Here is a 49,616-nt window from a genome sequence, read left to right as displayed (position 1 = left end):
GGCCAGCAGGTGACGGATCTGGGTGGCGGAAACCGCGAGCGGTGTCTGCCAGACGAATGCAATCGGTCCCCTCGGCCCTTTCAGGGCCAGCGGGTCGCTCACCGAACGCGCTGCCAGCAGGTTGCGCAAGGCATCCGGCGGTTCGCTGTCGGCGTCCGGGCGCTGTAGCACCAGGATGTGGCAATGCTGGAGCAACTCTTCCCAGCGATGCCAAGTGGGCAGGCCGCAAAATGCGTCCCAGCCCAAAAGCAGAAAAACCTGGGTCTCGGCGGCCATTTCGGCGCGCATCAACTCCAGGGTATCAATAGTCCAGGACGGCTTGTCCCGCTGTAACTCACGGGCGTCCACCACCAGTGGCGGCACGCCGGCCACTGCGCATTCAACCATCGCCAGCCGATCCTGCGCCGACACCTGCGGCATGCCGCGATGCGGTGGCCGCGCGTTCGGCATCAAGCGCAACTCGTCGAGCGCCAGCGCTTCAGCAACTTCCAGCCCACCGCGCAAATGGCCGATGTGCACCGGGTCGAACGTACCGCCCAGAACGCCAATGCGTTGAGGTCGAACGTCGCTGCCGGCGGGCACCGTGGTCAGGTCGAGGTCGGTCAACTCAGACCGTCGCCTGGCCGCGCAACTGGCCATCACCGACCACGATGTACTTCTCGCAGGTCAGTCCTTCGAGGCCCACCGGGCCGCGGGCGTGCAGCTTATCAGTAGAAATGCCGATCTCGGCACCCAATCCGTATTCAAATCCATCGGCGAAGCACGTCGGCGTGTTGATCATCACCGACGCCGAGTCGACTTCCGCCACAAACCGGCGGGTGTCGGCGAGGTTTTCGCTGACGATCGAGTCGGTGTGATGCGAGCCGTAATGGTTGATGTGTTCAATCGCCTGACCCAGCCCGTCGACCACGCGGATCGACAAAATCGGCGCCAGATATTCAGTGTTCCAGTCTTCTTCGCTGGCCGCGACCGCTTCGATGATTGCCCGGGTACGCTCGCAACCACGCAGTTCGATGCCTTTTTCGCGGAACTGGGCGGCCATCGCCGGCAGGAAATCCTTCGCAACTGTTTGATCGACCAGCAACGTCTCCATCGCACCGCAAATACCGTAACGATAAGTCTTGGCGTTGAAGGCAATGCGCTGGGCTTTCGCCAGATCGGCGTGGGCACTCACGTAAACATGGCAGATGCCGTCCAGATGCTTGATCACCGGCACACGGGCATCGCGGCTGATGCGTTCGATCAGGCCACGGCCTCCGCGCGGCACGATCACGTCGACGTACTCGGGCATGGTGATCATCGCGCCAACGGCGGCACGGTCGGTGGTTTCGACCACTTGCACCACGGCGGCGGGCAGTTCGGCCTCGGCCAGACCGCGCTGAATGCACGCAGCAATTGCGCGATTGGAGTGAATCGCTTCGGAGCCACCACGCAGAATCGTTGCATTCCCGGACTTCAGGCACAGACTGGCGGCATCGATGGTCACGTTGGGCCGGGATTCATAGATGATCCCGATCACGCCCAGCGGCACGCGCATCTTGCCGACTTGAATGCCCGACGGACGGAAACTCATGTCACGGATCGCGCCGACCGGATCCGGCAGCGCAGCCACCTGACGCAGACCGACGATCATGCCGTCGATGCGCGCCGGGGTCAGTTCCAAACGTTCCAGCAGTGCCGGTTCCAGACCATTGGCGCGACCGGCGGCCAGATCCTGCTCATTGGCTGCAGCAAGCTCGGCGCGAGCGGCGTCCAAGGCATTGGCAGCAGCCTGCAGGGCGCGGTTTTTCTGCGCGGTGCTGGCACGGCCGATGACCCGGGAAGCTTCGCGGGCGGCGCGACCCAATCGGGTCATGTAGTCAAGAACGGACTCAGTCATGGTCTGCTGGGGTCTTGGCAAAGAGGAAAGCGGCAGATTATAGCTGTCGCGTCCCGGGACTAACAGCGGTGACAGGCGGATGGTCGAAATGGACTGCAATTTGCCGACGTTCAGCCGTAATTAAGCATTGAATTGTTATCATCACGACCTCATCAGCCCGGATAAACATCGCTTGCCATGTCCAACCTGACTGTTCGCGCCAGCGCCGAGCGCCAGCCTGCGGGGCTTGCCGACGCTTTTTTCGACCGTGACGCACAGATCCTCGCCAAGGATCTGCTCGGCAAAGTCATTCGCCATCGCGTTGGCGGTCTGTGGCTGAGCGCGCGGATCATCGAAACCGAAGCCTATTACTGCGCGGAAAAAGGCAGCCATGCCTCGCTCGGTTACACGGAAAAGCGTAAGGCTTTGTTTCTGGATGGCGGACACATCTATATGTATTACGCCCGTGGCGGTGATTCGCTGAACTTCAGTGCGCAAGGGCCGGGCAATGCCGTACTGATCAAATCGGCCTATCCGTGGGTCGATGAAGTCAGCGGGCCGGCGAGTCTGGCGCAGATGCTATTGAACAATCCTGACGCTCAAGGGCGTGCGCGACCGTCGCAGAAGCTCTGTGCCGGGCAGACTTTGCTGTGCAAGGCGCTGGGGTTGAAGGTGCCGATGTGGGACGCCAAGCGTTTCGATCATGAACTGATTCTGGTCGAAGACACCGGCCCGGCGCCCTTGCAGATCATTCAAACCACGCGACTGGGCATCCCCCATGGCCGTGACGAACACCTGATGTACCGCTTCGTCGACGGCGCTTATGCGCAATGGTGCACGCGGAACCCGCTGCGCCGCGGTCAGGTCGAAGGCCGGGATTATTTTTTGCTGTAAACACAAACCCCTGTAGGAGCTGCCGAAGGCTGCGATCTTTTGATCTTTTAAAAACAAAGATCGCAGCCTTCGGCAGCTCCTACAGGGGATCATCAATGGTTTGGAGTTTTTTGGTATGGGCCCATGGCTCGATAGCGTGACCGGTTGGCTGGCGGCCAATCCGCAGTGGCTGGCCGCAGCGGTGTTCATTGTTGCCTGCGTGGAATGCCTGGCGATTGCCGGATTGATCGTGCCCGGCACGGTGTTGTTGTTTGCCGTGGCCGTACTGGCCGGCAGCGGTGCGCTGTCGTTGAGCGAAACCTTACTGCTGGGTTTCCTCGGCGGGATTCTCGGCGATGCGATTTCGTATTTCCTCGGTCGCCACTTCCACCAGAACATCCGCCGTCTGCCGGGCTTGCGCCATCACCCGGAATGGATGGCCGGCGCAGAAAGCTATTTCCAGCGTTATGGCATCGCCAGTTTGCTGGTCGGTCGCTTTATCGGCCCGTTGCGACCAATGCTGCCAATGGTCGCCGGCATGTGCGACATGCCGTTCCCGCGTTTTGCCGCCGTCAGTCTGCTGGCCGCCGCCGGCTGGAGCGTCGCCTATCTGCTGCCAGGCTGGGCCACTGGCGCGGCGATTCGTCTGCCGCTGCCGGAAGGTTTCTGGCTACAGGCCGGGATTGTCGCCGCGAGCATTGCGGTCATGGTCGGCCTCAGCGTCAACAGCAGCCTGCGCCGCCATCGCCGCGCGACGATCTGGATCAGCAGCATGAGCCTGTTGATTCTGATTGGCCTGTTCATTGGTTACCCGTACCTGACGGCGCTCGACCAAGGCGTGATGACGCTGGTGCAGGAACACCGCCAGCCGCTGCTCGATGAGATCGCGGTGACGTTCACCCTGATCGGCGAATTCCGCAACATGCTGATGTTCAGCGCCCTGCTCACCGGTCTGTTGCTGCTGTGCCGGCAATGGCGCCAGGCAATCTTTGCCGGCGGCGTGTTGCTCTGCACAGCGATGCTCAATACCGGCACCAAGATGTTTTTCGCGCGGGTGCGTCCGGAAGTACTGAGTGATCCGCTGACCAGTTACAGCATGCCGAGCGGCCACGCGTCGGGGTCGTTCGCGCTGTTTCTGGTGCTCGCGGTGTTGGCTGGTCGCGGCCAACCGCCACGCATGCGCCTGACCTGGCTCTTTGTCGGTTGCATTCCGGCTCTGTCGATTGCCTTGTCGCGGGTGTATCTGGGGGCGCATTGGCCGACGGACATTCTCGCCGGCGCGATGCTCGCGGCGTGCGTGTGTGCGGCGGGGTTGTGGTTGAGCCAGCGCAAAGAGCCGCTGAATGCCATGCCGTTCAAGGTCTGGTGGCTGATACTGCCGGCGTTGCTGGTGTTGTTCAGTTTGTTTGTGTTTAGGCATTTGCCGAACACGATGTTGCGTTACGCGTATTGAAGATCAAAAGATCGCAGCCTTCGGCAGCTCCTACATGGGATTTCATTTCACGCCCGACACATCGCGCGCATGTGCAATCAAACCGTGTAGGAGCTGCCGCAGGCTGCGATCTTTTACGATGGATCAGGCAAACAACTCGCCCTGCAATTCATCAAGCAGCGCCTGGATCGCATCCAGTCGCTGCTGCGGATCATCGAGTTGCAGCAGATCGATCTTGTCTTCTTCGGCGAACGGCAGCAGATACGCCAATTGATTGGCCAACGACTGCTGACCGAGCGCGTCAGTGCCCATGTTCAGCGCTTCGACCATCGGGTGTTCGGCCAGCGCTTTGAGCAGCGCGACCAGATCGGCGTCCTCGTCCTGCAGCGGTTGCTCGGGTTCATCGTCGAGCCATTCGACGTCGGCAAGGATCAACTGATCGCGTTGCACTTCGGTGCGCAACACGTTGAAACGCCGCCCGCCCTGCACGCGAATCCCCAGCAAACCGTTGTCCTGCTGCTGGAAATCGGTGATGCGCGCCTCGCAACCGACCAGCGCATAGCCCTCCGGCGCCAGCCCGACTTCGCTGCCCTGCAGAATGCACACCACGCCGAAACCGCCGCCCTGCTTCATGCAGCGGCCGATCATGTCGAGATAGCGCGCCTCGAAGATCTGCAAGTCGAGGTTGCAGCCGGGAAACAGCACTGTGTTCAGCGGGAAAAGCGGCAGACTCATAGACATTTCCTTACACCACCATCGACACCGCCAACGGCAGGAACACCGCCGTGGCCACGCCCATCAGACTCATCGCCAGCGCCGCAAACGCGCCGCACTCATCACTTTCCTGCAACGCCACCGAGGTGCCGACCGCGTGGGCGGTCATGCCCAGCGCCATGCCGCGCGCTTCGGGGCTGTGTACGCCCAGACGGGTCAACAGCGCCGGGCCGAAAATCGCGCCGATCACCCCGGTGATCAACACAAACACCGCCGCCAGCGCCGCGACGCCGCCGATCTGTTCGGCGACCAGCATGGCGATCGGCGAGGTCACCGACTTCGGCGCCATGGTCATCAGAATCATGTGCTCAGCGCCGAACCACCAACCCAACAGCACGCCCATGCCCGTAGCGACCACCCCGCCTATCACCAGCGTAGTAAAAATCGGCCAGAACAATTGGCGAATGCGCCGCAGGTTGAGATACAGCGGCACCGCCAGTGCCACGGTCGCCGGGCCGAGCAGAATGCTGAGGATCTCGGTGCTCTTGCGGTACTCGGCGTAGGTCAGGCCGCAGCCGAGCAATACGCCGATCACCAACAGCATGGAGACCAGCACCGGTTGCAGAAAGATCCAGCGGGTTTTCTCGAACGCCGCCAGCACCAGTTGATAGGCGCCAAGGGTGATGCCGATGCCGAACAATGGATGATGGATGACCGAGGCCCAGGCACCTTGCCAATCGAAGAGCATCAGGACTCCTCCGACGGCGGCGCGTGACGCTTGACCATGCGCTGCATCAGCACACCGGCGAAGGCCATCGACAAGACCAGCGACAACACCAGCGCACCGGCGATTGCCCAAAAATCAGCGGCAATGTCGCTCGCATACACCATCACCCCCACCGCTGGCGGCACCAGCAGCAACGGCAGATAACGCAGCAGACTGCCGGCCGCGAGGTTCAGCGGTTCGCCGACTTCACCGCGAATGATCAGGAAGATCAGCAACAGCAGCAGGCCGATAATCGGCCCCGGCAGCACCGCCAACAGCAAATGATTGAGTGCCGTGCCGAGCAGTTGAAACAGCACCAGCATGGTCAGGCCACGTAACAACATCCGACTTCTCTCCCCGTCTCTCTCCCGTTCATCGCCGGCATTATAAGCACGCCTGCGCTATGGATCGGCATTCGCCAAAAGCATGGTCAGTTGACCGCAGCAAATTGCCATGTTGATCTACAGTGGTTCGCAGGGCGGTCAAATCCCCCACCTGAAAAACTATAAAACCGATGAACCCAAGGAGAGTCTCAATGCCCTACGTTCCAGTTGCAGAGCTCAAAGATTATGTCGGCAAGGAACTCGGACGTTCCGAATGGCTCACCATCGATCAGGAGCGCATCAACCTGTTCGCCGAAGCCACCGGGGATTTTCAGTTCATTCACGTCGACCCGGTCAAAGCCGCGCAAACGCCATTTGGCAGCACCATTGCCCACGGTTTCCTGTCGTTGTCGCTGATCCCGAAATTGATGGAAGACATCCTCATCCTGCCGCAAGGCGTGAAGATGGTCGTCAACTACGGTCTGGACAGCGTGCGTTTCATCCAGCCAGTGAAGGTCAATTCGAAAGTTCGTCTCAAGGTCGATCTGGGCGAAGTGACCGAGAAAAAACCCGGCCAATGGCTGCTCAAAGCAACGGCAACACTGGAGATAGAAGGCTCGGACAAACCGGCCTATATCGCTGAGCCACTGTCGCTCTGCTTCGTCTAAGCGTTCCGGATGCGAAGCAGCGCACGCTGTTTCGCGTCACGTCTCTATATATGCGACGCATAGCTGCGGCATACTCGGTCGCCTAATTGCCCGGATCCCGCTATGCGCTCACTCGCTTCCCTCGCACCCATTGCCTTGACCCTGATGCTCACCGCGTGCGGCGACGGCGAATCGCTGTTGCCCCCGGATGCGCGCCTGCCGGACGGCGGACGCTATCGTGGCGAACTGGTCGATGGCTTGCTGCAAGGTCAGGGGCGCGTCGATTATCCCAATGGCAGTTGGTACGCCGGGCAATTCGACAAAGGTCAGTGGCATGGTCAGGGCGAATGGCACGGCAGCAATGGCGAGGTCTATCGCGGCCAGTTTCAGCAAGGCTTGTTCGATGGTCAGGGCAGCCTGACCACCAACGCCAGCAGCTACACCGGCGGCTTCAAACAGGGCCGACGCGACGGTGAAGGCACCCTGAAAGAAAACGCCATGACCTACCGTGGCGAATTCAAGGCTGATCAGTATTCCGGGCTCGGTCGTCTGGAAATGGACGACGGCAGCTCCTATCAAGGCCAGTTCGCCCACGGCAAACCCAACGGCGAAGGCCAGCGCGGCGACTCCAGCGGCAACACGTTCAGCGGGCATTTCGTCAACGGTCAGCTGGAAGGCAACGGTACGTTCAACAGCGCTGACGGCGACATCTACGTCGGCGGCTTCAAGAACAATCAATTGCACGGCAAGGGCCGCTACGAAAACGCTGACGGCGATGTCTGGCTCGGCCAGTTCAAAGAAGGCGCGCTGACCGGCAAGGGCGAACTGATCGGCGCCGACGGCAGCCATTACATCGGTTCCTTCAGCGACTGGCGTTTCAGCGGGCCGGGCCGTTTGAACCTGTCTGATGGCAGTTTCTACATCGGCGGTTTCGACAACGACAGCTACGCAGGGCGCGGCACGTTGGTGCTGACCGATGGCAGCGTCATGAGCGGCACCTGGATCAACGGCCAGCGCGTGCGTGACGCCGATGGCAAGTTGTTGCCCGACACCCTCGAACTCGGTTTGCTCGCTCAGGGCCGTTTGCTCAATGAAGCGTTGGCCGCCATCCCGGCGTCAACCCCGGCAGTCGAGTTGTACACGCTGACTCTTGGCGGCGACGGCAAGCAAAGCGTGTTCCTGCGCGAATCGGACTTCGTCGCCAATATGCTCCGCACGCGCTTCGGTGCTTATGGCCAGATCCGTCTGGTCAACCATCGCGACCACCTCGCCGAGCGACCGATGGCCACCCGCGAGAACCTGCGCCGCGCTGCGCAAACCCTCGCTGAACGTACTGGCCCGGAAGATCTGCTGTTTATCTACCTGACCAGCCACGGCACCGCCGAACATGAACTGGTGCTCGATCAACCGCGCATGGAACTGGCCGACCTGCCCGCTGACGAACTCGCTGCAGTGCTGGCGCCGCTGAAAAATCGCGACAAGATCATCGTGATTTCCTCGTGCTACTCCGGCGGTTTCATCCCGGCGCTGAAAGACGAACGCACGCTGATCATGACCGCCTCGCGCGCCGATCGGGTGTCCTTCGGTTGCTCGGAAGAGGCCAATTTCACCTACTTCGGCGATGCACTGTTCGCCCAGGCACTGAACCAGACCGATGACCTGGAGCAAGCCTTCAAACTGGCCAAGGCCACCGTCGCCGAGCGTGAACTGGCGGACAATTTCGAAGCCTCGGAGCCGCAGATCTGGGCGCCGAAAACCGTGCTGTCGCACTGGCAAACGCTGCGCAAACAACAAGCAAGAAAAGCTTTGCAAAGTGCTGCATTGAACGACGGAGCGACAAAGAGCAACTAAGCTGAACAGTATCAAGGGAGAGACACTATGTACTTGACGCCTCAGCACGTATTGCTTGCCGGAGCCACCGGTTTGACCGGTGAACATCTACTAGACCGTTTGCTCAACGAGCCAACGATTTCTCGCGTGCTCGCCCCGTCGCGTCGGCCATTGGCGGAACATCCGCACCTGGAAAACCCGGTCGGTGATCCACAGGCGTTTCTGCCGCAGCTCAGCGGCCGCGTCGATATCGCCTATTGCTGCCTCGGTACGACGATCAAACAGGCAGGCTCCGAAGCGGCGTTTCGCGCGGTTGATCTGGACATGGTCGTGGCGTTCGCCAAACGCGCGCGGGAGATGGGCGCGCGGCATCTGATCGTGATCAGCGCGATTGGCGCGGATCCGAAGTCATCGGTGTTCTATAACCGCGTCAAAGGCGAAATGGAGCAGGCCTTGCGTGCACAGGACTGGCCGCAGCTGACCATTTGCCGGCCTTCGCTGTTGTTGGGCGAACGCACTGAACCGCGTCTGGCCGAGCAGTTGGCCGGGCCGTTGTCGAAGCTGATTCCGGGTAAATATCGCGGTATTGAGGCGTGCCAACTGGCGCGGGCGATGTGGCGATTGGCGCTGGAAGAACAGGATGGGGTTCGGGTGATTGAGTCGGATGATTTGCGCAAGTTAGGCAAATAAAGCAAAAGATCGCAGCCTTCGGCAGCTCCTACAAGTTCAAGTCGAACCCCCTGTAGGAGCTGCCGCAGGCTGCGATCTTTTGATGTTTACAATCCGCCAGTCGCCTGAAAACTAACGCCGATCACCGTCAGCAATGACAACGGCAACAACAACGTATCCAGCAACGCACTCCCCGGCAGATCCACACCCGGATAGCTCGGCGCTTCAGCCCCGAACCGATCCATCGCGCAGCACCCGCCATTCATCGCGTACAAATCCAGCCGCGTCCCGGAGTACACCACCGGCGCGCCCGGTTTCGCCGCATCCAAGGTGCGCGCCGTGGCGCACCCGGTCAGCAACACCACAAGCCCGATCACCAGCAGCTTATTCATCGCTGCTCAAATGATGCTCACCCCAACGCGGCAGCATGTCCTGCGGAATACCGAGCAGATTGAGAATCCGCGCCACAACGAAATCGATCAAATCATCAATCGTCTGCGGCTGGTGATAAAAACCCGGCGACGCCGGCAAAATGGTCACGCCCATGTTCGACAGCCTGAGCATGTGCTCCAGATGAATGCTCGAATACGGCGCTTCACGCGGCACCAGAATCAACTGGCGTCGCTCCTTCAACGTCACATCAGCAGCCCGTTCGATCAAATTGTTGCAGGCGCCCGTGGCAATCGCCGACAACGTGCCCGTCGAGCACGGCACCACGACCATCGCTGCCGGTGCGCCAGAGCCCGAAGCCACCGGCGACATCCAGTCTTCCTTGCCGTACACGCGAATCTGCCCGGCGGCCGCCCCGGTGTATTCGGTGAGGAACGCCTGCATCATCTGCGGTTTCGGCGGCAGCGTGACATCAGTCTCGGTTGCCATCACCAACTGCGCAGCCTTGGAGATCAAAAAGTGCACTTCGCGATCTTCGCGCACGAGACAATCGAGCAGGCGCAAACCGTACTGCGCGCCCGAGGCGCCGGTCATCGCCAGCGTGATGCGCTCCGGGCCGTTGCCCTGCGAAAAAGTGTTCATTGCAGCGCCTCGGCGAGTTTGCCGTGCAGGCCGCCGAAGCCGCCGTTGCTCATGATCACTACGTGAGTGCCGGGCTGGGCCTGGCTCTTCACGCGCTCGATGATGCCTTCCAGCGAATCGCTGACAATCGACGGCACGGTGCACAACGCGGCGGTGCCAGCCAGATCCCAGCCGAGGTTGGCCGGGGCGTACCAAATCACCTGATCGGCATCGACCACGCTGGCCGGCAAGCCGTCACGGTGGGCGCCGAGCTTCATCGAGTTGGAGCGCGGTTCGATGATCGCGATCAGCGGTGCGTCGCCGATGCGTTTGCGCAAGCCGTCGAGGGTCGTCGCGATGGCCGTCGGGTGGTGAGCGAAGTCGTCGTAAATGGTGATGCCGCGCACTTCGGCGACTTTCTCCATACGACGCTTAACGTTCTTGAACGCGCTCAAACCGGCAATGCCCATCGATGGCACTACGCCAACATGCCGCGCCGCTGCCAAAGCCGCCAAGGCGTTGGCAACGTTGTGCTGGCCGGTCAGTTCCCACTCGACAGTGCCTTGCGACACGCCTTCAAACATCACCTCAAATGCCGAACCGTCTTCGCTCAACAGTTTGACCTGCCACTGCCCGCCAGCACCGGTGGTCTGCACCGGCGTCCAGTAACCCATTTCGATCACCCGCTGCAAGGCAGGCTCGGTGGTCGGATGGATGACCAGGCCTTCACTCGGAATGGTGCGCACCAAGTGATGGAATTGCCGCTCGATCGCTGGCAGATCCGGGAAGATGTCGGCGTGATCGAACTCAAGGTTATTGAGGATCGCGGTGCGCGGACGGTAGTGAACGAACTTCGAGCGCTTGTCGAAGAACGCGCTGTCGTACTCGTCAGCCTCGATCACGAAGAACGGCGTGCCGCCCAGTCGCGCCGATACCGAGAAATTCTGCGGCACGCCACCGATGAGGAAACCCGGGCTCATGCCGGCGTGTTCCAGCACCCAGGCGAGCATGCTGCTGGTGGTGGTTTTGCCATGCGTGCCGGCAACCGCCAGCACCCAGCGACCTTGCAGCACGTGATCAGCCAGCCACTGCGGGCCGGAAACGTACGGCAGGCCTTTGTTCAGCACATATTCCACCGCCGGATTGCCGCGCGACATGGCATTGCCGATAACCACCAGATCCGGTGCCGGATCGAGTTGCGCCGGGTCGTAACCTTGCGTCAGTTGAATGCCTTGGGCTTCAAGCTGCGTGCTCATCGGCGGATAGACGTTGGCGTCGGAGCCGGTCACGTGATGGCCCAGCTCTTTGGCCAGAACCGCCATCGAGCCCATGAAAGTCCCGCAGATACCCAGAATATGAATGTGCATAGTCGACCTCGTAAAACATGGCCGCAGGTTAGCGTAGGGAGGGGGAAATCGCACTCTTTAGGTGATCACCATCACCCACCACCACGATCACTACCCCACCTGTAGGAGCTGACGAGTGCAACGAGGCTGCGATCTTTTGATCTTGAAAATAACAAGATCAAAAGATCGCAGCCTTCGGCAGCTCCTACAGGGGGATTTATGCAGTTCGGACGATGCCGTGTTTGCGCAGCTTTCTGTAGAGGGTGTTGCGACTCACGCCGAGTTGCTCGGCGGTGTGGGTCATATGCCAGCGCGTGCGCTCCAGTGTACTGAGCAACGCCAATCGTTCGGCATCTTCAAGTGGTTGCTCGGACAGAGCGGACTCCACCACTGGTGGGCGCACCTGCCGAATCATCGCCGGCAAATCGTCCACCCCGATCCGCCCCTCATCACACAACGCCGCCAACGTGCGCAGCACATTACGCAACTGCCGCACGTTCCCCGGCCAGTTGAACGCCAGCAACGCCTGTCGCGCCGGCTCTTCGATCAGGATCGTTTCGCCGCCCGCCTCTTCGGCCAGCAGAAAATCCAGCAACTGCGATTTATCACTGCGTTCACGCAGCGCCGGCAGCGCCACTTCCAGCCCGTTCAAGCGGTAATACAAATCCTCGCGAAAGCTGCCGTCCTCAACCCGCGCCAACAGATTGCGGTGCGTCGCGCTGATGATGCGCACGTTGACCGATTCCGGTTCGCCACCGATCGGCACCACCTGCCGATCCTCCAGCACCCGCAACAAACGCGTCTGCAAAGCCAGCGGCATATCGCCAATCTCATCGAGGAACAACGTGCCGCCATCGGCCTGCTGCAACTTGCCGCGCATGCCATCCTTTCTTGCGCCGGTAAAGCTGCCGCCGCGATAACCGAACAGCTCGCTTTCAATCAGACTTTCAGGAATCGCCGCACAGTTGAGCGCGACAAAAGCTTTGTCCGAGCGCTGACTGGCTTGATGTACAGCTTTGGCGAACGCCTCTTTACCCGAGCCGGTTTCGCCATTAATCAGCAGCGGCACATCCCGCTCGAACACGCGCAGTGCTTTGCGAAAATCTGCTTGCAGCGCGGCGTCACCCAGACAGATTCCGGACAGGCGCGGCGCTTCGATAATTTTTGCCAGCGGCATGATCGGCGCGGGTTTACGCGATTCACCGCGCAACACAGCAAACAGATGGCGCCCGTCACGGGTGCGCAGCGGCCAACTGGCGCTGGCATTCGCGCTGGCGCGGCCGAGCAACTCATCCAGCGAACAATCGAAGAACGCCTCGACAGGTTTCCCCAATAGCCCGCCGCGAATATGCCCGAGCAGGTTCAGCGCACTCTGATTAACCGCGCTGATCCGCCCTTCGCCGTCAAACGCCAGCAAACCTTCGCTGAACAGCCCGACCGACTCGGCCTGCAAGTGGAAACGCAGCAACCATTGGTTATCGAAACAACGCAGGAAGTAGCAACTCTCGATCATTTTCGCCGACAGATTGACCAGCGCCATGGTGTGGAACTGGCTCTGCCGCGAGACATCGTGACGGGCCGAGGACACGTCGAGCACCGCCAGCAGTTCGCCATGCGGATCAAACACCGGGCTCGCCGAACAGGTCAGGCCGGTGTGGCGTCCGCGAAAGTGTTCATCCTGATGAATGGTCAGCGCCTGACGCTCGACCAGGCAGGTGCCGATGCCATTGGTGCCTTCGCAGGCTTCGCTCCAGTCGGCACCGAGCCAGAGGCCGGCACGTTCGAAAATTTTCCGTTCAGCGGGTGCGGTGACGCAATTGAGGATCACCCCGCGCGCGTCGGTCAGCAACACCGCGTGGCCTGCGCCCGAAAGCTGTTGATGGAGGCTGCTCATTTCATTGCCGGCGATCTGCAGGACTTGTTGCAGACGTTCACGGCTTTCGAGGACACGCCCGTGTTCAAGCACGGTCGGCGCGATGCTTAGCGCCGGGTCGAGGTGATAGTCCTCAAGACAGCGCAGCCACGACCGGGCAATCGACGGATCAGCTCCAGGCCCGTGCAGGTGCGGTTTGCCCTGACTGACGGTGAGAACCTGCTGGGCATGGCGACTTAAATGGTTGTCGTGCATTTCTTATTGTTCTCCATATTCCCCGTGTAGGAGCTGCCGCAGGCTGCGATCTTTTGATCTTGATCTGCAAAAAAGCAAAATCAAAAGATCGCAGCCTTCGGCAGCTCCTACAGGGGTTGCTGTGGGTTGAGCATCCTCCAGCTCACGCACCATTGCAATGCTGGCAAGACTGCAAGGTCACAGGCTGTGCCAAAAGCGGTACAAACTGTCACCCCGCCTGTACCGATAGCGTCACAGCGCCATTCCGCTCGTCCGACAAAAACCTGCCAACCCCTTGATTTCACGGCTCCGCGCGGCAGTGGCCCGACCCTTGCTCTACGCTTATAGCAAGCGCACTTGCGCGTTTCTCTAATAAGTACAAAGCCAAGGAGAACATCATCATGCGTTACGCTCACCCCGGTACTGAAGGCGCCAAAGTCTCGTTCAAGAGCAAGTACGGTAACTACATCGGCGGCGAGTTCGTCGCGCCTGTCAAAGGTCAGTACTTCACCAACACCTCGCCAGTGAATGGCCAACCGATTGCCGAATTCCCGCGCTCCACTGCCGAAGACATCGACAAGGCACTGGACGCCGCTCACGCCGCAGCCGATGCATGGGGTTCCACTTCCGTGCAGGCGCGCTCGCTGATCCTGCTGAAAATTGCCGACCGCATCGAACAGAATCTCGAACTGCTGGCGATCACCGAAACCTGGGACAACGGCAAAGCCATCCGCGAAACCCTCAACGCCGACATCCCGCTGGCGGCCGACCATTTCCGCTACTTCGCTGGCTGCCTGCGCGCCCAAGAAGGCAGCGCTGCCGAAATCGACGGCAACACTGTGGCGTATCACATTCATGAACCGCTGGGCGTGGTCGGCCAGATCATCCCGTGGAACTTCCCGATCCTGATGGCCGCGTGGAAACTCGCACCAGCGCTGGCCGCCGGTAACTGCGTGGTACTCAAGCCTGCCGAGCAAACCCCTCTGGGCATCACCGTGTTACTGGAACTGATCGGCGATCTGCTGCCGCCGGGCGTACTGAACATTGTTCAGGGCTATGGCAAAGAGGCCGGCGAAGCACTGGCCACCAGCAAACGCATCGCCAAGATTGCCTTCACCGGCTCGACCCCGGTTGGCTCGCACATCATGAAATGCGCGGCCGAGAACATCATTCCGTCGACCGTGGAACTCGGTGGCAAGTCGCCGAACATCTTCTTCGAAGACATCATGCAGGCCGAACCGACATTCATCGAGAAAGCCGCTGAAGGTCTGGTGTTGGCGTTCTTCAACCAGGGCGAAGTCTGCACCTGCCCATCGCGCGCACTGGTACAGGAATCGATCTACGACGAGTTCATGGCCGTCGTGATGAAAAAAGTCCTGCAAATCAAACGTGGCGATCCGCTGGACACCGACACCATGGTCGGCGCGCAGGCCTCCGAGCAACAATTCGACAAGATTCTTTCGTACCTGGAAATCGCCAAGGGCGAAGGCGCCGAGCTGTTGACCGGCGGCAAGGTGGAAAAACTCGAGGGCAATCTGTCGACCGGCTATTACATCCAGCCGACCCTGCTCAAGGGCACCAACAAGATGCGCGTGTTCCAGGAAGAAATCTTCGGGCCAGTGGTGAGCATCACCACGTTCAAGGACGAAGCCGAAGCGCTGGCGATCGCCAACGACACCGAGTTCGGCCTCGGTGCCGGTCTGTGGACTCGCGACATCAACCGCGCCTACCGCATGGGCCGCGCGATCAAGGCGGGTCGTGTGTGGACCAACTGCTACCACCTGTACCCGGCGCATGCCGCGTTTGGCGGGTACAAGAAGTCCGGCGTGGGGCGTGAGACGCACAAGATGATGCTCGATCACTATCAGCAAACGAAAAACCTGCTGGTGAGCTACGACATCAATCCGTTGGGTTTCTTCTAAGCCCGACTTTTGATCGTGTAACGGCGTTCGTGAGCAAGCTTTGCTCCTACAGGGCTACGCAGGATCTGTAGGAGCATGGCTTGCCAGCGAAGGCGTCCTCAATAACACCACCCACAACATGCCTGGCCGCTCTGGCACGGCCCTTGCGTACCCATCATTCAGGATCTGCACCAAAACTGCCGCTGCGTGAACAGCACTCATCCACCTCAACCGCATCACCCGAAAGTCCAAAAAATCGAACAATAAAAAAGACGGCGAGGACTTATGACTTCAACCACACAGCTCAAACCCACACTCGGCACCCTGCACCTCTGGGGCATTGCTGTCGGCCTGGTGATTTCCGGCGAGTACTTCGGCTGGAGTTACGGCTGGGGCACCGCCGGCACCCTGGGTTTTCTGGTCACGGCGTTGATGGTCGCGACCATGTACACCTGCTTCATCTTCAGCTTCACCGAATTGACCACCGCTATCCCACACGCAGGCGGGCCGTTTGCCTACAGCCGTCGTGCGTTCGGCGAGAAAGGCGGATTGATCGCCGGCATCGCCACGCTGATCGAATTTGTCTTTGCGCCACCGGCGATTGCCATGGCCATCGGCGCCTACCTGAATGTGCAATATCCGGAACTTGATCCGAAGATCGCGGCGGTCGGCGCGTATTTCGTGTTCATGACCTTGAATATACTCGGCGTCAGCATTGCTGCGACCTTCGAACTGGTGGTCACCGTACTGGCCGTTGCCGAGCTTTTAGTATTCATGGGCGTGGTGGCGCCGGGCTTCAGCTTCAGTAATTTTGTATTGAATGGCTGGTCGGGCTCCAACGAATTCACCATGGCCTCGATCCCCGGGATCTTCGCGGCGATACCGTTTGCTATCTGGTTCTTCCTCGCCATCGAAGGCGCGGCGATGGCCGCCGAAGAGGCCAAAGACCCGAAACGGACGATTCCCAAGGCTTACGTCAGCGGCATTCTGACCCTGGTGTTTCTGGCCATCGGCGTGATGGTCATGGCTGGCGGCGTTGGCGACTGGCGTCAGCTGTCGAACATCAACGATCCGCTGCCGCAGGCGATGAAAGCCGTGGTTGGCAATAACTCGACGTGGATGCACATGCTGGTGTGGATCGGCCTGTTCGGGTTGGTGGCGAGTTTCCACGGGATCATCCTCGGTTACTCGCGGCAGTTTTTCGCCCTCGCCCGCGCCGGTTATCTGCCTAAAGGGCTGGCCAAACTCTCGCGCTTCCAGACCCCACACCGGGCGATTCTGGCCGGTGGCGTGATCGGCATTGCGGCAATTTACAGCGATGGTTTGGTTAATCTGCAAGGCATGACCTTGACCGCCGCGATGATCACCATGTCGGTGTTCGGCGCGATCGTGATGTACATCATCAGCATGCTCAGCCTGTTCAAACTGCGCAAAACCGAGCCGAACCTGGAACGCACCTTCCGCGCGCCGGGTTATCCGGTGGTGCCGGCGATTGCACTGTTTCTGGCGGTGGTGTGTCTGGTGGCGATGGCGTGGTTCAACACGCTGATCGGCTGTGTGTTCCTTGGCTTTATGGCCGCTGGCTATCTGTATTTCCAGTTGACCGCCAAGCAACGCGCCGATGCACCGACAGACGCTATGCTCGAAGGTATCTAGCTGACATATAAAAGTGCACAGCGCCCATTCAGGCACTGTGCTGGAACCCTGTAGGAGCTGCCGCAGGCTGCGATCTTTTGATCTTTTAAAAGCCAGATCAAAAGATCGCAGCCTGCGGCAGCTCCTACAGGGGATTATCGATTACAGGAGGATATCGTGGCCGCATTCGCCCATTCCGTCGGCGCCCAGACCTATCGCTTCGACAGCCTCAAGGACGTCATGGCCAAGGCCAGCCCGGCACGCTCCGGGGATTTTCTCGCCGGTGTCGCCGCGCTCAATGATGGCGAACGCGTAGCAGCACAAATGGCTCTGGCCGACATCCCGCTCACGCATTTCCTGCAAGAAGCGCTGATCCCTTACGAATCCGATGAAGTCACCCGACTGATCATCGACACCCACGACAAACAGGCTTTCGCCGTGGTCAGCCACCTTACCGTGGGCGGTTTCCGCGACTGGTTGCTCAGTGACGCCGCCGATGAAACCAGCCTGCGCAACCTCGCCCCCGGCCTGACGCCGGAAATGGTCGCCGCCGTGTCGAAAATCATGCGCGTGCAGGATTTGGTATTGGTCGCGCAGAAGATCCGCGTGGTGACGAAATTTCGCGGCACTCTCGGCCTGCGCGGGCGCCTGTCTACGCGTCTGCAACCGAACCACCCGACCGACGAACCCTCCGGCATCGCCGCGAGCATTCTCGACGGTCTGCTCTACGGCAACGGCGACGCGATGATCGGCATCAACCCGGCCACCGACAGCATTGCCTCGATTTGCGCGATGCTGGAAATGCTCGATGCGATCATCCAGCGCTACGACATTCCGACTCAAGCCTGCGTGCTCACCCACGTCACCACCTCGATCGAGGCGATCAACCGGGGCGTGCCGCTGGATCTGGTGTTCCAGTCGATTGCCGGCACCGAAGCGGCCAACGCCAGTTTCGGTATCAACCTGAATGTTTTGCAGGAAGGTTACGACGCCGGCCTGAGCCTGAATCGCGGCACCCTCGGGCAAAATCTGATGTATTTCGAAACCGGCCAAGGCAGCGCCCTGTCGGCCAACGCCCACCACGGCGTCGACCAACAGACCTGCGAGACCCGAGCCTATGCCGTGGCACGGCATTTCAAACCGTTTCTGGTGAACACCGTCGTAGGATTTATCGGTCCGGAATACCTCTACAACGGCAAACAGATCATCCGCGCCGGCCTCGAAGACCACTTCTGCGGCAAGCTCCTCGGCGTGCCGATGGGTTGCGACATCTGCTACACCAACCACGCCGAAGCCGACCAGGACGACATGGACACCCTGCTGACTCTGCTCGGTGTCGCCGGGATCAACTTCATCATGGGCATCCCCGGCTCCGACGACATCATGCTCAATTACCAGACAACTTCGTTTCATGACGCGCTCTACGCTCGCCAGACACTAGGCCTGAAACCAGCCCCGGAATTTGAACAATGGCTGGCCAACATGGGCATCTTCACGCAGGCGGACGGCAAGGTTCGCTTCGGTAACAACCTGCCGCCGGCCTTCCGCCAAGCGCTGGCGCAACTGGGATGAGTCGCATGGATAAACCGCCCGTCGATCCGCAAAACCCTTGGCTGGAACTGCGCCGCCTGACCCCGGCGCGGATTGCCCTTGGCCGCACCGGCACCAGTCTGCCGACCAGCGCACAACTGGATTTCCAGTTTGCTCACGCTCAGGCGCGTGATGCGGTGCATTTGCCGTTTGATCACGCGGGGCTCAGTGCGCAATTAAGTGAACGAGGGCGTGAGAGTTTGCTGCTTCACAGTGCGGCGCTGGATCGCAACAGCTACCTGCAACGCCCGGATCTGGGACGCAAACTCAGCGATGACTCGGCGCAAAGTCTTCGCGACTACTTGGCCGCGCACCCCGGCGGGGTCGATCTGGTGATTGTCGTCGCGGATGGCTTGTCGGCACTGGCAGTGCATCGCCACACACTGCCGTTTATCACCCGGCTGGAAGAACAAATGAGCGGCGATGGCTGGTCAATCGCCCCGGTGGTATTGGTGGAACAGGGCCGCGTCGCCATCGGCGATGAAATCGGGCAATTGCTCGGCGCGAAAATGGTGGTGATGCTGATTGGTGAGCGCCCGGGCCTCAGTTCGCCGGACAGCTTGGGGCTGTATTTCACCTACAACCCAAAAGTCGGTCTGACCGATGCCTATCGCAACTGCATTTCCAATGTACGGCTGGAGGGCTTGAGTTACGGCATGGCGGCGCATCGCTTGCTGTACCTGATGCGGGAGGCGTGCCGGCGGCAGCTGTCGGGGGTCAATCTGAAGGATGAAGCGCAAGTTCAGACGCTGGAGTCGGATGCAGGTCAGGACATGAAAGGAAACTTCCTACTGGATCCGCCGCCAAACTGAACCGTTTCTGCATTGCGTTTCTGATCCTGTTTGAGGCAGGATCGATGCACGGCCGCCAGGGTTTCCCGTCGCCGTCACAGCACGTGAAGACAGCCACTTGAAGGACGAGACCTGACATGCGGATTATCCAAGCGACCCTCGAACACCTTGATTTGCTCACGCCGTTGTTCGTCAAATACCGCGAGTTTTACGGCTCCCTGCCTTATCCCGACTCGTCCCGCGCCTTCCTCGAAAAACGCCTGCGCCGCAAGGAATCGGTGATTTATCTGGCGCTGGCCGATGATGACGACAAGAAGCTCATGGGTTTCTGTCAGCTCTATCCGAGCTTCTCGTCGCTGTCACTGAAGCGCGTATGGATCCTCAACGACATCTACGTCGCCGAAGACGCGCGCCGACAACTGGTCGCCGACAACCTGATCCGCACTGCGAAGAAGATGGCCAAGGAAACCCAGGCTGTGCGCATGCGCGTGTCCACCAGCAGCAACAACGAAGTGGCGCAGAAAACCTACGAATCGATTGGGTTCAAGGAAGACACCGAGTTCAAGAACTACGTGTTGCCGATCAGCGACGAGCTCTGAAGTCAAAAGATCGCAGCCTTCGGCAGCTCCTACGGGGCTGCGATCCACTCCCTGACAATTACTCACACACCGACATCCCTCGCTACAAAACCAACGCGCTTTTGATGTTTCAGGCCGTATAATCTCGAGCTTCCCAGCTTGTAAGAAAAACTACACCTCGCTGTAGGCTTACACGAAGTTATCCGCACAGGCCTGCCGAGTCGGGCCGCCATACAGGTGCCTCCATGGATTTCAACCCGCTCGACCTGATCCTGCATCTCGACGTTTATCTCGATTTGCTGGTTAACAACTACGGGCCGTGGATCTACGCCATCCTGTTTCTGGTGATTTTCTGCGAAACCGGTCTGGTGGTGATGCCATTCCTGCCGGGCGATTCGCTGCTGTTCATCGCCGGCGCTGTAGCGGCCGGCGGCGGCATGGATCCAGTATTGCTGGGCGGTTTGCTGATGCTCGCGGCGATTCTCGGCGACAGTACCAATTACGTGATCGGACGAACGGCCGGCGAGAAGCTGTTCAGCAATCCGAACTCGAAAATCTTTCGTCGTGACTATCTGCAAAAGACCCATGATTTCTACGACAAGCACGGCGGCAAAACCGTAACGCTGGCTCGCTTTCTGCCGATCATCCGTACCTTCGCTCCGTTCGTGGCAGGCGTTGCGCGTATGCCGTATCCGCGCTTCTTCGGTTTCAGTGTTCTGGGTACGATCCTCTGGGTAGGCGGCCTCGTGACCTTAGGCTATTTCTTCGGCAACGTTCCGTTCATCAAGAAGAACCTGTCGTTGCTGGTGGTCGCGATCATTCTGTTGTCGCTGATACCGATGATTCTTGGCGTGGTTCGCGCCCGTTTCGGCGGCACCAAAGCCCAATCGCACTAAGCGATGTGGTCGCTAAGCGCCTGGCGGCGTCGACGTATCATCGCCAAGCATCCGATTGCCGACGACATGTGGCAACGGGTGCGCCATCACTTGAGTTTTCTTGACGGCATTACTGCTGCCGAAGATCAGTGGCTGCGCGAAGCCTGCGTCCTGTTCCTCGAAGAAAAACACCTGACCGCCCTGCCCGGCGTCGAACTGCATCAGGAACAACGCCTGCTGCTTGCCGCTCAGGCGCAATTGCCGCTGCTCAATCTTGGCGATCTGAACTGGTATCAGGGCTTCCACGAAATCGTCCTTTATCCCGATGACTTTGTCAGCCCGCAACGACACCGCGATGCCAGTGGCGTCGAGCACGAATGGGATGGCGAACACAGCGGCGAAGCCTGGCAGCAGGGGCCGATTATTCTCGCCTGGCCTGGGGTGATGGCCAGTGGTGGCTGGGAAGGTTACAACCTGGTGATCCACGAACTGGCGCACAAACTCGACATGCTCAATGGCGATGCCAATGGCCTGCCACCGCTGCACGCGGACATGCGCGTCAGCGACTGGGCCGAGGTGATGCAGGCCGCTTACGATGATCTTGACGGTCAACTGGAGCGTAATCCTGACGCCGAGACCGCGATCGATCCTTACGCGGCTGAGAATCCGGCAGAGTTCTTTGCCGTCACCAGTGAGTACTTCTTCAGCGCACCCGATCTGCTCCATGAGACTTATCCACAGGTCTATGAGCAGTTGCGACTTTTCTATCGTCAGGATCCATTGAGCAGGTTGCGGCAACTTCAGGCCAGCGACCCGGTCTATCAGGCTCACGACTAAGGTCTGCGCGACCTTGAGGACTTTCGGTGAATGGCGTCGACGGCAGAATATGCCTATAATCGCCGCCACTTTTTGGTCAATCCGGCCAAGTGTTTTTGGTCAACTACGGGGGCAACGCCCAATGAGCTACAGCAAGATTCCGGCTGGCAAAGACCTGCCGAACGACATCTACGTCGCGATCGAGATTCCGGCCAACCACGCGCCGATCAAATACGAAATCGACAAAGACAGCGATTGCCTGTTCGTTGACCGTTTCATGGCCACCCCAATGTTCTACCCGGCCAACTACGGTTACATCCCGAACACCCTGGCTGACGACGGTGATCCCCTCGACGTGCTGGTTGTAACCCCTTACCCGGTTGCGCCAGGCTCGGTTATCCGTGCACGTCCGGTTGGCATCCTGAACATGACCGACGACGGCGGCGGCGATGCCAAAGTCATCGCAGTCCCACACGACAAGCTGTCCCAGCTGTACGTGGACGTTAAGGAATACACCGACCTGCCGCCTCTGCTGATCCAGCAGATCGAGCACTTCTTCGCGAACTACAAAGATCTCGAAAAAGGCAAATGGGTCAAGATCGAAGGCTGGGCCGGTGCAGACGCCGCCCGCGAAGCAATCACCAAGTCGGTTGCTGCCTACAAAGGCTAAGACGCTTCGACTTGCGTGATGCTTGAAGAAAACCCCGGATATCCGGGGTTTTTTTATCGACGTGAGCCAGCCGCTTAAACAGGCTGTTTATCGCTCTCTTGATATTGTTGTGACCTGTTTAATTTCCCACAAGAACGTCTTACATCCCGTCGTAAAATTCAGCCTGCTTTTGAACGCCCGGTTTATTCAAACCGCTCTGGCACGGCCGTAGACTCCGTGTTTATGAGAAAGAACACGAGCGGTCCAAGATTCAAGGCACTCCTGGAAGCAGCGAACATCTCCACCACGGGATTCGCAAAGTTCTGGGGCACGGAAGCCCAAAATGTCCACAACTGGTACACCCGGGGCGTCCCGGCGTATCGCATGGAAGAGGTCTCACGCCTGCTGTCCGTGAACAGCGAATGGCTGAAAACTGGAGAGGGCCACAAGGAGTCGCCGCGCCTCCATGCCCCTGCCAGCAATGGCGACACCTTCGACGCCCAATCTGTGCGCGGCGTCTATACGGTCATTGATCCCAACGACATCGACCTGGTGTTTTTCAATGAGAAACCTCTCACCGATACCGGCAAAACACACGTCATCGAAGATACGGATCAATCCATCCGCCTGCTTCGCGCGCAGCTGGATCAACTTGAAATAAAACACTCTGACGCTATCTGTGCACGCATGATCGGCAACAGCATGGCCGAGCGAATCGAAGACGGATCCATCGTTGCCATTGATCGAGGACTGACTCAGGTCGTCGATGGCGAGATCTATGCGATCGAACACGACGGGATGTTGCGCATCAAGTATCTGCATCGCATGCCGGGCAATGGCTTGCGCCTGCGTAGCCACAACAGTGCCGAGTACCCGGACGAGATCTTCCGTGCAGCGCAACTGGACGAGCAGCGGATTCATATTCTGGGCTGGGTGTTCTGGTGGTCGACACTGAGCAAGCGTCGGCCGGTGGTGCCGTTTCTCTAATGATCGTCAGTGCACAACGCTATTTCTGATGCTTTGACAGCTCTAATCCGCACTTCGGGCTGGGAATCTGCGGTAAAAATCAGTATCCTTCGCCCCACATTTGCGCATCGACCCGCCCTGCGGTTCTGATAGCGCCCGACGCGGCAGACCAACCTCTGACCAAGTCCCACAGCCGGACGCAAGATCCGGGTGTACGTTTTGAAGGCTGGCGCGGTTTACCAAAAATGAACCAAGCCAGTCCCCGAGAAGCCGGCCACAAGCCGGCTTTTTAATTGTCCGAAATAATCCTATCCCATCCGAGAATCCTGCCGATAGCTTAGCTATCACGGGCGTTTCAGGCTCATCCCTGTCCAATGGCGTTCAACGCCATTTGACCTCATCCGACGATGAAGTGGGGGGACAAGTGGGGGGGACAAAAGGGACGACAGGGGATATTCAATGGGTAAGCTGAATCCGAAACAAGTCGAAAACCTGACCGAACCTGGCACCTACGAAGATGGTGACGGGCTTCGCTTGGTCGTCAAACCTACCGGGCGCAAATCCTGGCTACTTCGCTTCCAACTGGCAGGCCGCCGCAGAGAGATGGGCTTGGGCTCCTTTCCTGAAGTCAGCCTTAAGAAAGCCAGACAAGATGCCAGCACCAAACGCACCCAATTGAGCGATGGCATTGATCCCCTTGCAGCCAGAGACATAGAGCGCGCAGCTCAACGGGAAGCCCAACGTGCAAGCGAAGCCAAGCAGTTGAAGTTCGAGATGCTCGCAACGGAATACCGTGATGCTCACGGCGCGGCGTGGTCGGAGAAATGGCGTAAAGGCTGGCTGCGAAAACTAGAACTGTATGCGTTTGATCACATAGGCAAGCTGTCCGCCGAAGACATCGGCACTCCCGAAGTGCTTAAGGTGTTGCAACCCATCTGGGCCACCAAGACCAGAACCGCTGACGAGGTGCGTGGGCAAATTGAGCAGGTTCTGGATGCCGCCAAGGCACGCAATCTACGACAAGGTGAGAACCCTGCTCGCTGGCGCGGCCATTTAGACAATCTGTTGAGCCGTGCTGAAAAGAAGAAGGCTCGGAAGCGTGAGCACTTTGAAGCTTTGCGTTGGCAGGATGTGCCGGAGCTGATGATAAAGCTCAGGGCAAACTCCACACCTCCGTCTTGGGCCGCTCAACTGCTGATCATGACCAGTGCACGCGCCCACATGGTCAGGTTCGCTCGTTGGGATGAGTTTGATTTGGAAGCTTGCACTTGGTCTCTTCCGGACGAGCGCATGAAAATGCGTGTGGCATTTGTCGTCCCGCTGGCCGAGGAGGTGATAAAGCTGATGCGAAGCATTCCACGAACTGAAGGTAGCCCCTATCTGTTCCCAGGCCAGGGTAAGTCAGGAGTGATGCATACAAATGCCATACGCACGCGTCTGCACAGCATGGAGTACGAACACATCACTCGACACGGTTTTCGCTCTTCATTTCGTGACTGGGCGGGTGAGTGCACTCACTACCCACGAGAAGTTTGTGAAATGGCACTTGCACATGACGAACGCGACCAAACTGAGGGAGCTTACTCTCGCTCCGATTTCCTCGACAAGCGACGCGCGCTCATGAAAGATTGGGCTGACTTTATCTGCAAGCCGACGGTTGATAATGTAAGAACCACTAATCCAGTTTAAAAAGAAAAGCAGCTCCTTCGAAGGAGCTGCCTCAACGACCACTCAAGGACGACGAAATCTTGCAGATTCAAACTAACAAAATAAAAATCACCACACGAACAACTAATGACATCGAAGCACCCAATCACACCACCATAAACATCTCTCTAGATTTCGATAATTGGGTTGCAACCCCTAAATCCCAACTAGAGCTGATCATCGAACAATCCACCTCTACAGAAAAACCTTTCCTATCAAGCCTAGAGGACTATCCCGAATACAAGCACTTAATCCGTCTCAACATAGAGAATGCAGCAAATGAGGTGCTTGAATTAGTAATCAAACGATACATGCTGCTTCGCAGAACTCTCTCACACGAAAACAAAGTCAATCTTGATAAAATATTAAAAGAGTATATAGAGACACGCCCACACTGCAAGGAAGACAAGGAAAAACTCAAAAACAAACTAACCATATTTTTAGGAAAAGAAAAAATCGCTGCCTTCCAACATATAAAAAATGCTTATTCGAGCATATCTCTCGCAATAGCAAACCACCAAATTTTAGGAGCCAATACAGCAATAAAAATATTATTCGGCGGCTTATACACACTTTACCTAGGCGATCAACGATTCTTCAATGAAAAAAATAAAAACACGCTCAGAAGTCGCCGCAGAAGGAGGCATTGCTCGTAACGAGCACTACTTCGCCATTAAACAAAAAGCTTGCGAGCTTCTTAATACACTAGCTCCGCAAGAAGGCTGGAGCCAAGAGCTAGACGCATATAAAGCAATATTACCCGAGATAAAAAAACACATAACGAAAAACAACATAAGGCGTCCTGCCCTGACCAGCATCGAAAAGACATTGAGACGCTGGATAAAAAATGATCCTATCGTTTCCGCTGCCGTTAAGATCGCCAATTTTCCAGCTCTTAATAGCTTGACTGATTGATATTAATACTCTCGCGGCCTTCCCACTGTTCGCTCGCCCACCTTTGGCGAGTTCCCTTTACCAAATGTTCTATTGTTCCCAGGCATGCAAGCACTTACATATCGATCCGCTTTCGTAAGATAGATTGCCGCCATCTCTTTAAGACTTCTCAACTTTTCCGCCTCACTGTAGTGAATCATCCCCACACCGCAGTGCCTGTACCTAGCTTTGTTTCCATTGCAGTTATAATAAACGCCCTTCCCCTGAGTAATCACATTATTCCAGTACTCACCTATCAGCTTTGCAATGACAATATCCTGCCGCACCTTCGCCCCATCTAAAAAGAACATCATGTGGTAATGATGGCCTTTCTCCCTGCCGTACTCAAGTTTCCATACATATCCCACCACCCCCAGATCAGGGCACTTATTTTTCAGATAGTCGATAAGCTCTATTCGATGCTGAACAATTTGCTTCGTAACAATACCTAGAGCGTCCAACCTATCACTCGACCGGCTATAATCTTCAACTTCAAGCTTCCCCTTTCCGTATGAGAAATCAACTCTTAAAACCAACAGCCTAGAATAACGCGCAAACAAAGAATCTATGTAACTCAACAGACCCGAATAGTTCTTATTAGCTGCCCGCAAATGCGCGGACATTTCCCGCTTGAATGCCCCGCCAGAAACACACTCTCTCACCGCATCAACAAACCGATTTAGCCCATGAAAACATTCAGGCAACTCTGACTTCTCCAACATGTATGGACTTGTAGGATTTATTTTTCTATAGCACTCATAAAAGACACTAACATAAGGATTCACCTTAAAGAGAACCATTCCTCTTTCAAGCTCAACATAGTTAATTGTAACCGCCAACACAATACTCTTTTCTTCCTTACTTAACACCATCTCACCTCGATGCTTGAGCGACGGCACACTAAATATATCTCCTGTCGCCTTCTCCATCACGCTTACAGCCCTCATGATCCTACTAACAGAATCAAACAGCATACCGTCCCCACTAAAACACGAGAACCCCGCCTCCTTTATTGGATCATAAAATTCCTCAATGGCCTTTTCCTTATAAGCATCGATAAACTCCAACTCATTAAAACTCATAGCCCCACCACATCCATAATCAATATAAAACTTTACTCACACTTACGACCTGCCATTCAGACTGATCACTCAACACCTTACACACCACCAAACAACTACAACCACTCAATATCCTCTAGTTATTACCTAATAACATATAAACCAATATCTACACACCAGCTTCAGACCAGAGATACCACAAATAAAACTCAACACACCGCCTAGATTGAGCCATAACAAACCCAACCATTTTCTTAAGTTAGTACGCGAAGAACTTACCTCTAGACGGGCTTATCCTGAATTTTTCTTCTAAGCTCACTTCCCTCTCAAAGTATTATCAACCAGTGATTCAATCCACTTGTTAATGCTCGATTCCAACCAGCCTACCGCTGAACTACCAATTTTCATCGGTTTGGGGAATGAGTCGTCGTAGCGCGGTGACGCAGGGTTCATCCGGTCATAAATCGTTGAACGCGACAAACCCACACGATCGAGCACCTGCTTGAGGCGTAGAACTCGGGGATGGGTAGTGCTGATTTCTGCCATTTCGTAAGCTCCAGACTACGTTGGTACGCGACGGGACTACTCTAAAGGGATTCCCTCGCCCAGAAAATTACCTGTGCTTTCGTAGAAGTTTTACAGAAACGCGTCAACACACCAGAAGGGGGCCCACTGCTGTTTACCTCGCGCGTGCGTGCGTGTGGAGGCACGTGCATGCGTGCGCGCATTGGCCCGTCCTAGAGTTAGTTCTCAGACAAGCGACTTAGTTCTCATGTCAATTACCAGCAGAAAATGTCTTTCCCTCATCTTGTCCGACCCGATCTGAGCCAGTCCTGCAAGATCCGAACAGATTCCAGAGCGTCACTCACAAGCATAATTCGAGCCATAACCGAGATTGAAAATTCATCAAAATACCCATTCAACAAAGTTTCAGTCATACATCACAACCCTGTACCTCTGTGCATCAAGCATCCCTCAACACTCGGCAGCTCAACATTCAAGCGGATCGCCTAGGCGACCTGCTTGATGAGCTCTATGCCCGTGTAATGCCTTCATCGCGACTCTCGACAGGAACCCTGCACATGACCACTCAATGCCCACGCTGTCACTCCAGCGCTGTCATCACCAAGGATTTCGCCAGGAAAGTCGGCGCCCTTATCGGCACCGTCGGTGGCACCGCCCAAGGTGTCACAGCCGCTCTGGGCGGTGCCGAGCTTGGCGCTGCCATCGGCGTCGTAGCCGGTCCCGCAGGTGTCGTTGCTGGCAGTATGGCCGGGGTCATTCTCGGCGGATTAGCCGGAGCGGCGACCGGCTGCATCGCGGGCGCCAAACTCGGCGAAGTCTTCGATGAGCGGGTTTTGGACAACTACGGTTGTCTCAACTGTGGACTGTCATTTAGCAGCCGTCATTCCGCTTGAGCTGCACATCTCCCACTAAACGCAACTGCTGGCCCCAGCTGATCCATCACTACCCCTATCCAATACCATCCCGCACGCCGACTGATCCCTGCTGAACGCTCAGCGGTCTCGTCGTGCGTCTATGAAAAGGAATTATTCCCATGGCTCATCTTGTCGAACAAATGGCCTACGTTGGCACTACCCCTTGGCATGGTCTGGGCAACCGCCTGACGCAAAAACAATCGCTCGAAGTCTGGCAACGTGAAGCCGGCATGAACTGGCAAATCCAGGACAGCCCAGTACATTTCAAATCAGACACTATCGGCACCCTGGGCTCGATCCACTCCTTTCCGGAACAGAAGGTGCTGTACCGCTCCGACACCAAAGCACCGTTATCGGTGGTATCTAATCGCTATCAAGTGGTGCAGCCGCGTGAGGTGCTGGAGTTCTACCGGGATCTCACCGAGGTCTCCGGTTACGAGCTGGAAACCGCTGGAGTGCTTAAAGGCGGTCGCAAGTTCTGGGCTCTCGCCCGTACCGGGCAAGGTACTGCCTTGAAAGGTAACGATCAGGTCAATGGCTATCTGCTGTTAGCCACCTCCTGTGACGGCACACTGGCCACCACCGCAACTCCGACTACTGTGCGCGTGGTGTGCAACAACACCCTGACCATCTCACTGAACGAAGCCCCCCACGCAATCAAGGTTCCACACAGAACGCGCTTTGATTCGCATGCAGTAAAAAAACAACTAGGTATCGCCGTCTCGCAGTGGGACGAATTCATGTATCAGATGCGAGCCCTCGCGGAACGCAAGGTTCAGTGGACTGAGGCCATAAGCTTCTTCATGGAGGTGCTGTGCGACACCAGCGCGCATGACCCCTTTCCCAATGTACTGCCCAACAAACGAGCAATGGAGAAGGTACAAAGCCTATACGAAGGTAAAGGTCGAGGATCTGATATGGCGTCCGCTCGCGGAACAGCATGGGGCTTGCTGAACGCCGTGACTGAATACGTGGATCATGAAAGACGCGCAAGGAGCTCTGAGTATCGAATGGATTCGGCATGGTTTGGTCAAGGCGCAGTTATCAAACAGAAGGCACTCGATGCAGCCTTACAACTCGTTGCGTGAACCATCGAGCCAAATCACTACCGAGCGCTCTCGCCTGCAGGGTGCTCGGAATCATTAAATCCCGCCCGCCCATCTAGTAATTGTGCCACCCATCCTCCAGTGCTTCTACGCGTTCGGATAGGAATACCAGCATGAAATATCCCAAGCTCAAAGTCGGTGAAACGCCCAATACCCATGTCATGGAATCGCCGATCACCGAAGCCGACATCCTGCAGACGGCTCAACAACTCGGGATGTATCGTCTGTCTAAAGGACGGGCGTTGACCGAGCGTAGGCTCGTGTTCAGCCACCTAGAAACGCTGCTGCAATTCCATGATTACGAAGTCTTTGCTTTGTTACTACTCGATATCGAGCACCGGGTTATCGGTTTCAGAGAGCTTTACAGAGGCACTCTGGAAAGTGCCAGCGTGCATCCACGGGAAGTGGTTAAGATAGCACTAGAACACAACGCTGCGGCTGTGATCCTGGTACATAACAATCCCTCCAGCTACCCAGAACCCAGCCAGACCGATCGCACATTGACCACGCCGCTTAAAAACGCCCTCAACATGGTTGGCACTCGAATTTTGGATCATGTGATAGTTGGTTATAAAGGCTGCGTATCACTAGCAGAACGAGGACATCTATAAGGACGCCTTACACTTGGCATGCTTATCTACCAAGTAGCAACTACGACTCCGACCGAAAACAAAATCACCTTAATTCAAGGAGTTTCTCATGGCATTTATAGTTTCCTGAACACACTTCTCGCATTCAGCGGCGTACTAGTAAGTAAGCGCTTCAGCCCCAGCGCTGACTATAATCGTGTTCTTGCGGCTCCCGCCGATATTGATCGCAGTAGGCATTGCCTGCCTTATCTTTCACTGGGTGCTCACGTGCCTCCCAGAATTAGGTCAACGGCATAAAGCAGACAGAGCCTTTGGGGAGCTCTGTCTGCTTTGGCTTTTTTTCTTTTCTTTTGTCGCCTGGGAAGACTTCTACTCGAGTATCACTCGGACTTATTGCTGCGCGAGTCGCACACCGACAAATTTGCAATCGGCGCTCATCGGCGCGATGTGTATTTGGACTCCACGCCGTGATTGCACTCCCTAATCAGACCTCCATAGGAGCCGTTTTCCAAACATCTCGAGCCAACGCCATGAGCATTCCGTGCCGCGCCTCGATCGATGCTACATCCCATGCGGGGAACGCCTGCAATTTCTCATTGATCCTGGAGATGGACGTGTTCTGTCCGACATTCGTAAGCTCGACCAGACTTCGCGTAAGATAATTGCTGCTCTTGCGGTACTCAGCCTGCTTCGCCGTGTAGAAGTCATTCCCGGCCACGATATTGATTGGCTTCTCCAGCAGGGCCAAATTGCCCAGCCGGTTCTTATAGTCCTCATAGACAGCATTCGGGTTTTCCGTAGCCCATTTTTCCCGCAGCTCTGCGGTTGGAGTACCCGGCAAAATGTGCTCTATTTCGAGTCTAGTGTACGGTTCCAGGCTGCCGGGTGTTTTGATACCGCTGAAAGCCATGTCGACATGCTGGGTCAACCGAGCCAGCAGATAGCGCGTCCGGTATTGCTGCATCGTGTACATAGAGAAGCGCTTCAGCGCATCGGACAGTTCCTGCGATTTTGCTGCCATATTGTTCTCAAAGCGGTCAGCTACGAACGCGTTAAGCGCTACTCGCTGCTTGGCCGGATCGACAACTCCCGCAATCGTCCTCAACTCGTCCGCCCACAACGAGAAACTCCGCTCTAGATCCTTGGTCGGCGTCTTGGTGAAGATGTAATAGAACAGGAAACTTTCTAGCTGAGTGATAAAGTGCTCGAACAGCTGCTTTGGCAAGGCAGCCGCCGCCAGCAGTAATACGTAGTGCAAGCTGAACGCACCACCTGCCAGCCGTTTGAGGCTGTCCATCATAAGACTAGGCTTGCCGTCGTTGCCCAGCCCATTCGCGAACGCCAGGTAGTGTTCGACGCTCCGAATAACTTTGCGTACGAACTCGAAAGGCTTGTTGCCATAGTCGCACAACGCAGCGTTGTCCTTGGCCACGAACCAGTCGTAGATCTCATCCTCCCGTACCACAGCATCGCCACGGTCGTTCTTGATGACATAGTTGGCCATCAAGAAATAGCGCAGGAACCGCAGTGGCTTCTCTTTTCCTTTTTCCAGCGGCTTGGTGATCTTCTTCCACTCGTCTTTTAGTTGAGTGAACTGAGTCTGTTTAACCTGCGTGAACAGCAGGTTCTTTAGCAAATCCATCGGGTTCAGGCCAACGCCACGTTCGTTGATGGTCTCGAAAATCTTCAGCGCACTGCTCACGTCCGTCGATATCTGGATAAACACCACGTTGTTGGCTAGGTACCCCCAATACTTCTTCAGCTTAATAGCGCCATCATAGTTGTCCATCAAATACCGGTAGAGCGTTCCGTATGCATTGATGAGATTTTCCAGCGAGCCAAAACTGGCGATGCCAGCAGCTTGGATGCCAGTACGGACAGCCTGCGGGTCGGTGTCGAGCTCCACCAGTTTTGCCATAACTTCACCAGCATTTTCGTAGCGTGGCTCTAGCTTCAAACTGGTTCTCGTCTCGCCGTCGCTGTCGGTGTAGCTGGTAGAGATCAAACCACTGACCGTCTGTCGCTGAGGCTCACCCTGAAACACATGCTTCAGGGCACAGAGCAGCAAGAAGAATGTGGTCAAACGCTGCTGGCCGTCGATCACCTCGTAGTGATTTTTCTGATCAGTCGGCGAAACCAGGACCGTTCCGATGAAGTATTCCCGCGTCGAACCCGCATCGATCTGCTCGTTGATATCTTCAAGAAGCTGGTGCACTTCCTTGTCCGTCCAGACATATTCACGCTGGTAGTCTGGGACAATGTAGAAGCACTCCCGGAAGGCTTCCTCGATACTGTATTTGTGGTTCTCTATACGGGCCATACTATTCCTTTATTCTTCACATCGTGCTGTTCAGATCAAACGACTTACACCTGGAAATTCTCATTGCCGCAGTCGGGTGCGGTGCAATGCTAAGTACGGTAGGTGCAGTGAATTGACCCAACGCAGCTTCATTCCAGATACAACTCCAAGACGTAGCAGATCCAGTCCCGCCAATGCAGGCGCGATCACTAGCACACCCTGATCATCAAAGCTGATCAAAAAGCGGTCAAACAAGGCATCCAAATTGGCGCTGAGCAGAAAGCCGTTGAATACATCCAATCGCTCGGCATCCGATACACATTCTGCCCAAGGCTTCGCGTGACTGGCACGCAACACCTCAAGGATGGCAACACCTGTCACCGCACACGCGCCGCCCCAGTAGTTCAGCATTGCATCACGAAACTTATTTTGCCCAACGCGTTGGCGCACCAAACGCTCGACTTCAGTGCCGGCAATGCCTGGAGGTAACTCCGCCAGCTCAGCAGCCACCGCCTGTTGGTAGTCGGTAGCGGCCTGACTGGGCAGCGCTCGGGAGAGGCTGGCCGCGCGGCGCAATAAGGCTGCCAGTGCGGCCTCGGTGGTTAACATAAACCTAGCAGACTCCACACCTGCCAGAGGAAAGCTGCGCTGCAATTCCGGTAGCAATGTTGGAGACATCGCCTGAAAACTCACCTGATAAACACCATTCTCCAAGATAACCAACACACGAGTGGGATGGCATGCCGAAGCCAAGGTCACACCATTCCCGTCCGAGACCAGGACATGCTCGAAACCATAGTCGTTGCCGGTTTTTTCGATGAGGGTCCGTTGCAGCGGGTTCATTCTGGAATTCCTGATGAATAATCAATACGGTTCCATTCAATTGCCCGCTTACGCCAGTGTGTATCGATTGCCTGGGTGAAGTCGGGCCGGACCAGCTTGGCGCGAGCTTCACACCAGTCCGGCGATTCACGGCGAATCACCACCCCTTCCAACGCACCTGACCGATAACGGCTGGGTGTGGTGGCTACAAGCTGTATCAGGGAGGGAACAGTGATCTTGCCATAAAGCACCGACGGCACCGTGACCAAACCGGCCACTCGTGCCAGTGCATTGCGGCGCGGCGTACTCCAAAAGCGGCCTGCTGCACGGTCATACACATCAAACAAGAGGAACCAATCCGGCAGCGCCACATAGTCCAGTGAGTGTCGGGCTGCGCACCATTCCCCAAACAGTATTAAATCCGATGTCATTGCGGTGCTCAGGGTCGCGCTGTGCTTGGCCAACCAAGCTGGCAAACGAGCAAATTGGCCAGCGTGGGGTTCTGCTAGATACTGACCCCGGTTCTGCGCGCGCAGTTGCCCGTCGGGAGCAAGCGATAGGCCCAGGTTCGCGCCATCGAGCTTTTCTTCCACCATTACCTCGCCCGCTAGCATTGCCGTCACCTCATTGGATGACAGAACCTTGTCGTCGCGTGGAGTGCTTTGGCCCAGCCAAGCGATGTGCGGGGTATGGGGGAAGCGGAAGAAATCGGCAGTCATCCGGCGGCTACTCGCGCGTTGTACCAGTCATCAGGTAACAGACGCTGAAAACGAAGACCAATACCCATCAGCTGTGCCTCAGCAATGAACCAGTCTGTTTCTGCACCATAAGCAATGGGTGGTACCTGGTCGAAAAGAACCTGCGCGGCTAACGCGCACGCGACCCATTTGCGATCTTCTCGATCTGTAACCAACACTTCGTGGGCATGCTCAAGCACGGCAATGTGCTCACCGTTGGCCTCAAGCGAATTGATGGGCACATACTCCACCAGATTTTTATCCAGCTTATTTTGTAAAACCTGCATGCCGTATTCCTGACCGTGCATGTTGAAAGGCATGTTTCGTTCGTACTCATCCCGCACTAATCCCTCTTCATCGAGAACAATGCGGCGATCCGACTGGTCAAAGCCAGCAAGCCACTCGTAAATCATTTCGCGCAGCTCAATCTCCTGCGGCATGGCACGCACAGCATGATTCGAGAGTTCATGCACTGCGCTCGATGCCAGCATCACATTGGTATCAACCAGATACATTGGCAATCCTCGCCCTCAATTCCTTTGCGTGCTGAATGGCCAATGCAGTTTGCTCACGGGTCTCGCCCAACGCATCGCCAAAGAAGGCGTCTGGCCAGTTTTTCACGCGACCGAATTCGTCCAGCTCCAGTGACCGCATGCGCGCCGATTTACCCTGCCGTTCAACGAAATACATCGCCGCGTCCTTGGGCGTTATCTGCTGTTTGGCGATCAGCGTTTGCATGCGTCGGAATAGATGCTCTGAGTGAGTCTCGACGATGAACTGAACATTTCTCTCTTTGCTCACCTGTGCCAGCAACTCGGCCAACTTGCGTTGCGCCAGCGGATGCAAATGGCTTTCTGGCTCTTCGACTATGACGATATGGCCAGGCTGAGCAAACAGGGCCGCGACGATGACGGGGATGACCTGCGAAACACCCACGCCAACGTCTCTGAGGTTGCTGGCCTGGCCCTCGTTTTCGATTATCAACTCATAGCGTGCAGAACCGCCCAATGTGCGGATGGCAAGACCATCAGCCAAATTCATCTCTTTCAGCCAATAAATCGTTTTCTCGAATAGTTGCGCGTCGGCAGGCAATGCTTGTTTGCGCTTGAGGGCAGACTGGCGCGCTACGCCGCTAGCGATCAAGACATCAACCGCCTTGGCCCCATCGTCGCCGATGTGTGCAGGCATACGGCCAGCCCACACATAGTCGCGTTGCGCCAAGCGTCGTACCGGGCCTAGGTAAATGATGCGGCCAAGCTCATCCAGCAGGGCTGGACCAATCGGCTTGATCAAGTCCGCCTGCACACCCAGCTTGTTAAGCGCTGCCGCTGAAAAAGCAAATGAACGCTCCGGCCGAAAATCTGCACTTTGGCCCAAAGCCTTAGCCTGCGTAGCCAAGCTCAGGCGGTATATGCCTGGCTTGCGACGCTGCACGCTAAAGCCTTGCCCGTCTTTCCCCACACGCAGAAACTCCAGTTCGGCACTACCGGCCGGCCCTTTTTTGTAACGCGCAGAAAACAGGCTCGAGTTCTCTGCCTGACCATGCTCGCTCCAGCGAAACTCAATACCCACCTGCGTTCCGGAAGTGCTTTCATTGGCGGCGCCATGATGGCAGAGCACGTCCTTGAACTGCCCTAGCGTGACCGAATCGTCGGCATCGGGATTGCCCAGATTGAGGTCCAGATTAGGATCGTCGCCCTTTACCGTTTGCCGGATCAGCAGCAGGCTCTGAATGAGGCTAGATTTGCCGGAAGAGTTGGTGCCGAGAAGCAAAGTAATTGGTGCAAGGCGGATGGGCCCCGTGCTGCGCCAGATCTTGAAATTTTCCAGTTTCAGGTGCGTCAGCATCAGTGCAACTCCCCTGATTCAAGTCGATCCCATGCTTCCAGCACCAACCGCTTGGTGCGGTACTCGCCAAACTCTTTCTGCTCCCTATTCTTAAGCACGCGGAAGGTTTCCGAGGGGTAGTCCTCACCCATGATGTCGGCTGGGGCGAGAATGTAGCGCAGCTCGTCGCGGGTGAGACCATAAAGTTTGGCGTAGTAAGCGTCCAACTCGGCACGCAGGATGGCGCGGCGTTCGAGATCGAATGTGAAGGTTGGACCTTCATAGCCCAAGTCTTTTGCCCAATGTTCGAGGTCGTGAGCAGTATAGGTGAGCTCTAATACTCGCTTACTTATAAAGTTCAAATCAGCACTCTCATAACTCTTTGGAGCCAATATCGGAAACTGCTTCAGATAACCATACGTAAGATGCAGACCACCAACTTTCTGACGCGCAACGTAGTCGAGGACCATCGTATTTAAATTTGCCAACAGTGCAGAAATTAATTGATCGCTACAATTGCTAAATATAACAGGCATCGTGTGCCCAACACCCGAATATGGCAAAACAGTCGATATAACCGTCCGTTCACTGATTGCTGACGTAATATCCTTAAATCCAATAAACCACTTTTTCCCCCAAGAACCGTTCACGCGCTCTTTTACATCAACAATCCGAACATAATAAAAAGGCGCTACTGAAAAATCAGGGTTTTGATATGCATAAATCGGGGTTTCAGGAAGAACCCGAAAACCTCTGTCATCAACTCGCGATTCGTACGAGCCAGCTCGATGATCATACTGTTTGATCATTTTGGCTTCGTACAACGGAAGTAGTCCCTCGCCAGGGGCGTCGGAAAACAGATGGCTGTCATTTGCCATGTCCAGCATGCGCATAAAGCTGATGCCCCATGGGTTGCCGTCAGGTCGATTGTCATCAATCAACACCGGGGCTGCACGGTAGAGCTTTTGGGTCAGCAATGCATCACGCTCGCTGCGGAACACCGGACAGGTGAGCGTGTTGGGGTTAATTAGCCGGAATTCGTCGGGGGTAAGAGTAAATCGGCGACGTGGGTCATGAATCTGACTTGGCTGACGTGCAAAAAAAACAAATTCGGCTTGATCCGACTTGCCGAGGGTAAGCATGCAAAAGCGGAACGAATGGTGAACCGAAGGAAAAATAAATTCCTCATTCTCGAACGCCTGCAAACGCACCAACAGTGCATTTTGTGTCAGGTATGAGAAGTAAGCCTTGGTACTGTCATCGGTGGCAATACCGGTGGGCACGAGGAAACCAGCGCGACCCGCTACGTGGGTAATCTGGCTGATGGTCTCGGCAAACAGTGCGTAAGTATTTACATCGCCCACGCCGGTAAGTGGATAACGCCCGCCATCGCCACCCTTCACATGCGCAAAAACGCTGGCGGCTTCTGCCGTGCGGCGGGCACTGATGAATTCAGCGTATAAGCGCTGTTCGGCCTCGCATACTTGCGGGGCATGCTCCATTTGCGAAAATAGGTGTTTGGCCAGCATGCCTTCGGCTAGCCACTGGATGCGCTGGCTGCGCTCAGCCTTGTTTTTGGCTTGCGCCACATCACGGTGGCGAGTGGCGAAGAATTCTTCTTCCTGCAGCTTGATGCGCTCCCACGGCGGGTTACCCAATACACAATCAAAACCGCCAACGGCGAACACTTGTGGAAAAGCCAAAGGCCAGTGCAGTACGCGGGCTTCAACACATGCAGCCTGGGCTGCGGCCAATGCGCCCCGTTGTTGCGTTGGCAGTGAATCGCCTAGCAAGGTGAGGTAGAGCGTGGCACTGGTGGGAATATCGTCTTGCGATGCAGCGAGTTTAGGTAGCAGATAGGCGCCCACCAGCAAATCGGCGGCGTACGCCAGGCGGCTGGTTTTTGCTTGTTCCAGGAACGCCCGGTAGGCGGCCTCCTTGGTGGCGATCTGCCGGGTGGTGTTTTCCGGCAGAGCTTCGAGCGCTTGCAATTGGCTCAGACCACTGCCAGTGGCGCTGGCGACATCGAGCTGGCCGAAGGCGCTGGCATTGCGCTTCTTATCCAAGTCTTTGAGCGCGGTGGCGTTAGTCTTGGCGAGTTGCTTGCACACTTCCTTGTCATCGCCAGAGAGCGGCTTGAAAGCGTCTTTGGCAATGCCCAACTCCAGCACCTTTAGATCGGTGAGCCCCAGCAGTGCATCACCCACCTGCATGTGGTGGTCGAGAAAGCCCAGCGGCCTTCCCTGTTCATAGCCTTCCAGCCACAAGGCGGTGCGGGCCAGCTCAATGGCCATGGGGTTACGATCCACGCCGAAAATGCAACGGCTCACCACTTCACGCAGGGCGTGTCGAAAGTCCTGTTCGGTTTGCTCGCCATCGGTGGCGCGCAGCTGGGCGAGCTTTTCGGCCAAACGGCGAGCGGCCGCGAGCAGAAAGTGACCGCTGCCGCAAGCTGGATCGATCACACGGATGGCAAGCAGCGCTTCAATAGGCGATTCGGGCTGCGCGGCCAGACGCTGCTCAATGACCGGATCAAGCGCAGACGCGATCAGCTCCTGAACCAGCGAGTCTGGCGTGTAGTAGCTACCACTAATTTTGCGGGCGTTACCGGCAGTACTACCCTCACTGGTCAAGCCGACAAACCCGAATTTACGCGCGGGCAGGTCGATCTCTGGCACTAGTTCGAGCAGGCTTTCGTAGACGCTGCCTAGCTCTTCGGGGCCCATGTTGCGGTAGTCTACAGGGGCGAGTACGCCCTTGTGGCTGGCCCAACGCAGATTTTGCATGGCGGCGAGTAGATGCGCATTATCCAAATTAGCGGCATCCAGCGCCGGGCATTGGTCGACGGCAAACAAGCCACCGAGAGCGGGCAATGCCAAACGTGGTTCGCCTTCGCTCAAGCCCTTGAAGACAATGCGTAACGCTTGCCAGTGGTCATCAAAGCGGTTGCGAGCGCGGCGTTTGAGGCACCGCTCGCGCAAGCGAGCAACGGCATACCCCTCAGCATAGGCGCGGCGCGCGACTTGGGCGGTTTTGCTTTCATCCTTGTCGTGCAATAGTCCGCGCTCTTCGACGCTAAACAGGAAAATCAACCGGTATATCAAGCGCAGCAGTTGCTGGAAATAGGCATCCTTGCTGAGCTCGCCGTTGTGCAAGGCGTTGCGCAAGGCATTATTTGCCGGGTGTTGCACAAAACCTTCCCCTAATATCAGTAGTGCATCGGTCACGCCCAGACGTAGGCCGTTGCGTACACGGGTGCCTTCCTCCTGCCCGGCGGCACGCCAGCGCTCCCAGATGTATTCGGCGGGTTCGCCGGTCGCACGGCTGGCATGCAGTAGTCGCCAAACATTGGCGAACTCTGCGTAACGCTGACCACCGAGCAAGTCTTGCAGGTCGATCTCAAGGAAGCTTGGACGCGTAAGCGTGGCTGCATCGCGCAGTAGACGCAATTGTTTGCCGTTACAAACTATCGCCCACAAGTGGTCAGGGCTCGCGTTAAGCAGTTCTTGCGCCAGCATGAAGGCCGATTTTTTACGAGCGCCAGAACCTGCTATGGCAAATCGTGCATCGGGCTCATGCAATTCCCGCGTGTGTGGCGCTATCACCACCGGCACATGGCCTGCCAACAGGCTGACGGGGTAGCGCCGCTCGCCCAGCGTGATGCCAGAGCAAGCCTGTACGGGGTAACCGAATACATCGCGCAACAGCTCTTGTACAAACGTGTGGGTGAGGGCTGCTGCATCCACATCGGCCCGTTCGAGCTGGGTGGTAAAGTGCTTCCACTGGGCATTAGCGATCTGGAAAGCACGACTGTAGTCGTCTTGGAGCTTGAGCCCCTTAGGGGTGCCGTAGTCGGCTTCTGTTTGCCACTTGGCGCTGCCGAGTGCAGCTTTTTCCAATTGATCCGGCAAAAACAAGCCGCCCTCCAGCGTAAGCGTGGGCAGGTTGAGCACGGTTTGGGTTTTATGCAGCTTTCTCATATTTCTATCTCTGGTAACTGCCCGTTACAGTGCATCAGGCAGCAGCACATACACGCCCATTACATCCACAGGTAGGCAGGCACTGACGCTGTACTGGCCAACATCGCGCGCTGCCTCACGCACGCGCTGATGGTCGGCCAGCAGGCTTTGGGCGCGTTGTTCGGCCAGCGCTTGCAGTTTCTGCGGATGTGCGGCGATAAAGTCCAGCGCAGTACGGATTTCGCGCTGCATGGCGTCCACCGGTAGGTTGCCGGTGGGCGTACATTCCAGCAGCCGCGCCACACTCTCACCTTGCAGCCATTGCGGATTGCTGCGACCAGCTACGGCCAGAGCCACAGTTTCTTCGGCCATCATCTGGAACGGTTCACGACGGCGCACATAGCCCAACTGATGGCGCAAACGCAGCAGGTAAACGGTAGTAACCACCTCCACAGCATCGGTGACTGTCGCGGAGCAGCGTGCAGCAATGCCTGATTCACCGGCAAGACTGGTCTCTAGCAGGTATTCAGCCAACACACTGACGAGGGGGTGGCTACGGTGCAGTTCGTTGAAGTTCAGCAGCAGGGGTTTGATGATACCTTCATCGGCCAGGCGCTGGCGCAACGCTTCGGGTAGATGCTGTGGCAGAAAGCGAAACTGCTGTTTACGCGCCGGCTCCAGAGGGGCATTGAGACGGGTGCAGGCGCTGTGTACAAAGCGTTGTACATCGGCCTGGGTACCGAGCGCTTCTTGTTGCTTTAGCCATTCAGGTAGCACCTCATCAGGGCGGATACGGCGCTGGGCAAATACAGTACGGTTTGCCTTGGCTTTTTCCAGTGCGTCCTGCCATTGGGCTTGGAGTGGCTGCAGTTCTACATTGGCCTCTGCAAACATGTCTGGGGTGTAGGGTACTGACGCATCTGACCGGCGCATCAACGCAGCTTTGACCAGCGCCTGATTGATGCGAGCTTCGTCTTCTGGCATGGGAACCAGCACACCTAGCTCTTTCTGGATGGTTTCGCCTTTGCGTAGAATCACGTTCAGCACAAAGCCATCAACGGGGTTGTCTTGGCCCCACAGCATAGTGCAGCGCACCTCTGCAGCCTGCTGGCCAAAACGATCTACGCGGCCTTCGCGCTGCTCATGACGGGTGGGGTTCCAAGCCAAATCATAGTGAACCACCGCCGTGAACAGATGCTGAAGATTGATACCTTCGGACAAGCAGTCCGTGGCAACCAGAATGCGCGGTTCGCCTTCTTCCATGGCGTCAACACGCTCACGCCGCTCTTCCGGGGTGTATTCACCGGTGACGGACTCGACCGTGGCCTTGGGAAAGGCTTTGCTCAGGTGTTCCGCTACGTAGTGGGCCGTGGCTATATAACGGCAGAACACCACGGTGTGGTAGCCGTCCTTCACCAGTTCCTCGACATGCCGGATGAGCGCGGCCAACTTAGGGTCACCTGCCTTCCCGGAGAGACGTTCGGCCTCTTGGATCAAGCCTTGCAAGCGGCTTGCCTCTTCCAGCTGCGCGGGCGGTTCCAGGTCGCTGCTGTCGAGGTTATCGGCCTTTCCATCATGCAGGCGCTCGTCGGTTAACAGGTTCTCCACTTCGACACTACCCTCCAGCCGGGTGGTCAGTGCTTTGACAGCGGCGGCGGGTGATGAAGCGACGCAACGCAACAACGCGAGCGTGGCATACCAGATCAGTCGGCCACGGCCTTCACCCTGCTGCTCGATAGTTTCGGCCAACTCGCGGCAATAGTCCTGAACCGAATCAAAAAACGCGCCCCAATCCCCACTGAGTTGGTAAGTGACTTCGGTCTTCATGCGACGCGGAAAGCCACGGCCATCGCAGGTCTCCATTTGCCATTCGGCGATATCCTTCCGGCGGCGTTGGACGAAATGTCGTGCCAACTCCTGACGTAAAGGGTCGCTGGCCGAAGAGCGATTCTGCAAGGCAATAAAGCGCGGATCGAGTAATGACAGAAGATTGTAAAACGCGGTTTCGTCACCCGAATGCGGTGTGGCAGAGAGCATAATCAGGTGACGATCTTCGTCTTTCACCAAGCGCTGCAACAGTTCAAAGCGCAATTGCTTGCCCACGCCGCTGCTGGCGCAGGTGTGTGCTTCGTCAACAATTACGCACTCGGGTGCAATCGCTAGAAAGTGATCGCGATGGCGCTCGCTCTTAATGTAATCCAGGCTCACTACCACCACGGGGTAATGATCGAACAAACTGACGCCATGGGGAATGTCGCGTTCAATACGCGCGGCCGATGCTGAGGTCAGCGCGATAGCATGCAAATTGAAGCGTGTTTCCAGCTCGCTTTGCCATTGTTCCACCAAGTGCGGCGGACACAGCACCGCCAGGCGGGCAATCTCACCACGATCCATTAGCTCACGGGCAATCAAACCGGCCTCGATGGTTTTACCTACACCGACGTCATCGGCAATCAACAGGCGCACCGTTGTCAGGCGAAGAGCCATCAACAATGGCACTAGTTGATAGCCACGTGGCTCAACGGCGATATTTCCGAACGAGCGAAACGGGCCGCCGCCAGCACGCAACTTTAGGCGCAAGGCATCTCGCAGCAACAGTGCTGCCGCGTGGTTGCCAGCTTGCTCTGCTTGTGGCCATGGGAAGATGGCAGGCTCAACTGGCTGAAGTTCAAGCTCGGGAATAAGTGCGATAGTATCGTCGTCCGAGCCACCGAGCGGGCGCAAGCGCAGCCATTCACGGCGGGATTCGCTTTGCACAACCCATTCGCGCCCACGGGCACGAACCAGGTTCCCGGGCATGAAATCGTGTTCAAGCTGGGTCATTGTGTTCTCTCATATTTGCCGAACACATCGGGATGAGCAGCAAACTGCGCGTTCCATTGCGATGGGTCGGAGAAGTTCAGTACTTGCCAGCCTTTGTCGGCCAATAAGGCTGCAGTGGCAGCATCAATGTCATCAAGGAACACCAAAGCGCGGGCCGATTTGTATTGGCCTGCGGCTACCACAGCTCCCTGATTGACGGACACTTGCACGGCATCTGGTTGACGCAGGTCTGCGGCGGCCAAGGCTTGCCGCCATTGGTTGAAGCGATCATCGATTGGCACGCTTGGAGATACGGGCGATTGGTGTTGTCTGGGTTTGACTTCGGCATTGGCTAGCGCCACCAGCACCTTGAGCGCATCATCATTGCGGCGGTTGATGTTTTCGTGGTCGGGCTGATTAAAATAGGACAGCAGGCATTGGTAGCATCCTGCTTCGCAGATACGATTACCAAGCGTATTGGTTTGCTCCAGCGCGGGCAGGTCTTCAAGTTTCCACGGACCTTCCGGCGTATTGTGATGCAGTAATTTGAGTGCATTACTGGCGACCTGTGCCAGGCTGGCTGGGTCGCTAGCAATGCGGGTTAGCACCCCAGCGCCGCCTTCAGCTGCTTCATAAAACATCAACGCACGACGTTCATCAGCTCTGGGCAAAGGTTCGGCCACGAGCTCGGACTCTTCAATCTGGAAGGTCATCTCGATGCCGCGTTTGAGTGCCGCCTGTAAGGTCGCCATGGCCTCGATTGACAAGGCATGCGCGGGCGCGAGAATCAGCAGGTTGCGATGGTCCTCGACGAAGGGAACGATGCGCTGGTTAGGTGCTTTGTCGAGCAGCGCCTCATCCTTACCGTCTTCTTCATTGCCGCCTGGTTCGTCCTGCTTGCTCCAGGTGCCGGTGATGGGGTTTATGTAAAAGCCCAGTTGCTCTTTGTTCTTGCGCCTGCGCCAGCCACGATTGATGCGCCACAAGCGAGCGGCTGGCGCATAGGTTAACTCGGCCAGAGCCTCCTCGCCGCGCCTGACCTCGACTTTACGCTGCTGGATGACTCCATCCGGCCCAGGCAAGAATCGGTAGGTGGTTTGCAACTCAAAACCTTGGCGCTGACGATCTTCATCATTGATGGAGATTCGTTCGACAGCGACCGTTTCTACGGTTTCAATGCGGTACAGCTCGCGCACCCAGTCATGTTCAGTCAACAGAGCGTCGCAGTTCTCACAGCGATTGACCAAAGGCTGCGCGCCGTTGATGTCACCCAAATGACCATAACCACATTGGCTGCAGACCAGCGAAGAGATAGTAGCAAGCTGGCTGTTGCCGGAGATATGATCGGCAGATCCCACATTAAGCTTAGCGCGTACCACACGATACATGCGCCCCTGGTGATAGATTAGGCTACGCGGGCCAAATTCCGACAAGGCCAGAAAACGCGGACGACTGACCATGCTGCCCTCGTCATCTTTACCGTTTCCGGCGCCCCCCCCGCGCGCGGGAATCCATGCCATCAAAGGTAGGCGTGGGAAGTTGTAGCCCGGCAGGAAACCCTGGCTGGCCAGATAACGGTAAGTGTAGAAGTCCGAGTTCTGGGTGTTACCGTTCTTGAGCAACACGGCATATTGTCGAGCCGCATCACCATAGCGGCGCTGTGCATTCTGGCGCTCACTGTGCGACGCGGTATGGCTTTTGACGATCTGGTCGGCCATGTTCATTTGTGTTCGCGTGGCATCGAACAAGACGCGCCAGCGTTCAAGGGCATTGGAGAATGCCTGAGGCGCCCCCTCAATCACCTTCTGCACATAGTCCGCTGAAAACCAGTCGCTGCCCGAGAGCTCCTGGTGCAACTGCGCAATAACGCGAGCTGCACTGGCCTGGGCACGCTGTGTGACTGCCGGATCATTTAGTGCATCGTGGTAGGACTTGATCAGCGGTTTTCCCGGTCGGTCAAGGTCGAGCATCGGAGCGATGCTGACATCGAGTGCAATGTGGGCGTTTGCCAGCCAGACCGCCTGCAAATGGCTCTCGATCAGATCTCGATTGGCCAGATCTAGCGTAGGTGCGCGGACGATGCCATGCACCATTTCATTGGCATGATGGAAAAACCACTGATCATGCGGGCTCAACGAGGCGCAATAGGTGATCACCAGGGCTTGTTGACCAGATCGACCGGCACGCCCACTGCGCTGGGCATAATTGGCTGGGGTTGGCGGAACATTGCGCAGATACACGGTATTCAGTGATGAAATGTCGACACCCAGCTCCATGGTGGGCGAGCAGAACATGATTGGCAGACGCTCCAGCGGAGCTTCGTGCGCGGGGTTGTCGGCCCAGTCCTTGCGGTCCTTGTCCGTGTAGCGGAAACGTTGCTCCAGTAATTGACGGCGTCCAGCATCCACCTGAGCGGTATGTTCCTGCGCTTCAAAATCGAACAGCGGATGGCTCGTTTGGCGCAACAAATCCGCGATGTTCAGATACAGCGCACGGAAGAACTGATTGGAGCGCGAGTCCCCCGCCTGCAAAAAATCTTCTGGCAAACACCAATCCAACGCCGCGGCATTTAGGCGCCAACCTATTAGCTTTTGATCAATCGAATGCTTCTGGACATAGCCGTAGAGCGCAGCCGCTTGTAGGAGCGCCTCCACCAGTTCGACCCACTCTGGGTCTTTCCAGCTTGTGACTTGACCGGCGAAGGCAGTTTCTTTCCAGAAGGAAGCGGTTTTGATGTCGCGAAGCAGGCGTGAACGAGGCCCGCCTGTCACTAGATCTGTTCTAGGTTTGCCCCGGTATTCCGGCCGCTTACCGAGAATCAGGTATTTGGCGGTTTCCAACAACTCGTCAGGCGCAAAAGCCCAACGCTCATTGAGATAAGCGAAGGCGCTGGTTCGGGCCTTGTCTTGCTCGACCGGATCGAGATAGCGAGTCTCCAGGCACAACCCGCGACGCATCGTGTCAAAAAGAAGCCGACACAAACTTGCCCGGTGTGCGGCATTCAATTGCCCCAACGCACCACTTTTACCAAACGCAGCAGTATCGGAACAAAATTCATCCAGACCGCGATAACTAATCATCAGCAAACCCAGTTGATCCAGGTTTGGGTTATTGAATCGCCAGCCACGCCGCAGATCGCGTAGCAAACGGTAACCGATGATGTAGCGCAGGCTGCGCTGAGCTTCCTGTCGAGCAAGGCCCATGAGCTTGGGGGTGCGTAGATATTCGACCAGCGTAGCTTCGTCCAACCGATCAAAGCCGAGCGCCTTGAACACTGCATCAGCCAACTGCTCTTCACTTAGCTCCCCGTTACTGTTCTGCAGAGCGCCAATAAGACCTGCGCGCAAGGTCAGCAAAAAAACGAAGTCGTTGAAGTGGCCGGCCTGTAACGCTGCGTCCTGGCGGTTGTCGGTAAAGCCAAGCAATTTGCGCGGATCAGGTTGGCCGCTTGCAGGCTCTGTATCGTTGAAGAGTTGGCGTAGTGCAGTCAGAGTCAGAATCGTTGTGGCAGAGGATCGCCCTTCACCTGAAAGACTGGCCAAACGGTTGATGTCTTTGCCATGTGCTTCATGCAATTGACCACATTTCAGACAGAAGCGAAACTTTCCTGGGATATACCAGAACGATTCGCCATAGCCCTCGTTTCCTTGTACATCAATGCTGACACTATAAGGTACGGCCCTTTTGTAATTTTGTTTGATCTTGGGTGTATCGCGGCTCAAATCCAGCCAGGTCTCAGGCAGGTCTTCAATATCACCTCGATAGGGCATATTGGAAGTTGCAGGGCATAGAAATCCGTAAAAGACGTCTTCGTTATCGTCTGCCGTAATATCATCGATTTCGCGCGGGGTGTAGCTCGTGGGTGCCCGCTTAGACTGCCAAACCGGCAGATACTCTTGACCGCAATCCCGGCAAAAGTGCACAGGATAGAGTTGAGCGCCTTCCTCCTGACGACCTGGCGCGAAACGCTGCGCATCTAAAGTGATATGACGAACACTTTGTGCTTCAAGAGTAGCAAGTACCTTTCCAGGACCGCTGATGAACTGGTGAAGTTTGAACGCGAATGGCGGCCGCCCCTGCGGGGTTTTAACTTCATGTGCCGCCAACAGAAAGCGCTGCAAACCATTGCGCGCCACATCGATCGCACAACCCGCATCGTTCGCCAGTTGTTCACTGGCTGCTTGGATTGTCATCGGCTTTGCCCGACGCGGCGGCTCGTTGTCAGGCAGTTCAATGCCGAGACGTAATTCGACCCAGATCGACAGCGGATCAACCCGAAACGCGTCAAAGTTTTTCCAAGAAAACTCAGAGCGAGCTACCATATCCGCTAAATCAGACTTCACAGCCGCGACATCTTTTAGCGGATCGGTCACGCGCTCCAACGTTTCTCCGATAATGTCCTGCTCGCTTATGCGCGCTCCAAAAATCTTGCTGGCAACCTCGGACACAGTTTTGTTTCGATCCGCCAAGCTTCCAGTGCTAGACATCGTGGCGGATGTGCCGATGCAAACAAGTTCATCCGCCTGCAGGCGCTCACGCAAACGGCGCACCAGTAAGGCCACATCAGCCCCCTGGCGCCCACGGTAGGTGTGAAGCTCGTCTAGGATCAAAAATTCCAGCCCCTGACAGTGATCGACCACCCGCCGATCTACCGCGTCGAAGCGTGTAAGGATCAGTTCCAGCATCATGAAGTTGGTAAGTAGTATATCTGGCGGATTACCTGCAATAGCGTCACGCGCTGCTTTTGACTCTTGCCCTGTATAACGGGCAACCGTGAAGGGTTGTTGTCCATCCGGATAGCCATGAAGAAATTTGTCGAGCTCTTCGAGCTGGCTGTTCGCCAAGGCATTCATCGGGTAGATAACGATGGCGCGGGTGCGTGCAGCTTTTTCCTGGTCTTTGGCTTTCAAAATTCGATCAATGACCGGAATGAAGAAAGACAGCGATTTGCCGGAACCAGTGCCGGTTGTAACGACATAGCTTTGCTTGGCCTGGCCCTTGGCGAGTGCTTGCAACTGATGGGCATAGAGATGCAATGGATGGGGATTCCCTTCCGCTTTTCCAACCTGAAAAAGATTGGCACAGGCATCGTGAAGTATCCCCTCTGCCACAAGCTGCTGCACTGAACCTTTGCGCTGATAGTTCGGATTGATCTGTACGAGGGGCTCTGGCCAGTAACGCCCATCCGCATACTGCCGCTCCACCTCATCCCTGATGTCTTGCGCAGCGATTCGGGAAAAGCTTCGTGAAAACGAGCTGTATTCGCTGATGAGCTGATCGCGAAAGCCAAATACGTTATTCATTGATACTGTCCTTCCCGTGGGGAGCGTAGCCGGGTGCTAGTACGGCATTCTTGACGCCATACAACGCCAGGTAGTCCTTCAGCCAAAGCCTGTACTCATCGCCTTGCAAGCTGTGGTCAGGCGAGGCATCGACACTCCAACGCAGCAGCATGTAACCAGCGATTGCAGCGCGAACGCGTATTCGTATCGAACCTTCCTGCATCCCGTAGTCCATCCGGATGATCTCGGGACAGCTCAAGCGCGGGTGAGGTACCAAATCCAGCTCCACGATCCGAGTCCACTGGATATCGTTGTCCGGGCGTTCGTTCGCTTTAGGTTCTTCGTTGAGCAGCTTGGGGGCTTCAATCCGCGTCACGAAAAAGTCACGGAACTCACCGCTCTTGCGGTCAAAGGCGCGAATGTGCAAGCGCACTCCGGTGTCTACAAGCGCAAAGGGCACGATCACCCGCTCGGACTCTCCACTGCTCATTGAGTGATACCGGATAGCTACAGGTCGCTTGGCATGAATAGCCCGACAGATTGGAGCTAAGACGTCCAATCGCGGGTTGCCCAAGACAGTGGGTGATTCACACGGTAGCATCGACTGTAATTCGCCGCTCAAACCACCACCCCCCCAAGAGATCGACGACAGCACACGCTGAGGGGCGTGCTCAAAGATCGGTACGAAGCCCCTGGCGATCCGATAAATCTTGCTACTGCCGTCGAACTCGATGTTTTGCGGGGCTATCTCTCGATAGAGGGCCAGATCCCGGGTTGCGCCCGCTGGAGCCACCCCAAAGCGGCCTGCCAAATCGGGACGACCGATCTCTCCCATGAAATAGAGCCGAAAGTCGATGTAGGCGAGCCGCTCCCGCTGGGCGTAGCTCAGGCTCTCAACAAGCTGGGAATGCATGGTCAGACGCCCCTCATCCACGAAAAACGACAATAAGACCGGAATTGGAATTTTGATTGTTCATTGTTAAACAGGTAATGTCATCAATATGATGACATGATGCCTTTCTATATGGATTATCACAAGCTAATGCTAAGCGCTCTACAGTTGTATAGAGAGGTGGCCCTGAACTCGATTGCGTATTCACCACGCTCGAAATTTGCGAAATGTGTCCACAACGAGTAGATACACCGCGTGGGTAATCTGCGAACTGAGCGAAACCAGATGGTCGCCAGTGATTCAGATACTCTGGAAATAAACCACTATCAGTAGCTAGTCACTCGATCTGCACGGTCACCCGTAACACTGCTTCGGAAGATTCCCGACAGAGCTCAATTCGTTCCGAACTGCAAAAACCACCCATTGCGTCTAACCGTCAAGCTACGCAACGCGCGCATGGGGGGACAAATGGGGGGACAAGAACAAAAAGCTAAACGACACCTAGTAAAACAAGGCACAACAGCAATAATAACGCCGCCCACAAGCCGGCTTTTTAATGCCTGCCAGAAAGACACTCACCTGTTAATTCCCTCGCTGCTAGCTCACTTCGGCCTGTCAGGTTGCGGCGCGCTGGGTGGCGGCTGTCCATTGTCTTGTTAAAAACTCTTTCGGTGACTTTCCTGTGGGCAAAACAAAACCCCAACTGCTTTCGCAATTGGGGTTTCGAAATTTAATCTTGACGATGACCTACTCTCACATGGGGAAACCCCACACTACCATCGG

At 56.5% G+C, this 49,616-nt stretch carries 40 protein-coding genes; 20 read left to right on the top strand and 20 right to left on the bottom strand.

Features of this window, described 5'->3' with window-relative positions:
• A partial coding sequence (gene nadD / locus ACIP66_RS18605) for a nicotinate-nucleotide adenylyltransferase (protein WP_400649814.1) occupies positions 1 to 639 on the bottom strand: 639 nt, incomplete at its 3' end.
• A complete protein-coding gene (locus ACIP66_RS18600) occupies positions 608 to 1,879 on the bottom strand; it encodes a glutamate-5-semialdehyde dehydrogenase (RefSeq protein WP_400649811.1) in 1,272 nt (423 codons plus the stop codon). The genes nadD and ACIP66_RS18600, both read right to left, overlap by 32 nt.
• Positions 1,880 to 2,056: 177 nt before the next feature.
• Between ACIP66_RS18600 and ACIP66_RS18595 the strand changes: the two genes are divergently transcribed.
• Positions 2,057 to 2,752, top strand: a complete 696-nt coding sequence (locus ACIP66_RS18595; RefSeq protein WP_400649809.1) for a DNA-3-methyladenine glycosylase — start codon at positions 2,057 to 2,059, stop codon at positions 2,750 to 2,752.
• A gap of 115 nt (positions 2,753 to 2,867) precedes the next feature.
• Positions 2,868 to 4,184, top strand: a complete 1,317-nt coding sequence (locus tag ACIP66_RS18590; protein ID WP_400649806.1) for a bifunctional DedA family/phosphatase PAP2 family protein — start codon at positions 2,868 to 2,870, stop codon at positions 4,182 to 4,184.
• Positions 4,185 to 4,307: 123 nt separating this feature from the next.
• Here ACIP66_RS18590 and ACIP66_RS18585 read toward each other — a convergent pair whose 3' ends face one another.
• Genes ACIP66_RS18585 through ACIP66_RS18575 form a run of 3 tightly spaced genes read right to left on the bottom strand, consistent with a single transcriptional unit; the run spans position 4,308 to position 5,987 of the window.
• Positions 4,308 to 4,898 (bottom strand): LON peptidase substrate-binding domain-containing protein, encoded by a 591-nt coding sequence (locus tag ACIP66_RS18585; protein ID WP_053124190.1) that lies wholly within the window; start codon positions 4,896 to 4,898, stop codon positions 4,308 to 4,310.
• Between the two features lie 10 nt (positions 4,899 to 4,908).
• Positions 4,909 to 5,625, bottom strand: coding sequence for an LrgB family protein (locus tag ACIP66_RS18580; protein ID WP_159814964.1), 717 nt, complete (start codon positions 5,623 to 5,625; stop codon positions 4,909 to 4,911).
• Positions 5,625 to 5,987 carry a CidA/LrgA family protein gene (locus tag ACIP66_RS18575; RefSeq protein WP_400649803.1) on the bottom strand — a complete coding sequence of 121 codons (363 nt, stop codon included), beginning with the start codon at positions 5,985 to 5,987 and terminating at the stop codon, positions 5,625 to 5,627. Before ACIP66_RS18575 ends, ACIP66_RS18580 begins: the two co-directional genes overlap by 1 nt.
• A gap of 191 nt (positions 5,988 to 6,178) precedes the next feature.
• Between ACIP66_RS18575 and ACIP66_RS18570 the strand changes: the two genes are divergently transcribed.
• The 3 genes from ACIP66_RS18570 to ACIP66_RS18560 all read left to right on the top strand — a co-directional run bounded on the left by ACIP66_RS18570 (position 6,179) and on the right by ACIP66_RS18560 (position 9,133).
• Positions 6,179 to 6,634 carry a MaoC family dehydratase gene (locus ACIP66_RS18570; protein WP_282358506.1) on the top strand — a complete coding sequence of 152 codons (456 nt, stop codon included), beginning with the start codon at positions 6,179 to 6,181 and terminating at the stop codon, positions 6,632 to 6,634.
• A gap of 102 nt (positions 6,635 to 6,736) precedes the next feature.
• The gene (locus ACIP66_RS18565) at positions 6,737 to 8,464 is read left to right on the top strand and encodes a C13 family peptidase (protein WP_400649799.1); all 1,728 of its coding nucleotides are present in this window, start codon (positions 6,737 to 6,739) and stop codon (positions 8,462 to 8,464) included.
• 27 nt (positions 8,465 to 8,491) lie between these two features.
• A complete protein-coding gene (locus ACIP66_RS18560; protein WP_053124198.1) occupies positions 8,492 to 9,133 on the top strand; it encodes an oxidoreductase in 642 nt (213 codons plus the stop codon).
• Positions 9,134 to 9,219: 86 nt separating this feature from the next.
• Here the strand turns inward: ACIP66_RS18560 and ACIP66_RS18555 are convergent, their stop codons facing one another.
• From ACIP66_RS18555 to ACIP66_RS18540, 4 genes are all read right to left on the bottom strand, one after another.
• Positions 9,220 to 9,504 carry a YceK/YidQ family lipoprotein gene (locus ACIP66_RS18555; protein ID WP_400649795.1) on the bottom strand — a complete coding sequence of 95 codons (285 nt, stop codon included), beginning with the start codon at positions 9,502 to 9,504 and terminating at the stop codon, positions 9,220 to 9,222.
• A complete protein-coding gene (gene ubiX, locus ACIP66_RS18550; protein ID WP_400649792.1) occupies positions 9,497 to 10,144 on the bottom strand; it encodes a flavin prenyltransferase UbiX in 648 nt (215 codons plus the stop codon). The genes ACIP66_RS18555 and ubiX overlap by 8 nt, the downstream gene beginning before the upstream one ends.
• Positions 10,141 to 11,490, bottom strand: a complete 1,350-nt coding sequence (gene mpl, locus ACIP66_RS18545; RefSeq protein ID WP_400649790.1) for a UDP-N-acetylmuramate:L-alanyl-gamma-D-glutamyl-meso-diaminopimelate ligase — start codon at positions 11,488 to 11,490, stop codon at positions 10,141 to 10,143. Before mpl ends, ubiX begins: the two co-directional genes overlap by 4 nt.
• Before the next feature lie 196 nt (positions 11,491 to 11,686).
• Positions 11,687 to 13,597, bottom strand: a complete 1,911-nt coding sequence (locus ACIP66_RS18540; RefSeq protein WP_400649787.1) for a sigma-54-dependent Fis family transcriptional regulator — start codon at positions 13,595 to 13,597, stop codon at positions 11,687 to 11,689.
• 380 nt (positions 13,598 to 13,977) lie between these two features.
• Between ACIP66_RS18540 and ACIP66_RS18535 the strand changes: the two genes are divergently transcribed.
• From ACIP66_RS18535 to ACIP66_RS18480, 12 genes are all read left to right on the top strand, one after another.
• A complete protein-coding gene (locus ACIP66_RS18535; RefSeq protein ID WP_008083670.1) occupies positions 13,978 to 15,498 on the top strand; it encodes an aldehyde dehydrogenase family protein in 1,521 nt (506 codons plus the stop codon).
• Positions 15,499 to 15,762: 264 nt separating this feature from the next.
• Positions 15,763 to 17,133 (top strand): ethanolamine permease, encoded by a 1,371-nt coding sequence (gene eat, locus ACIP66_RS18530; protein ID WP_053124206.1) that lies wholly within the window; start codon positions 15,763 to 15,765, stop codon positions 17,131 to 17,133.
• A 156-nt stretch (positions 17,134 to 17,289) separates the two neighbouring features.
• On the top strand, positions 17,290 to 18,684 hold the full coding sequence (locus ACIP66_RS18525; RefSeq protein ID WP_053124208.1) for an ethanolamine ammonia-lyase subunit EutB: 1,395 nt from the start codon (positions 17,290 to 17,292) through the stop codon (positions 18,682 to 18,684).
• Complete coding sequence (eutC, locus tag ACIP66_RS18520) at positions 18,681 to 19,514, top strand: ethanolamine ammonia-lyase subunit EutC (protein WP_400649782.1); 834 nt, start codon at positions 18,681 to 18,683, stop codon at positions 19,512 to 19,514. Before ACIP66_RS18525 ends, eutC begins: the two co-directional genes overlap by 4 nt.
• Positions 19,515 to 19,630: 116 nt before the next feature.
• Positions 19,631 to 20,092: an N-acetyltransferase gene (locus ACIP66_RS18515; protein WP_003228592.1), complete on the top strand. Its 462-nt coding sequence runs from the start codon at positions 19,631 to 19,633 to the stop codon at positions 20,090 to 20,092.
• Positions 20,093 to 20,316: 224 nt separating this feature from the next.
• Positions 20,317 to 20,967: a DedA family protein gene (locus tag ACIP66_RS18510; RefSeq protein ID WP_400649779.1), complete on the top strand. Its 651-nt coding sequence runs from the start codon at positions 20,317 to 20,319 to the stop codon at positions 20,965 to 20,967.
• A gap of 3 nt (positions 20,968 to 20,970) precedes the next feature.
• Positions 20,971 to 21,783, top strand: a complete 813-nt coding sequence (locus ACIP66_RS18505; RefSeq protein ID WP_400649777.1) for a zinc-dependent peptidase — start codon at positions 20,971 to 20,973, stop codon at positions 21,781 to 21,783.
• Positions 21,784 to 21,904: 121 nt separating this feature from the next.
• Positions 21,905 to 22,432, top strand: a complete 528-nt coding sequence (gene ppa / locus ACIP66_RS18500; RefSeq protein WP_003205933.1) for an inorganic diphosphatase — start codon at positions 21,905 to 21,907, stop codon at positions 22,430 to 22,432.
• Positions 22,433 to 22,654: 222 nt separating this feature from the next.
• Entirely contained in the window at positions 22,655 to 23,398 is a 744-nt protein-coding gene (locus ACIP66_RS18495; protein ID WP_053124215.1) for a helix-turn-helix transcriptional regulator, read from the top strand.
• Positions 23,399 to 23,836: 438 nt separating this feature from the next.
• Positions 23,837 to 25,066: a tyrosine-type recombinase/integrase gene (locus ACIP66_RS18490; protein ID WP_400649774.1), complete on the top strand. Its 1,230-nt coding sequence runs from the start codon at positions 23,837 to 23,839 to the stop codon at positions 25,064 to 25,066.
• 59 nt (positions 25,067 to 25,125) lie between these two features.
• A complete protein-coding gene (locus ACIP66_RS18485; RefSeq protein ID WP_400649772.1) occupies positions 25,126 to 25,740 on the top strand; it encodes a hypothetical protein in 615 nt (204 codons plus the stop codon).
• A complete protein-coding gene (locus ACIP66_RS18480) occupies positions 25,685 to 25,999 on the top strand; it encodes a hypothetical protein (protein WP_400649769.1) in 315 nt (104 codons plus the stop codon). The genes ACIP66_RS18485 and ACIP66_RS18480 overlap by 56 nt, the downstream gene beginning before the upstream one ends.
• A 2-nt stretch (positions 26,000 to 26,001) precedes the next feature.
• Here the strand turns inward: ACIP66_RS18480 and ACIP66_RS18475 are convergent, their stop codons facing one another.
• On the bottom strand, positions 26,002 to 27,099 hold the full coding sequence (locus tag ACIP66_RS18475; protein ID WP_400649767.1) for an inovirus-type Gp2 protein: 1,098 nt from the start codon (positions 27,097 to 27,099) through the stop codon (positions 26,002 to 26,004).
• Between the two features lie 294 nt (positions 27,100 to 27,393).
• Positions 27,394 to 27,624 carry an AlpA family transcriptional regulator gene (locus ACIP66_RS18470; RefSeq protein ID WP_073452056.1) on the bottom strand — a complete coding sequence of 77 codons (231 nt, stop codon included), beginning with the start codon at positions 27,622 to 27,624 and terminating at the stop codon, positions 27,394 to 27,396.
• Positions 27,625 to 28,160: 536 nt separating this feature from the next.
• Between ACIP66_RS18470 and ACIP66_RS18465 the strand changes: the two genes are divergently transcribed.
• From ACIP66_RS18465 to ACIP66_RS18455, 3 genes are all read left to right on the top strand, one after another.
• Positions 28,161 to 28,496 carry a hypothetical protein gene (locus ACIP66_RS18465; protein ID WP_400649764.1) on the top strand — a complete coding sequence of 112 codons (336 nt, stop codon included), beginning with the start codon at positions 28,161 to 28,163 and terminating at the stop codon, positions 28,494 to 28,496.
• Between the two features lie 140 nt (positions 28,497 to 28,636).
• Positions 28,637 to 29,605 (top strand): DUF932 domain-containing protein, encoded by a 969-nt coding sequence (locus ACIP66_RS18460; RefSeq protein ID WP_400649762.1) that lies wholly within the window; start codon positions 28,637 to 28,639, stop codon positions 29,603 to 29,605.
• A gap of 131 nt (positions 29,606 to 29,736) precedes the next feature.
• Positions 29,737 to 30,234: a JAB domain-containing protein gene (locus tag ACIP66_RS18455; RefSeq protein ID WP_400649759.1), complete on the top strand. Its 498-nt coding sequence runs from the start codon at positions 29,737 to 29,739 to the stop codon at positions 30,232 to 30,234.
• Positions 30,235 to 30,697: 463 nt separating this feature from the next.
• On the opposite strand, the gene ACIP66_RS18450 is transcribed toward ACIP66_RS18455, so the two are convergent.
• The 9 genes from ACIP66_RS18450 to ACIP66_RS18410 are packed head-to-tail and all read right to left on the bottom strand — an operon-like array spanning position 30,698 to position 48,854.
• Positions 30,698 to 32,533 (bottom strand): DUF262 domain-containing protein, encoded by a 1,836-nt coding sequence (locus ACIP66_RS18450; RefSeq protein WP_400649757.1) that lies wholly within the window; start codon positions 32,531 to 32,533, stop codon positions 30,698 to 30,700.
• A 60-nt stretch (positions 32,534 to 32,593) separates the two neighbouring features.
• Positions 32,594 to 33,355: an HNH endonuclease gene (locus ACIP66_RS18445; RefSeq protein WP_400649754.1), complete on the bottom strand. Its 762-nt coding sequence runs from the start codon at positions 33,353 to 33,355 to the stop codon at positions 32,594 to 32,596.
• Positions 33,352 to 34,053 (bottom strand): RNA ligase family protein, encoded by a 702-nt coding sequence (locus tag ACIP66_RS18440; protein WP_395600580.1) that lies wholly within the window; start codon positions 34,051 to 34,053, stop codon positions 33,352 to 33,354. The genes ACIP66_RS18445 and ACIP66_RS18440 overlap by 4 nt, the downstream gene beginning before the upstream one ends.
• Positions 34,050 to 34,586, bottom strand: coding sequence for a hypothetical protein (locus ACIP66_RS18435; RefSeq protein ID WP_400649751.1), 537 nt, complete (start codon positions 34,584 to 34,586; stop codon positions 34,050 to 34,052). The genes ACIP66_RS18440 and ACIP66_RS18435 overlap by 4 nt, the downstream gene beginning before the upstream one ends.
• Entirely contained in the window at positions 34,573 to 35,919 is a 1,347-nt protein-coding gene (locus tag ACIP66_RS18430; RefSeq protein ID WP_400649749.1) for a DUF3696 domain-containing protein, read from the bottom strand. Before ACIP66_RS18430 ends, ACIP66_RS18435 begins: the two co-directional genes overlap by 14 nt.
• Positions 35,919 to 39,878: an Eco57I restriction-modification methylase domain-containing protein gene (locus ACIP66_RS18425; protein WP_400649746.1), complete on the bottom strand. Its 3,960-nt coding sequence runs from the start codon at positions 39,876 to 39,878 to the stop codon at positions 35,919 to 35,921. The genes ACIP66_RS18430 and ACIP66_RS18425 overlap by 1 nt, the downstream gene beginning before the upstream one ends.
• A gap of 24 nt (positions 39,879 to 39,902) precedes the next feature.
• Entirely contained in the window at positions 39,903 to 42,680 is a 2,778-nt protein-coding gene (locus tag ACIP66_RS18420) for a helicase-related protein (protein WP_400649744.1), read from the bottom strand.
• Entirely contained in the window at positions 42,677 to 47,962 is a 5,286-nt protein-coding gene (locus ACIP66_RS18415) for a DEAD/DEAH box helicase (RefSeq protein WP_400649741.1), read from the bottom strand. The genes ACIP66_RS18420 and ACIP66_RS18415 overlap by 4 nt, the downstream gene beginning before the upstream one ends.
• Positions 47,955 to 48,854 carry a helix-turn-helix transcriptional regulator gene (locus ACIP66_RS18410; RefSeq protein ID WP_400649738.1) on the bottom strand — a complete coding sequence of 300 codons (900 nt, stop codon included), beginning with the start codon at positions 48,852 to 48,854 and terminating at the stop codon, positions 47,955 to 47,957. The genes ACIP66_RS18415 and ACIP66_RS18410 overlap by 8 nt, the downstream gene beginning before the upstream one ends.
• Between the last annotated feature and the right edge of the window lie 762 nt (positions 48,855 to 49,616).

The sequence above is a fragment of the Pseudomonas sp. NPDC088429 genome, from assembly GCF_044753305.1.
Lineage (GTDB): Bacteria > Pseudomonadota > Gammaproteobacteria > Pseudomonadales > Pseudomonadaceae > Aquipseudomonas > Aquipseudomonas rustica.
The sequence above is the reverse complement of the archived record's forward strand: the minus strand, read 5'-3'. Positions and strand labels throughout refer to the sequence as shown.

Bases quoted from the DNA above. Each gene is read 5' to 3' on its own strand.
- ACIP66_RS18455 (WP_400649759.1), top strand. From the start codon at position 29,737: ATGAAATATCCCAAGCTCAAAGTCGGTGAAACGCCCAATACCCATGTC.
- ACIP66_RS18515 (WP_003228592.1), top strand. From the start codon at position 19,631: ATGCGGATTATCCAAGCGACCCTCGAACACCTTGATTTGCTCACGCCG.
- ACIP66_RS18450 (WP_400649757.1), bottom strand. From the start codon at position 32,533: ATGGCCCGTATAGAGAACCACAAATACAGTATCGAGGAAGCCTTCCGG.
- ACIP66_RS18475 (WP_400649767.1), bottom strand. From the start codon at position 27,099: ATGAGTTTTAATGAGTTGGAGTTTATCGATGCTTATAAGGAAAAGGCC.
- ACIP66_RS18600 (WP_400649811.1), bottom strand. From the start codon at position 1,879: ATGACTGAGTCCGTTCTTGACTACATGACCCGATTGGGTCGCGCCGCC.
- ACIP66_RS18430 (WP_400649749.1), bottom strand. From the start codon at position 35,919: ATGCTGACGCACCTGAAACTGGAAAATTTCAAGATCTGGCGCAGCACG.
- ACIP66_RS18510 (WP_400649779.1), top strand. From the start codon at position 20,317: ATGGATTTCAACCCGCTCGACCTGATCCTGCATCTCGACGTTTATCTC.
- ACIP66_RS18460 (WP_400649762.1), top strand. From the start codon at position 28,637: ATGGCTCATCTTGTCGAACAAATGGCCTACGTTGGCACTACCCCTTGG.
- ACIP66_RS18585 (WP_053124190.1), bottom strand. From the start codon at position 4,898: ATGAGTCTGCCGCTTTTCCCGCTGAACACAGTGCTGTTTCCCGGCTGC.
- ACIP66_RS18580 (WP_159814964.1), bottom strand. From the start codon at position 5,625: ATGCTCTTCGATTGGCAAGGTGCCTGGGCCTCGGTCATCCATCATCCA.
- ACIP66_RS18555 (WP_400649795.1), bottom strand. From the start codon at position 9,504: ATGAATAAGCTGCTGGTGATCGGGCTTGTGGTGTTGCTGACCGGGTGC.
- ACIP66_RS18420 (WP_400649744.1), bottom strand. From the start codon at position 42,680: ATGACCCAGCTTGAACACGATTTCATGCCCGGGAACCTGGTTCGTGCC.
- mpl (WP_400649790.1), bottom strand. From the start codon at position 11,490: ATGCACATTCATATTCTGGGTATCTGCGGGACTTTCATGGGCTCGATG.
- ACIP66_RS18535 (WP_008083670.1), top strand. From the start codon at position 13,978: ATGCGTTACGCTCACCCCGGTACTGAAGGCGCCAAAGTCTCGTTCAAG.
- eutC (WP_400649782.1), top strand. From the start codon at position 18,681: ATGAGTCGCATGGATAAACCGCCCGTCGATCCGCAAAACCCTTGGCTG.
- ACIP66_RS18470 (WP_073452056.1), bottom strand. From the start codon at position 27,624: ATGGCAGAAATCAGCACTACCCATCCCCGAGTTCTACGCCTCAAGCAG.
- ACIP66_RS18560 (WP_053124198.1), top strand. From the start codon at position 8,492: ATGTACTTGACGCCTCAGCACGTATTGCTTGCCGGAGCCACCGGTTTG.
- ACIP66_RS18440 (WP_395600580.1), bottom strand. From the start codon at position 34,053: ATGACTGCCGATTTCTTCCGCTTCCCCCATACCCCGCACATCGCTTGG.
- ACIP66_RS18445 (WP_400649754.1), bottom strand. From the start codon at position 33,355: ATGAACCCGCTGCAACGGACCCTCATCGAAAAAACCGGCAACGACTAT.
- ACIP66_RS18435 (WP_400649751.1), bottom strand. From the start codon at position 34,586: ATGTATCTGGTTGATACCAATGTGATGCTGGCATCGAGCGCAGTGCAT.
- ACIP66_RS18425 (WP_400649746.1), bottom strand. From the start codon at position 39,878: ATGAGAAAGCTGCATAAAACCCAAACCGTGCTCAACCTGCCCACGCTT.
- ACIP66_RS18505 (WP_400649777.1), top strand. From the start codon at position 20,971: ATGTGGTCGCTAAGCGCCTGGCGGCGTCGACGTATCATCGCCAAGCAT.
- ppa (WP_003205933.1), top strand. From the start codon at position 21,905: ATGAGCTACAGCAAGATTCCGGCTGGCAAAGACCTGCCGAACGACATC.
- ACIP66_RS18465 (WP_400649764.1), top strand. From the start codon at position 28,161: ATGACCACTCAATGCCCACGCTGTCACTCCAGCGCTGTCATCACCAAG.
- ACIP66_RS18495 (WP_053124215.1), top strand. From the start codon at position 22,655: ATGAGAAAGAACACGAGCGGTCCAAGATTCAAGGCACTCCTGGAAGCA.
- ubiX (WP_400649792.1), bottom strand. From the start codon at position 10,144: ATGAACACTTTTTCGCAGGGCAACGGCCCGGAGCGCATCACGCTGGCG.
- ACIP66_RS18570 (WP_282358506.1), top strand. From the start codon at position 6,179: ATGCCCTACGTTCCAGTTGCAGAGCTCAAAGATTATGTCGGCAAGGAA.
- eat (WP_053124206.1), top strand. From the start codon at position 15,763: ATGACTTCAACCACACAGCTCAAACCCACACTCGGCACCCTGCACCTC.
- ACIP66_RS18590 (WP_400649806.1), top strand. From the start codon at position 2,868: ATGGGCCCATGGCTCGATAGCGTGACCGGTTGGCTGGCGGCCAATCCG.
- ACIP66_RS18540 (WP_400649787.1), bottom strand. From the start codon at position 13,597: ATGCACGACAACCATTTAAGTCGCCATGCCCAGCAGGTTCTCACCGTC.
- ACIP66_RS18565 (WP_400649799.1), top strand. From the start codon at position 6,737: ATGCGCTCACTCGCTTCCCTCGCACCCATTGCCTTGACCCTGATGCTC.
- ACIP66_RS18415 (WP_400649741.1), bottom strand. From the start codon at position 47,962: ATGAATAACGTATTTGGCTTTCGCGATCAGCTCATCAGCGAATACAGC.
- ACIP66_RS18480 (WP_400649769.1), top strand. From the start codon at position 25,685: ATGAAAAAAATAAAAACACGCTCAGAAGTCGCCGCAGAAGGAGGCATT.
- ACIP66_RS18575 (WP_400649803.1), bottom strand. From the start codon at position 5,987: ATGTTGTTACGTGGCCTGACCATGCTGGTGCTGTTTCAACTGCTCGGC.
- ACIP66_RS18410 (WP_400649738.1), bottom strand. From the start codon at position 48,854: ATGCATTCCCAGCTTGTTGAGAGCCTGAGCTACGCCCAGCGGGAGCGG.
- ACIP66_RS18595 (WP_400649809.1), top strand. From the start codon at position 2,057: ATGTCCAACCTGACTGTTCGCGCCAGCGCCGAGCGCCAGCCTGCGGGG.
- ACIP66_RS18490 (WP_400649774.1), top strand. From the start codon at position 23,837: ATGGGTAAGCTGAATCCGAAACAAGTCGAAAACCTGACCGAACCTGGC.